The sequence below is a fragment of the Plantibacter sp. Leaf1 genome (assembly GCF_001421315.1).
Taxonomy (GTDB): domain Bacteria; phylum Actinomycetota; class Actinomycetes; order Actinomycetales; family Microbacteriaceae; genus Plantibacter.
In genome coordinates, this window is sequence record NZ_LMJX01000002.1 from 1,705,891 (window position 1) to 1,759,094 (window position 53,204).

Consider the following 53,204-nt stretch of genomic DNA (forward strand, 5'->3'; position numbering starts at 1 on the left):
TTCGCTGATCATGCGGAACCCGAAGCGCTGCACGGTGAAGGTGCGCACGCCCTTCGCCGCGGCCGTCGCGCCGTCGAGGAAGTGCTGGCGCCGGATGAACGGGTCCCAGCGCATCCGGATCGCGCCGGTGGTCTGGGAGATCGCGAAGGCGACGTCGGGGGTGACGGGCACGGTGCAGCGGGATTCGACGACGGGCATGCCCCATCCTGACACGGGTGCTTGACATCCATCGCTTGTTTGTGTTCAATCAGTCACATGAGCCGATCGACCGCAGAGGACCAGCGCGTGCGCACCATCGCGAGCGCCGTCGAGGTCTTCGCGGTCGCCGGCTACCGGGCCACCCCCGTCACAGACGTGGCCAAGGCGGCCAAGATCTCCCCCGCCTACGTCTTCCGGCTGTTCGACGGCAAGCTCGGGCTCTTCGTGGCCGCCGTGGAGCACTGCTACGAGCAGGTGGCGGCCGCCATGTCCGGTGCCGTCGCCGAGCACCCCGAGTGGAGTCCCACGGACAAGCTCGACGCGATGACCCAGGCCTACATCGAACTCATCCGCGACCGCAGCCTCATCGCCCTCCAGGTGCACGCCCAGAGCGCGTGCGACGTCCCGGAGATCCAGGAGGCCGTCCGCGCCGGCCTCGCCCTCGTCGTCCGCGTGATGTCCCGCGACTCGGGGGCGGACGCGGTCTCCGTGCAGCGCAGCCTCGCCTACGGCCAGCTCTGTCACCTCGTGGTCCAGGCGGGGCTCGGCGACGTCGACGCCGACTGGGCGCGCGTCGTGGACCACGGCATCCGACACGACTGACCCGTGACGACCGCCGGTCGTCATTGTTCCGCACCCGTCGAAGTGACTGTCCAGTCACACACAACAGGAAAGCAGCCCATCATGAACACGACACCGGCCCCCGCCGCCGAGCTCGTCACCACACAGGTCGTGCTCCCCGGCCTCGTCGAACCGTCCGGCCTCGTCGTCACGACGGGCACCGTCCCGTCGCCCCGCCCCGGACAGCTGCTCGTCGAGATGGAGGCGACCGGCATCTCCTTCGCGGAGCAGTCCATGCGGAAGGGCCGCTACCTCGGCCAGCCGGCCTTCCCCTTCGTCCCCGGATACGACCTCGTCGGACGCGTGCTGGCCATCGGCGACGGCGGCGACCGGAGCCTGCTCGGCAAGCGCGTCGCCACCCTGACGAAGACGGGCGCGTGGGCCACCCACGCCCTCGTCGCCGCCCGCGACAGCGTCCTCGTCCCCGACGGCGTCAGCTCGGAGGATGCCGAGACCGTCGTCGTGAACGGCGTCACCGCCTGGCAGATGCTGCACCGCACGGCACGCGTGCGGCCGGGCCAGACGATCCTCCTCTTCGGCGCGAACGGCGGCGTCGGCGGCATCCTCATCCAGCTGGCACGACTCCACGGCGTCCGGGTCATCGGAGCCGCCTCACCGCGACACCACGACGCCCTGCGCGCCGCTGGCGTCATCCCCGTCGACTACGCGGACCCGGCGCTCGCCGAGCGCGTGCGCGAGCTGGCTCCCGACGGGGTCGACGCGGTGTTCGACAACGTCGGCGGGGAGACCACCCGCACGGCGTTCAGGCTGCTCGCGCGAGGCGGCTCGCTCGTGACCTACTCGATCATCTCCGTGGTGGGCGGTTCCGGCGCCCTCATGACCCCGTTCCTCAAGGCCATCGGGCAGGCCGTGCTGTGGTCAGCCCTCCCGAACGGCCGCAGCGCGACGTTCTACGACCTGTGGGCGGGCCACCGACTCCGCCCGGCCCGCTTCCGCCGTCACCTCGAAGCGGACCTCGGCCACGTGTTCCGACTCCTCGAGCACGGCGAGCTCACGGCCAACATCGCAGCCCGGTTCCCGCTCGTCGACATCGTCCCCGCGATGGAACTCGCCGAGTCCCGGACGCTCAACGGGAAGGTCGTGCTGCACCCCTGAGCATCGCCGGCAGCACGCGGTCGACGAGCTTGAGGAGCACGGCGAACACGATCGCGACGACGAGCACCAGTAGCGCGTTCCGCACGGCCCCCGGCAGACCGAGCTCGGTCACATCGAGGAAGGGGTACGGGTACCAGCCCGTGATCCCACCGCGGACGAAGGTGAACACCACCCAGGTGAGCGGCCAGATGAACGCCCAGGCGACCGTGCCCCAGGTGAACCGCGGACGTGGGCCGAACACGAGCCACGCGCCGAGCGTCAGCCACGGCGACAGGTAGTGGAACCCGATCGTGATGACGAGCGCCCAGCCGGTGAGGTTCACCTGCGGCGCGAGCACCACGGCGTAGACGATGCCGGTGATGACGATGCTGAGCAGGGCGTCGAGGCGCGCGACCCGCCACAGCCGTCCGTCGCGGAGCGGATCGATGGCGAGGAGGACGGACACCGTGAGCACGATGAGGTTGCTGAGGATCGTGAAGGCGCTGAAGATCCGGGCGAAGCGGGTCGCCAGGCCGACGGACATGTCCACCCCGCCCGAGCGTGCGTCGGCTCCGCCGGTGATGACGAGGACGATCTGGATGACGAGCGAGATCGCGATGATGACGGCGATCAGCAGGTACACCACACGACTCGTGGCGAGGGCCGCGGCGGACGGCGCGCGCTCGGCGGGCTGGACAGGGGAACGCACCCGACAACCCTAACCAGCGCCTGGCACCCGTTCCTCCGTAGCGACCGGGCTTGCGCTCAGGCGAGCAACGGCAACCTGCCCACGATGCGGTCCACCCGGTTGCGGGGACCGACGAGTGCGACCGCCAGCGGGGCGAGGGCCTCGGACGGCGTCTCGGCGACCGTCTCCCGGTACTCGTCGTACACCCGCGTGAGCTGTGCCGCCTCCGGCATGTCGACGACGAGCACTCCATCGGAGCCCGTCGCCTTGCTCCGGATCGCCGTCAGCTGCTCGACCGACGCGGCGAGCACACTGCATCCCGCCCAGGGCAGGCCGACATGGGTCGAGCCGTCGGCGTCCACGGCGTCGGGACCGAGCAGGCCACTCACCCCGGCACCGACGGCTGCGGCGACGCAGGCGACGGCGTTCACGGCACGGCCCGCGGGAACGCCCTCCCGGACGACGACGACCCATTTCAGGCGCGCGGACCGCGTGGGTGCGGCCGTGTCGATCTCCTCCGGCGTGAAGCCGACGCGTTGCTCTTCCGTCATGTCTCTCCCTGATGTCGTGCGTGGAACGGGCAACAGGCTATGACGATCGACGCGGGCCTGGGTTCCAGGCCGTACGTCGTACGGTGATGCTGCGAGAATCGACCACATGGACGAACTTGATACGGCGATCCTGCGCGAACTGCAACGCGATGCACGACGCACCAACCGCGACATCGCGGCGGCGGTCGGCGTCTCCCCCACCACGGCACTCGACCGGACCCGCGGGCTCTTCCGCCGTGGCGTCATCCGCGGTGCACGACTCGACGTCGACCTGCCGTCCATCGGTCGCTCGGTCCAGGCGCTCATCGCGATCCGGATCCGTCCGCCGTCGCGCGTCAACATCGACGCGTTCCGGAGCTGGGCGATCACCCTCCCCGAGACCATCGGCGTGTTCGTCGTGTCCGGCAACGAGGACTTCCTGCTCCAGGTCGCCGTGGCCGACAACGACGCGCTCTACGCGTTCGTGATCGACAAGCTCACAGAGCGCGAGGAGGTGGCCGACGTCCGCACGAGCGTCGTGTACGAACACGTCCGGCCCCAGGTGGTGTCGCCCGCGGAGAAGGCGGACTGAGCGAGTGCTCCGCCGTGCGCTAGCGCGCGTGCTCCTCGATGAAGGCCCGCACGTCGGTGATCTCGGCCTGGTCGATACCGTGCGCGAGACCGGGATAGGTCCGTTCGGTGAGCGTGGTGTGCAGCGGCAGCCAGGCCGCGGTGCGCGCGACGGCCGGCGCGGCGATGACCCGGTCCTCGAGACCACGTCCCCAGAACACCGCGGGCTTCGTGGCGGCGAGCACCTCGTCGCCTGGCTGCGGGGCGCTCAGCACGAACCCGGCGAGGATCACCGGAGCCACGACCCGCTCAGGCCGCGTGCGGAGCAGCTGCGAGGCCATGAAGCCGCCCTGCGAGAAGCCGATGGGCACGATGCGCGCCTCGGCCGGCACGTGCTCGTCGATCCAGCCCCAGACCTCGTCCGTCGCGCGGGCGATCGGCTCCGGGTCCGGGTTGCCGGGCGTCGTGATCTCGAACCACGCGGCACCGCCGTGGCCCATGTCGAGCGGTGCGCGCAGCGACGCCCACGGCATCCCGAGCGCGAGCGGCTCGACGAGCCCCGTCAGATCGTGTTCATGGGAGCCGTAGCCGTGGAGGAGCACGGCGACGGTCGGCGCGGTCGGCGCGGTGTCCGCCCAATCGGCGGATCGGACGTCGCGCAGGGTCGTGGTCATCGGGACAGCAGCTCCTCGGTCGAGAGGTCGGGCAGGGCGACGGTGACGCGCGTGCCCCACGGGTCGGACACGCTCACGGACCGGCCGTCCGCGTCGAACGGGATGGCGTGTGAACGCAGTCGTGCGGTCAGCGTATCGAGGTTCGCGAGGTCGGGGACGGTGATGGCGACATCCCCGAGGCCGAGCGCGGCCGCCCGCGGACCGGCACCCTGGCTGTTCCACACGTTCATCGCGATGTGGTGGTGGTACCCGCCGGCGGAGGCGAAGACCGCTCCGGGGTACTCGGTCTGCGTCGTCTCGAAGCCGAGGGCGTCGACGTAGAACGCCCGGGCCGTCGCGAGGTCGCCCACCTGCAGGTGCACGTGGCCGACGGCGCCGGCGCGGGAGGGACCGGCATCGAGGGCGTCCTCGGTGAGGTGCCGCTGCAGGTAGGCGTTGGGATCGAGGTACGTCGTGGTCATGGCGATCTGGTCACCGGACCGCACCCAGGTGCTGCGCGGGCGGTCCGTGTACAGCTCGACGCCGTTGCCCTCGGGGTCGGTGAAGTAGAACGCCTCGCTCACGAAGTGGTCGCTGGATCCGACGAACTGGCCACGGGGGTCCTGCGCGGCGCGGTACACCGTCGCCGAGAGGCTCGCCTCGTCCTCGAAGAGGAACGCGGTGTGGAAGAGACCGGCCTGACGGCGGTCAACGGCCGGGAGGTCCGGTGTGTGCACGAGACGCACGAGCGGGGTGTCGCCGCGCCCGAGGACCCGGTGCACCTCGCGGGCCCGGCTCCGCTCCTCCAGCGGCTCCATCGCGAAGGCGTTGGCGTAGTACCCGGACATGAGGTCCAGATCACCGACGCGCAGCGTGACCGCACCCATCGTCGTCTCCGGGGCGAGCAGTCGCTCGTCGAGCACAGTGGACATGCGATCTCCGTTCGGTGGTGCGGCGATGCGCACGGGTCGATATTACTTGTAGGTATAACCATTTGGAGGCGGCGATATTCCGAATCGCCGGACACGCCTGTCAAGCCCTTGCCTCGCGCGCGCGAGGGGTGTGGGCTGGAGGACCACAACGAGAAGAGTGCTGACATGACCGATGCCAGAAGCGCGGCGGACCGCAGACGGAGTCGCCGCGGACTTCCCCCGATGAAGACCCTCCTCACCGATCTCCGCGAGGACGTCGTCCGCCTCGTCACCGGCGAGATCGCCCTCTTCAAGGCCGAGATGACGAAGAAGGCGAAGGACCTCGGGATCGGGGCCGGCCTGCTCGTCGCAGCACTCGTGCTCGTCCTCTTCGGATTCGGGACCCTGATCGCTGCGGCCGTCCTCGGCCTCGCGACCGTCCTCCCGGCGTGGTTGGCCGCGCTGATCGTCGGCGTCGTCCTGATCCTCGTCGCCGTCATCCTCGCCCTCGTGGGCGTCAAGAAGCTCAAGGCCGGCGCCAAGCCCGTCCCGGAGCGCAGCGTCGAAGCCCTCACCGGCGACCACGTCGCCGACCAGCCGCACCACGACTCGAAGCACGACCGCAAGGAGGCCGCAGCATGAGCGACCAGGACCTCACCCGCCCCACCCCGCCCGAGGGCGCCGGCCTGAACAGCCTCCAGCTCGAGGTCGAGGAGACGCGGGAGCACCTCGCGCAGACGCTCGACCTCCTGTTCCGCAAGTTCGACGTCCGGACCGCGGTCGCCTACCACCTCCGGACCACGGCGATCGTCGTCGCCTCGGTGGCCGTCGTCGGCGCCGGTGTGCTGCTGTGGCGCTCGAACCGGGGGCACCGTGTCTGAGAGCACCAAGCAGGGCCGCGAGCGCAGTGACGCGAGCCAGCCGGACGACCCGGAGAACCGGAACGCGGACGACGGCGAGGAGACGATGCTGCCGCAGCGCGTCCCGGTCCCGAAGGGCTACGTGCTGAAGCGCACGCTGCACTCCTTCCTCTCCAACCAGTGCACCGACCTGGCCGCAGGGCTCACCTACTTCGCGATCCTGTCGCTCTTCCCGGCGGTCCTCGCGCTCGTCTCGATCCTCGGCCTGTTCGGGCAGAGCCGCAGCGGCACCGACGCCCTCCTCGAGATCGTCGGCAACCTCGCGCCGGGCGACAGCCTCGGCTTCCTCACGGACGCGGTGAACCAGTTCGTCGAGTCGCCCGCCATCGGCTTCGCCCTGATCGCCGGTATCGCCGGTGCCATCTGGTCGGCCTCCGGCTACGTCGGCGGGTTCGGGCGCGCGCTCAACCGCATGTACGGCGTGGAGGAGGGCCGCACCATCTGGACCCTGCGGCCCACGCAGCTCATCGTGACCCTCGTGGTCCTGCTCGTCGTCTCGGTGATCGCGATCGCGCTCATCGTCTCCGGCCCGGTCGCCCAGGCCATCGGGCAGGCGGTCGGCCTCGGCGAGACGGGCCTCACCGTCTGGTCGATCGCGAAGTGGCCCGTCATGGCCGCGGCGCTCGTCTTCGTCCTCGCGGTGCTGTACTCGGCAACGCCGAACGTGAAGCCGGCCAAGTTCCGCTGGATCAGCATCGGGGCACTCGTCGCCCTCCTGATCCTGCTCGTCGCCTCGCTCGGCTTCGGGTTCTACATCGCGAACTTCAGCAACTACGACGCCACCTACGGTTCACTCGCCGGCATCGTGATCTTCCTGTTGTGGATCTGGATCGCGAACCTGGCGCTGCTGTTCGGCGCCCAGCTCGACATCGAGATCCAGCGCGGCCGTCAGCTCGCGGCGGGGGTCGCGGCGGAGACCGAGCTGCAGCTCCCCCTGCGGTCGGACGCCGCCATCAAGGCCGTGGCCGAGCGCGACGCCAAGGACGTGCTCGAAGGACGCAGGGTCCGCCGAGCGGCAGACCGCGCGGACTGAGCAGGACCTCCACGAGCAGCACGCCCCACACGACGAAGCGCACGGCCCCGAGGGACCGTGCGCTTCGTCGTGTCGCCGACGCTTACGGCGTGGGCATGCCGCCGTTGACGTTGAGCGTCTCACCGAGCACGTAGCTCGACTCCGCCGACGCCAGGAACACGTACGCGGGGGCGAGCTCGGCCGGCTGGCCCATGCGGCCGAGCGGGGTGTCCTCGCCGAACTCGGCGATCTTGTCCTGCGGCTGACCGTCGGACACCTGGAGCGGCGTCCAGATCGGCCCGGGTGCGACCGCGTTGACGCGGATACCCTTCGGCGCGAGCTGCTGGGCGAGCGCCTTCGTGAAGGCGTTGATGGTCGCCTTCGTCGACGCGTAGTCCACGAGGATGTCCGACGGCGAGTACGCCTGGATCGACGTGGTGTTGATGATCGACGAACCGGCCGGGAGGTGCGGCAGGGCGGCCTTGGTGATCCAGAACATCGCGTAGACGTTGGTCTTGAAGGTGTCGTCGAACTGCTCGTCCGTGAGGGTGGTGAGGTCCTCGTTGAACTTCTGCTTGCCGCCGTTGTTCACGACGATGTCGAGGCCACCGAGGCCTTCGACGGTCTTGGCGACGAGGTCGCGGCAGTAGGCGGGGTCGCGCAGGTCGCCCGGGAGGGTGAGCACGGTGGCGCCGGCCTCGCGGACGATGCCCGCGATGCGCTGCGCGTCCTCCTCCTCCTCGGGGAGGTAGGAGAGCGCCACGGAGGCACCCTCGCGGGCGTAGGCGATCGCGGTGGCGGCGCCGATGCCGGAGTCGCCACCGGTGATGAGCGCCTTGCGGCCGGTGAGCCGCCCGGTGCCCCGGTAGCTCTCCTCACCGAGGTCGGCCTTGGGGTCGAGCTCCGCGTCGAGCCCCGGCTCGGGCTGGTGCTGCTTCTCGGCGGAGATGTGGGCGTAGAGCTTCGCCGGGTCGGTGAAGGTGTACTGGTCGTCGGCCATGGTGATGGTCCTCTCGTTCAGTGTTCGGTCGGTGGGTGGTCTGGGTGGGTCAGGTCGGTGTGCCGGCGGGGGCGGCTGCCGAGCTTGATCGACGTCCGTAGGTGTTGACGGGTCGGCCGGTCGCCAGACCGTCGAACCGGAAGATGGCGCCGCTCAGCGGGGCGCGCTCGAGCTCGTCCTCGGAGAGGCCGTCGCGCGACGTGCCGACGAAGAGCGTCGAGAGCTCCGGCCCGCCGAAGGCGACGGAGGTGACGCCGGACACCGGGACCGTGAGGCGGTCCTCGACGGCGCCGTCCGGTCCCCATCGGAGGACGGTTCCGGCTCCGGAGACGCCGTTCCAGAACCGGCCCTCGGTGTCCAGGGCGAGCCCGTCGGAGTCGTAGTCGACGAGGAAGGCTTCGAGCGGTCCGAGACGTCCGTCCTCGCCGTAGGCGGCGCGGTAGACCGTCTTGACGGCGGTGTCGGTGAGGTAGACCGTCCGCCCGTCGTCGGACCATTCGAAGCCGTTGGCGACCCCGAAACCGCCGAGGAGCGAGCGGAGCCCGGTATCGTCGAGGAGGTACAGCGCCGCGTCAGGGTCGCCGGTGGTGGTGTTCATGGATCCGACGAGGAAGCGTCCGAACGGGTCGACCTTCGCCTCGTTGCTCCGCATGCCGGCGTGCGCGTGGTCGATCCGTGCGACGGTCTCGGCGATGAGCCCGTCCTCGTCGAGGGTGACGATGCGATCACCGAGTGCGGCGATGTACCCGCTGCCGACGCGCGGCTGCACCGCGCTGAGGGGCGGAGGCAGCTCGGTGACGCGGTCGTCGCTGCCGTCGACGGCTCCGTCGAGCGGGCCACGGTGGAGTGTTCCGGCAGCGATGTCGACCCACACGAGTTCGTCCGTGCGGGCGTCCCACCAGATGCTCTCGACGAGGATGGCGGGGGTGTCTCGGAAGACCTGCGGTTGAACATCCATCGCTGCAACGGTACGGATTCCGCGGGCTCCGACCCCGGGGCTTGCAATCCTGGAGCCGAGGGGTTACTCCCGTGCGCGACCGCGCCCGACGCTACTCAGTCCTCGGCGGTGAGCTCCTTGATCGTGAGGGCCGTGTTGATGAGCGCGAGGTGGCTGAGCGCCTGCGGCAGGTTGCCCCAGTGCGCGCCGTCGGCCGGGTCGATCATCTCGGCGAGGATGCCCACGTCGTTCGTCATGCCGACGAGTTCGTCCATGGCGGCGATCGCCTCGTCGTGGCGGCCGACACAGGCGAGGGCGGACGCCCGCCAGAACGCGCACGCGACGAAGGTGAACTCCTCCTGCTGCACGCCCGAGTAGCGGTACAGCAGCGCGCCGTCCCCCAGCTCGGCCGTGATGGCGTCGATCGTCGAGGACATGCGCTCGCCCTGGTCGAAGCCGCTCATCGCGTGGAGGAGCACCGAGGCGTCGAGGTCGTCGCTGCCCGGGTGCATGACGTAGGCCCCGCGCTCGTCCGACCAGCCGTGCTCGTCGATCCACTCGCGGATCCTCGTCTGCTCGGCCCGCCAACGATCGGCACTGCCCGCGACCTGACCGAGCTCCGCCAGGTGCACGGCGTCGCCGAGCGCCTGCCAGCAGCCCATCTTGGACGAGACGTAGTGCTCCTCGTCGGGCAGTTCCCACATGCCGGCGTCGCGGTTGCGCCACAGGTCGCAGGTGCGGTCGGCGACCTCGGCGAGCAGTCGTCCGGTCTCGACGTCGAGCACGTTGCCGGCGTCGACGTAGGTGCGGCAGATCGCGATGAGGTCCCCGTAGACGCCGAGCTGCAACTGCCCCTGGGCCGGGTTGCCGCTGACCACCGGGCCGATGCCGCGCCAGCCGGGGACGTCGTGCTCGACCACGCCGTCGGGCACCCCGCCCTCGAGGCCGTAGAAGATGTGGAGCTCCGGTCCGTTCTCGCGGATGGTCCTGAGCAGCCACGAGACTGCGGCGTGGGTCTCCTCGCGGAGGCCGAAGCGGACGAGCGCGTGCGCGGTGTACGCGAGGTCGCGCACCCAGGCGAACCGGTAGTCCCAGTTCTTCGCCCCGCGGGGGTTCTCCGGCAGGGACGTCGTCGCCGCGGCGGCGATCGCACCCGTCGGGCTGAAGATCAGCAGCTTGAGGGCGAGCGCGCTGCGCTGCACCTGTTCGGCCCACGGACCCTCGTAGGAGAACGCCCGCGACCACGCACGCCAGTTCTCGATCGTCCGGTCGATGCCGGCGTCGACGTTGGCCGGCACCGGGAGGTGGATGGGCTCACCGTGGGTGGCGACGACGATCAACAGGTGGCGGGAGTCCTCGCTCGTCGTGAACCCTCCGTCGAGTTCCGTGGCGCCGGATCCGGCCCCGTCGACCGGTGCTGCACCGTGCTCGTCCCCGACGACAGCGATCGTGGTGGCGCCGGAGCGGATGATCGGACCGCGGGTGCTGTCCTCGATCCACGGGGAGGCCGTGCCGAGCGCGGTCCCCGGTCGCACCCGCCACCGGAACTCGACGCTGCCGGAGATGCCGTCGATGCGACGCGCGAGCTCGGCCCACGGGAGGCGCCCCGCGATGCCGGTGACGAGGGCGTCGGTGATGGACGCCCGCCCGTGCTCGGTGGTGAAGGTCGTCCGCAGCACGTTGGTGTTGGCGACGTAGCGCCGCTTCACGGTGTATTCGCCGACGGGCTCGAGTTCGATGCACCCACCGGTGTCGTCGTCCACGAGCCTCGCGAACACGGGCATCGAACTGAGGTCGGGGATGGGCAACCAGTCGACCTGGCCTCGCATCCCGATGAGAGCGACGGTACGTCCGTCTCCGATCGGTGCGTACGAACGGAGGTCCTCGCCAGCTGCGGTCATGCACTTCACCCTACGAGCCGCGTCCCGGAATCGTCGGGGCTGGCGGGGCCCCCACGCGACTGCTAGCGCCGTCCGCCTCGCCCAGGTCGGGCGTCAACCCCTGGAGGCGGATCTCCCGGATCGGCTTGGGTGGAAGGACCGCACACCGCAGCATGCCGACATCCACAGCAGCACAGGGAGGAACACCATGAATCAGCCCGCTCAGCAGCAGCAGCCACCCGGGACCGAGGGAGCGCTCACGCCGCAGGCCGACCACGGCGAGACCAGCTATCAGGGCTCCGGCAAGCTCGAGGGCAAGGTCGCCATCATCACCGGCGGCGACAGCGGCATCGGCAAGGCCGTCGCCATCGCCTACGCGCGGGAGGGCGCCGACGTCGTCGTCAGCTACCTCGACGAGGACGAGGATGCGGCCGACACGGTCCGCTGGGTCGAGGAGGCCGGCCGGACCGCGCTCAGCATCGGTGGCGACCTGACGAGCCCCGAGCACTGCCGTGAGATCGTCCGCGCGACGGTCGAGCGCTTCGGCAAGGTCGACATCCTCGTGAGCAACGCCGCGTACCAGATGACCCGCGAGAGCCTCGCCGAGATCCCGGACGAGGAGTGGGACCACACGCTCGCCACGAACCTGAGCGCGTTCTTCCACCTGAGCAAGGCCGCCGTCCCTCACATGGCACCCGGCTCCGCGATCATCGCGTCCAGCTCCGTGCAGGCCGACTCGCCGTCGCCACAGCTCATGCCCTACGCCATGACGAAGGCGGGCCTCGCGAGCATGACCGCGTCGCTCGCGCAGATGCTCGGTGGGGACGGGATCCGGGTGAACGCCGTCGCCCCCGGCCCCATCTGGACGCCGCTCATCCCGTCCACGATGCCGCCGGAGACGGTCGAGTCGTTCGGGACGGACACACCCCTCGGACGCCCTGGACAGCCCGCGGAGGTCGCGCCGCCGTACGTGCTGCTCGCGTCGGACGAGGGCAGCTACATCTCGGGTGCCGTGATCGCGGTCACGGGCGGCAAGCCGATCCTCTGACCGGTCCCGGGCCGACGGGACGCCTCATGCACGGCGTTCCGTCGGCTCCGGCCCGTCACTCCGCCTGGTCGGTCCGCTTCGAGCTCTCGACCTCGGCGTGGATGCGTCGGAGTGCGAAGAGCAGGTTCTCCCCGCCCGGGTCGTCGGCCGGGTCGTCTGCCGATCCGGCGTCGGAGCCGGCCTGGTTCACGGCGTCGACGTGCGCCGACCTGACCGCCCGCCGCAGGGCGACGAGCGCCTGATCCGAGGTCTCGAGGGCCTGCGGCAGCCGTTCGTCGTCGATCGCGGCGTCGACGAGGTCGGCGGCGGCGTCCAAGGCGTCGGCGAGCGTCGCACGCACCTCGGTGCCGAGTCGTACGGGCACGGGGATCCCCCACAGGGCGGCGCGGAGCGCGTCGCCGAGCTCCACCACGGCGGGGGCGATCCGCTCGAGCGCCTCCAGTGCACCCTGGTCGCCGCGGAAGTCGTGCTTGTTCCACCTGGTCCTCGGGTTGGCGCGACGACTCTCCGCCGCGTCGCGCACGAGTCCCCTGGCAGCGTCGATGTCGTGCCGCAGCGACGTCACGGACCGTTCCCACGGCGGCGGGTCGTCGGCCGCCGGCTCCGTCTCGGACGACAGGGTCGTCGACATGGTCCGGAGCGCGTCGACCATGCGGCCGCGCGCCGCGGCAATGCCCGCGGCCGACTCCCGGACGAACAGCGGCGGCATGATGAGCAGGTTCACGAGCAACCCGACGAGCACGCCGAGCGCCATCTGCACCAGGTAGCCGAGCGAGAAGTCGTTCGCGTTGGCGCCGCCGATGATGATGACGAAGAGGGCGGCGATGGGCACGTAGTCGCGTCCCTGACCGAGGCCGGGCAGACCGGCGAGGATCGTCCCGAGCCCGACGGAGAGGGCGACGGACACCCAGCCCGGCGCCGGTGAGACGATGAGCGCCCAGGCGAGGCCGATGCCGAGTCCCAGCCCGATGAGGGTCTGGAGGCTCGACCGGGCGGAGTCCATGAGCGTCGGCGTGAGGCTTACGAGCGCGCCGAGCGGCGCGTAGTAGGAGAAGTCGCCGAGCTCGCCGGGGATGAAGCCGCCGAGGAACCAGGCGGCCGTCGCGGCGATGGCGGTCTTCAGCGCGAGCATCAGCCGCCAGGGGCGGAGTGCGGGCGTGATCCAGGCACCGAGCCGCTGCCGGGGTGTGCGGATGCTCCCCGTGCTCGTCTCGCGGGCCATCACCGGTTCATCGCTCATCACAGCCGCCATGCTGGTCTCGCCCCGTCAGGGCGTCAACCCCCACCCGTCGATCAGCTCCGCGGCCTAGCGTTGGTGTCGTCATCTCCGATGGCGACAACCAGGAAGGAAGCGAACATGACGAACGCATCTGCATCATCCTCACGTCCCGACGCGGAGGAGATCCCCGACGGCTCGAGCTCGGACGGCTCCGAGTCCACCGATGGTGAGGACACGGCCTCGGGCGGCGGCGCCGAAGACGAGTAGTCGCTGAACCTGGCCGCACGACCTCGGGTGGCGGCGTCCGAAGACGAGTGATCGTCTTCGGACGCCGCCCGTGGTCATCGACTGCGGGTCACCGTGCGGTTCTCCGCGCTGATCATCCACGCGAACTGTTCCAGCTGCTGGATGATCGCGTGCAGGATGTCCGCGCTGGTCGGGTCCTCCTCGTCGACGTCGTCGTGGACACGACGCATCGTGCCGACGGTCGCCTCCAGGCGGACGGTGATCAGGTCGATCGTCTCGGCCGTGTCGATCTCACCCTGCGGGTACTCGGGCAGCGTGGTCGTCTCGGCGACGATGTCGCTCCGGCCGTCCGGCACGGCGTGCAGGGCGCGCATGCGCTCGGCGACGGTGTCGCTGAACTCGCGGGCCGCGTCGATGATCTCGTCGAGCTGCAGGTGGGTGTCACGGAAGTTGCGTCCGACGACGTTCCAGTGGGCCTGCTTGCCCTGGATCGACAACTCGATCAGGTCGACGAGGACCGCCTGCATGTTCTCGTCGAGGGCCTTCGACGCGACGAAACCCTTCTCCGCGTTCTGACGGCGGGTGGGCTTCGCGCCGGTTCCTCCGGGAGCCGATCGGGTCGTGCTGGTCTTCTCTGCTGTTGCCATGGTTTGGCACCTCCTCCAGGGGAGGGTACGCACCTCGGCTGAGGATGTCGGGCCCCTTGACACGACCTCCCGATCGTTCCACTCGCGCCCGTACGTGGGCATCGCGCGGGAACCCGATGGGCACTGGCTGGGAATTCACGGCCTGGAGTCTTATGGTGAAGCATCACATCGCGCGGGACTCCGCGCGACGCACGATGAGGAGAGCACGACCCGCCATGGGAAAACTGATCTACGGTTCCGAGGTCTCGATCACGTTCGAGGATCGGCTGCTGGCGCACCTGCAGTTCGTCATCGGAGGGAAGCTCCGGCGGAACGAGGCGTTCTACTTCGGGTGGAAGGACGACCCGCGGGCCGGCGACGGACGCAGTGTGATCTGGATCCACCCCTCGGTGCCGTTGCGCTTCAAGTACTCGGGCAGCGTCCCGATCGACCTCAACCGCGCGTGGATCGACGCGTTGAACGTCACGGCGAACTCGGCGCACGGCCTGTCGGTCATCGCCGAGCCCGCTCCGAACCGGACAGGACAGAACGCATGAGCCGTATGGAGATCGTCTACCAGGGACTCCCGTATTCCATCGCCGTCGAAGACCCGGACGCGTTCCGCGCCGAGGTCCTCGAGAGCATCGCCTCCGGAACGTTCCGCTGGCTGCAGGTCGATCGCGGTGAGGGTCAGCTCGAGCCCATCAACCTGCTCGTCGGCCCCGGCATCGGCATCGCGATGGGCACGCCCGACGGTGAGTCGCAGGACACCCCGTCGGCGACGACGCCCCTGTCGTCCGACGTCGATCCCCTCTCCTGACCCGGCTCGACCACCGCAGCACATAGCGCAGACCACCCGCCGAAGGCAACAGTTTCGAGCGACGATTTCAAGCTTCCTAGACTTGTCCGGCGGACATTGAAGTGGGTCTCCAGGCTGGCCGCTCGACACCGACGCATCTCGTCGTGTCGACCGTCGGAGGTCCGGAGAAGGGCAGACACCATGGGCGCGATCGTGTACGGAACGGGCGAGAACCGTTTCCACCTCGAAGACCGGATGCTGGCTCACGTGAAGACCATCACCCTCATGAAGTTGCGCCGGAACGAGTCGTTCTCGGTGACGTTGCGCGACACCTCGACGGAGCGCGGCCGGGTCACGCTCTGGCTGCACCCGTCGATCCCGCTGCAGTTCAGCTTCGAGTCGGATGAGACCTTCGAGATGGACCGCCCGCTGTTGGAGGACCTCATGCACGGCGCCAACGGCGGCGAGGTCACGGTCCGCGCGGACGTCGAAGAGCTGGCCTGACCGACCACGCACGCGGCGCGAAGCCGCCCCGACGGGACGCACGAAACAGGAGGGACTTCGTGCGGACCGGTGGGGCGGCTTCGTGCTGTCCGAGCGAGTCGCCGGAGCGCCTCAGTCCTCGACGGTGAAGCGGACCGACCGCAGCGCTTCGGCCCGTGACGAGCCGCCGACGCGCAGTTCGAACTCACCGGCCTCGACCACGCGGCGACCGCGGGCGTCGACGATCGTGCACTCGGCGACCGGCAGCTCGATCGTGATCACCGCGGTCTCCCCCGGCTCGACGGAGACCTGACGGAACGTCTTCAGTTCCTGGTCCGCCCAGCTGACCGAGGTGACGAGGTCGCTGACGTACACCTGGACCGTCTCGAGCACGGGACGGGTCCCGGTGTTCCGCACCTCGATCTCCGCGCGCACGGTGTCCGTGCGGGTGTGGACGATCCGGTCGAGGCGCGGCTCCCCGTACTCGACGGTCGAGTACGACAGGCCGTCGCCGAACGCGAACGCCGGGTCCTGGGTGAGGTCGGCGTATCGGTCGCCGTGCTGGCCGCGGATCTGGTTGTAGTACGTCGGCTGCTGGCCGGCGTGCCGGGCGAACGAGATCGGGAGGCGTCCGGTCGGCTCGATCAGGCCGAGCAGGAGTTCGGCGATCGCTCGACCACCCTGCATGCCGGGGCTCGCGGCCCACACGATCGCGTCCGCCGCGAGCGCGGACGGCGGGAGGACGAGCGGCTTCGAGGCGAGCAGCACCACCACGAGCGGCTTCCCGGTAGCGGCCAGGGCGTCGAGGAGGGCGATCTGGCCGCCGACGAGTTCGAGGGTCGCGGTGGAGCGGCCTTCGCCCACGAGTTCGATCCGGTCGCCGACCACGGCGACCACCACGTCGGCCTGCTCGGCCTGGGCGACGGCTTCCGCGATGAGTGCCGCGTCCGGTTCGGCCGGGGTGACGAGCGGTGGACGGGGTTGTCCGTCGGGGAAGGTCGCTCCGGTCGGATCCGGCGAGAGCGTGAGGATGTCGGCCCCGAACGCGGTCGTGACCGTGCTGCCGGCCGGGGCCGCTGAACGCAGGCCGTCCAGCACGGTCGTGATCAGCTCGCGCGGCTGGCCCTCGGGCAGCCACCCCGCCTGACCGGAGTTCCCGGCCCAGTCACCCAGCTGCATCTGCGCGTCGTCCGCGAGTGGGCCGACGACGGCGATGCGGATGGGGCCAGTCTCGGTCTCGGCGTCGGCGATCGCCCGTCCGGCCTCGTCGGCACGGTATCCGCCGTTGATCGGCAGGACGCCCTCGTTGCGGAGCAGGACGAGCGAGCGACGGGCGGTCTCGAGGTTGAGCTCGGTGTGTGCCGGCGAACCGATCACCGCGAGTTGCTCGGCCGGGTCCGGGTGCCGTGGGTGTTCGAAGAGCCCGAGGGCGAACTTCAGGGTGAGGATGCGACGGACGGCGCGGTCGAGGTCGGATTCCTCGAGCATGCCGCGGTCGAGTGCTTCGAGGGCTCCGTCGAAGAAGCCCGGCGTGTTCATCACCATGTCGTTGCCGGCGCGGACGGCCGCGGCGGAGGCGTGGACGTGGTCGGGGCTCACGTGCTGCTCCCACACCATGCGACCGACGTTGTCCCAGTCGGTGATGAGCGTCCCCTCGTAGCCCCACTCGTCGCGGAGGACGTCGTTCAGCAACCATTCGTTGACCGTGATCGGGACGCCGTCGATCGACTGGTAGCCGAGCATGAAGCTGGCGCACCCCTCGCGGGCGACGCGCTCGAAGGGCGGCAGGAACCAGGACCGCAGCTTGCGCGGCGAGATGTCGGCCTCGCTCGCGTCCCGGCCGCCCTGCGTCTCGGAGTACCCGGCGAAGTGCTTCGCGGTGGCGAGGATGGCGGTCGGGTCGGTGAGACCGTCGCCCTGGTAGCCGCGGACCATCGCCGAGGCGAGCTCGCCGATGAGGAACGGGTCCTCACCGAAGGTCTCCCCCACCCGCCCCCAGCGGAGGTCGCGGGCGATGCAGAGCACCGGCGAGAACGTCCAGTGCACCCCGGTGGCGGCGACCTCGACGGCGGTGGCCCTGGCGACCCGTTCGAGCAGCCCGGCATCCCAGCTGGCGGCCATGGCCAGCTGCGTCGGGAAGATCGTCGCGCCGAGATGGAAGGAGTGGCCGTGGATGCAGTCCTCCCCCACGATCAACGGGATCTGGAGTCGCGTGCGCCTCGTCAACGCGTGCGCCGTGGCGAGCCGCTCGGGCGAGGCGTGCAGGATCGACCCCACCTGGGTCTCGAGGACGTGTGCCTCGATGTCGTCGCGCGCGTCCAGCTGCATCATCTGCCCGACCTTCTCGCGCACCGTCATGCGGCCCACGAGGTCGTCGACCCGCGCGGCGATCGGCAGGGTGGGGTCGAGGTAGCGGGCGGTCTCGGTCTTCATCGTTCGGTCGCTCCAGCGCGTTCGGGGTCGGTCGTGTCGGTCGTACTCATCGTGCCGCTTCGTGCTGCAGATTCGGTGCGGACGGCGGTGACGCTCGCCCCCGGCTTGATGCCGCGCTTCCGCAGAGCCCTGGCACGTTCGCCCGCCGACCGTAGTCGTGGGTTGACGTACTCGTCGATACCGAAGTTGATGAGCGACAACGCGACGCCGAGGAGTGCGATGCACACACCGGCGGGCACGTACCACCACCAGAAGTCGGGGAAGGCGCCGTTCTGCTGCGCCCAGAACAGGATGGTGCCCCAGTTGAGGTTCGTGATGGGGATGACGCCGATGAAGGCGAGTGTGGTGAGGCCGAGGACCGCCGCGGTCACCGTGCCGACGAAGCTCGAGGCGATGATGGCGGTGAGGTTCGGCAGCATCTCGACGGTGATGATCCGGAAGAGGGACTCGCCGTTCGCCTTCGCCGCCTGGACGAAGTCGCGGTTCCGCAAGGACATCGTCTGCGCGCGGAGCACCCGTCCGCCCCACGCCCACCCGGTGAGGGCGAGCACGCCGGCGATGAGGAACAGGCTCGGGTCGTCGTACTGCGACGCCACGATGATCATGAGCGGGAGGCCGGGGATGACGAGGAACACGTTCGTCAGGGCCGACAAGGACTCGCTCGTGAACCCGGACACGTACCCGGCGGTCACACCGATGGCGACGGCGATGATCGTCGCGAAGATCCCGGCCAGGAACCCGACGACGAGGACGCCGCGGGTGCCGTAGACGAGCTGGCTGAGGACGTCCTCGCCCATGTGGGTGGTCCCGAGGAGATGGGCCGCTGACGGCGCCTGGCGCAGCGCGGTGAAGTCCTTCTCGAGCGGTCCGTAGGGCGCGATGAGATCGCCGAAGATCGCGACGAGGACGAAGAACCCGAGGATGCAGAGGCCGGTGATCGACTTGCCGTTGCGGAACATCGCGAACGACGCTCCGAACCTGGCGCCGAACGAGCGGCCCCTGGGCGACGGCTTCGGCGCCTCCGCGGTGGCGAGGGCCTCGGTGGTGACGGCCTGGGTGGTGGGGATGGTCATGTCAGGACTCCATCTGGCGGGTGCGGGGGTCGAGCACCGCGTAGGCGACGTCGGCCAGGATGTTCGCGACGAGGACGGTGAGGGTGATGACGAGGAACAGGCCCTGCATGAGCGGGTAGTCCTTCGCCGTCGTGGCGTCGAGCAGGAGCTTGCCGACGCCCGGGTAGGAGAAGACCATCTCCATGACGATCGTCCCGCCGACGATGAAGCCGAGTGAGAGCGCGAAGCTCGACAGCTGCGGCAGCATCGCATTGCGGGCGGCGTAGTCCACGAGCACCCGGCGGGTCGGGAGGCCCTTCGCCTGCGCGACCGTGACGTAGTCCTCGTCGAGCACGGTCACCATCATGTTGCGCATGCCGAGGATCCACCCGCCGAGCGAGGCGAGCACGATCGTCGCCGCGGGGAGGAAGCCGTGGGCGATCACCTGCCCGATGAAGTCGAGCGTGAACTCCGGTCTCGACCCCTTGCCGTAGGCGTGCGAGGCGGGGAACCAGCCGAGCAGGGTCGAGAACACGGCGATCGCGATGAGCCCCATCCAGAAGTACGGCACGGTGGAGAAGAAGGTGGACAGCGGGACGATGAAGTCCGCCTTGCTCCCGCGTCGCCAGCCGATGAGGGCGCCGATCGACGTGCCGAGCACGAAGGAGAGGATCGTCGCGATGCCGACGAGCCCGACCGTCCAGGGCAGGGCCGCAGCGATCACGTCGGTGACGGGTGCGAGTCCCTTCGAGAAGGACCGGCCGAGGTCGCCCGAGAAGAGCAGCCGCCAGTAGTCGAGGTACTGCTCGAGCATCGATTTGTCGGCGTCGAGGCCGAACAGGGTGCGGAGGGAGTCGGCGGCCTCGGGGCTGATGCGGCCCTGGTTCTTCGCGATGTACGCCGACACCGGGTCGCCCTTGAGCATCCGTGGCAGGAAGAAGTTGATCGTGATCGCGGCCCAGGCGGTGAACGCGTAGAAGCCGGCGCGGCGGAGGAAGAAGGTCATGCGATGGTCTCCGTTCCAGCGAAGTGGCGGTCCGGGTCTGGGGACGCGTTGCGGAGCGCGAGCGTGTACGGGTGCTGGGGGCGGAGGATCACGTCGTCGGCCGGACCGCGCTCGACCACTTCGCCGTGGTGCAGGACCATGATCTCGTCGCTGAAGTGGCGTGCCGTCGCGAGGTCGTGCGTGATGTACAGGACCCCCAGCTGCGATTCGCGCTGCAACTCGGCGAGCAGGTTGAGGACCCCGAGTCGGATGGAGACGTCGAGCATCGAGACGGGTTCGTCGGCGATGAGGAGGGAGGGCCGCGAGGCGAGCGCGCGGGCGATGGCGACTCGCTGCCGCTGGCCGCCCGACAGCTCGTGTGGCCGCCGGTCGATCGTGCCGGCGGGGTCGAGCTGCACGCGCTCGAGGAGGCGGTGCACCTCGTCTTCGACCTCCGCTTCCGGCACGACGTGGTCGAGGCGCAGTGGTCGCTCCAGGTGATGCCGGATCGTGTGCGAGGGGTTCAGCGAGGCGAACGGGTCCTGGAAGACCATGCGGACCTGCTGCCGGTAGCGGCGGAGCGCGCGACCGCGCCGAGGGATCGCCTTCCCGTCGAGCAGGATGTCACCACTCGTCGCCCGTTCCAACTGGGTGAGGATCTTCGCGATCGTGGACTTGCCGCTGCCGGACTGCCCGACGAGCGCGAGGGTCTGGCCGGAGCGCAGGGTGAAACTGACGTCGTCGAGCGCGAGCATGTGACCGGAACCGCGCACCCGGTAGCGCTTGGAGACGTGGGAGAACTCGAGGGTGGTCATGCGGTCACTCCGGTCTGTGCGCCGCGGACGAAGTCGCCGCGTTCGCCGGTGAGGCTCGGGAAGGAGGCGAGGAGCTTCCGGGTGTACGGGTCCTGCGCCTGGCGGTAGATGCGCTCGGCCGTGTCGATCTCGACGAGGCGGCCGGCGCGCATGACGGCGATGCGGTCGGAGATCTCGAGGAGCAACGGCAGGTCGTGGGTGATGAAGATGACGGAGAAGCCGAACTCGGTGCGGAGCTCGGAGATCTGCTGCAGGATCTCGCGCTGCACGAGGACGTCGAGGGCGGTGGTCGGCTCATCCATGATCATGAGCTGCGGTTTGAGGGCGAGCGCCATCGCGATCATGACCCGCTGGCGCATGCCGCCGGAGAGTTCGTGCGGGTAGGACTTCAGCCGGTCGCGGCCGACGCCGACGATGTCGAGCAGCTTGCCGGCCTCGTCGCGGCGCTCGGGCCGGGTCATCCGCCGGCGGTGGGTGGTGAAGACGTCGTCCAGCTGTCGGCCGATGGTGGTCACCGGGTTCAGGGCGTTCATCGCGCCCTGGAACACCATGGAGGCCTTGTCCCAGCGGAACGCGCGCATCTCCTCCTCGCCGAGCGTGCCGAGGTCGACGTCCTCGCCCGACTCGTCGTGGAAGACGGCGCTGCCACCCGTGATGACGGCCGGTGGTTTGAGGAGCCGTTGCAGGCCGTAGGCGAGGGTCGTCTTCCCGCACCCGGACTCGCCGGCCAGGCCGAGGATCTCGCCGCGGCGGAGGGTGAGCGAGACGTCGCGCACGGCTTCGACGGGCGGTTCGACGTCGTAGGTGACGCTGAAGTTGGACACTGTCAGCAGGTCGTCGTTGGTCACTGCGTGAGTCCGTTCTGTGCTGATGAAAGAAGGTGCCGGACTGTCAGCAGGTCGTCGTTGGTCACTGCGTGAGTCCGTTCTGTGCTGATGAGGATGGAGTGGGGCGGGCCGAAGCCCGCCCCACGATGAACGCAGCCCCTACTTCGCGGCCTTGAGCTGCGTGAGGATGTACACGGCGGTCGGCTGCGTCGGGTCGGCCGGGGCGTACGGGTCGTCCTCGCTCGGCCACCCGGTGTAGTTCCGGGTGTTGTACGAGCCGATGAACGGGCGCGTGCCGATCGGCATCGCGGGGACGTCGGAGACGAACAGCTTCTGGACCGTCTCGAGGGCTGCCGCCCGGGTGGCGTCGTCCGTCGCGTTGGCGTAGGCCGAGAGGGCCTCGGTGGCCTCGGGGCTGTCGTAGCGTCCGAAGTTGAAGTCGGCTGCCTCACCCTCGGCGACGAGCCAGCGGCCGTCCATGATGTCGGAGTACAGGTCGTACGGCGTCGCGCCGGTGTCGGTCCAGTGCAGGATCGCCTGGAAGTCGCCGTCCGACTTCGCCGCCCACCAGGTGTCCTGGTCGGGGGTGTCGACGGTGGCGGTGACGCCCAGCGTCTTGACCGAATCGGCGATGAGGCTGATGCCGGTCACGTAGTCGTTCCATCCCTGCGGGACGGACAGGGTGAAGGTGACGGCCTCGCCAGAGGGGTCGGTGAGCACGTCGTCGTTCCAGGTGTACCCGGCGTCGGTCAGGACCTGCTTCGCGGCCTTCGCGTCGACGGTGTAGTCCTCACCCTCGAATTCGGCGGGGATGAACGCATCGCCGGCCGGGGTCGGCAGGCCGGTGACCGAGCTGAGCTCGGGGACGCCGCCCTCACGGGCGATCTGCTGGTGCTGTTCGCGGTCGATGACGAGGTTGACGGCCTGCCGGAAGGCGGGGTCGTTGAAGGGCTTCGTCTGCGTGTTCACGAACATCGCGTCGACGGCGAGACCGGCGGCCGCCCAGTAGACGTTGTGCTCCTTGTCCTTGTCGAGGTACGCGGACTGCACGTTCGGGATGAAGGCCTGCGCCCAGTCGGCGTCGCCGTTCGCGAGGGCGGTGGTGAGCGCCGTGTTGTCGTTGTACGAGACGTAGTAGAGCGTCGGCACGGCCGGCTGCTCGCCCCAGTAGTCGTCGCGGGCGGAGAGTTCGACGCTCTCGGTGCTGAAGCTCGTCAGCGTGTACGGGCCGGTGCCGACGGGCTCGGGGTTCTCGAAGGTGGCCGGGTCGTCGACGGACTCCCAGATGTGCTTCGGGACGATCTGCTTGAGGAGGACCTTGTCCTGCTTCACGAACATCGGGTTCGTGAACGAGAGGGTGACGGTGTCGCCCTCGGTCGCGACGCCGGTGAGGCCGAGGGCCGAGTTGTCGAGTTCCGGGTGGTCGATGAACTGCTGGAAGGTGAAGGCGATGTCGTCGGCGCTGAAGGCCTCGCCGTCGTTCCACGTGACGCCGTCGCGGGCGGTCAGGGCGACGGAGGTGTAGTCGTCGGTCCAGGCGATCTCGGACGCGAGCCACGGCTTGACCTCGGCGCTCGGGTCGACGAGGTTGACGATCGCGAGCGGCTCGAGGATCGCGTTGATGTACCCGAGCTTCATGGCGGACGAGTCGCCGACGTAGGGGTTGTTGGATTCGGTGGCGATCGAGCCGTCAGGCTTCGCGATCGTCAGCGCGGCACCCTCCTCGGGGCCGTCGCTCGACCCGCCGCCACCGGTGCATCCGGTGAGCAGCAGGGCTGTGGCCGCGAACGCGGCCAGCAGTGGGGTTCTCAGCTTCATCGCTTTCTCCTCTTGGGTGTGCGCTGCGGCAGTGCGGCGCAAGTCGGGATTCGGTGATAACTTACTGACCATTCAGTAAGTTGGCAACCGCGGTATCCTCGCCGCATCGAGGCTCATCGCGGAACGGACGGCATGACGACTGTGAAACCACCCGGCACGGTGAAGAGACAACCGCAGCCCCGTCCCGCGACCGTCGCGCGGCGGGCGGAGGTCGTGCGGTCGGCGCTCGACGTCTTCGGCGCGAAGGGGTACGCGAACGGCACCCTCATCGACATCGCCGAGCTGGTCGACATGACGCCGGCGGGCATCCTGCACCACTTCGGTTCGAAGGACCAGCTGCTCCTCGAGGTGCTCAGCTACCGCGATGCGACCGACGTCGAGAATCTCGACGACCAGCACATCCCCGGCGGCATCGAACTGTTCAAGCACCTCATCCGCACGGCGGCGACGAACGCGCAGCGGGCGGGGATCGTGCAGGCGTTCGTCGTCCTGTCAGCGGAGTCGGTGACGGAGGACCACCCGGCCAGGCACTACTTCGACGACCGCTACCGGACCCTGCGACGTGAGATCGCCGAGGCGTTCCAGGCGGTGTGCGCTGAGCGCGGCGTCGACGCACCCGAGACGATCCATCGCGCGGCGGCGTCGATCCTCGCGGTCATGGACGGTCTGCAGGTGCAATGGCTCATCGACCCCGCCGACGTCGACCTCGCCGAGACGAGTGCCTACGCCATCCGCGTCATCGTGGAGTCGGTGCTCGGCCAGGGGGCGCTGGACGACTGAGCCGGATTCGAGCAGCGCCGTGGGGCTCGCAGGGCTACCGTGAGAGGCGAACCACAGCCCCGAACGGAAGGACGTCGAGATGGCCGAGCAGCAGTCGAGTACGAAGAGTGGATTCAGCGCTGAAGAACGCGCGGCGATGAAGGAGCGGGCGAAGGAGCTCAAGGCGGCGGCGAACCGCGAGGAGGCGTTGCAGGGTGTCGTCGACGCGATCGCGGACATGGAGGACGCCGACCGGGCGATCGCCGAGCCGTTGCACGAGCTGATCATGGGTGGCGACTACGGTCTCGCCGCGAAGACCTGGTACGGCATGCCCGCCTACGTCGGTGCCGACGGTAAGGCGGTCGTGTTCTTCCAGGCTGCGGCGAAGTTCAAGGCGCGCTACGCGACCCTCGGGTTCAACGACTCGGCGAAGCTCGACGACGGCGAGATGTGGCCGACCGCGTTCGGGATCACCGCGTGGAACGATGCCGTCGCGAAGCGGGTCACGGAGCTGCTGGCCAGAGCCGTCTGATCGGAGCGGCGCGCGGCGGGTCCGTGGCTCGGCGACGAGCCCCTCGGGTGGGAACGGCCCTGGCTGCCGAGTCGAGCTCGGTCACCGAACCTCATTTGGTCACCGAGCCTGTCGACGTACGTCGAGTGGCAGGCTCGCGACCCGACCGAATCCCACCCACCAGGCCCGGTCACTGAGCTTGTCGAAGTGCGCCTGGCGGCAGACTGGGTCCCGGCCGAATCTCGCTGACGAGCCCCGGTCACTGAGCTTGTCGAAGTGCTCGCGGGATGCATCCCCACCGCCCAGACTCGGCATCTGGAATGTCAGTGGTCCATGGTGGACTGGTGTCATGACCGAGACCACCACCGCGATCCGCGCGAGCGACGAGTACGCCGCGCAGCTGTCGGAGTTCTCGGATGAGTACGCGAGCATCTGTCGTCAGCGCGCGGTCTTGGACGCTGAGGAAGCGCGGTTGCTCGCCCGTTCCGCCGCCTATGCGGACGCCCTGGCGGACACCGTCGTCCCAGCCATCTACCCACCGGCCGAGCGGCGTGCACTGTCGCGCCGCTCGACGGGCGCGATGCTCGCGATGGCGACGCGTTCCTCGGAACAGACCGTCCTGCACGCCACAGATGACGCTGAGCGCCTCGTCAACGAGGCACCGTCCGTGCTAACCGCACTCGAGGCCGGCAGGATCTCCGGCCGGCATGCGCGGACGATCACCGACCAACTGCGCGAGGTCCCCAACGCCGGTCGCGCTTCGTTCCTCGCCGAGGTGCTCACGGTTGCGGAACGGTCCACGGTCGCACGACTGAAGAAGCGCGCGAAGGATCTCCGCGAGCGACTCCACCCAGAATCCATCACCGCGCGCGCCGTGCGTTCCGAGGCTGACCGCCGGGTGGAGTTCGAGGCGGCCTCGGACGGCATGGCGTGGGTGCACCTCTTCACCACCGCTCCGATCGCGCAGGGCATCGTCGAGCGCCTCGAGAGTGCAGCTGCGGAAGCACGTCGCGCTGGCGACCAGCGCACCTGCGGGCAGCTCCAGGCCGATGCCCTTGCAGCCCTCGCCCTCACCGGCGTCACCCCGGATGACGTCGCCTCGAACGCCGTCCTCCCGCACCCGATCGAGGTCCAGGAACACATCAAGCCGACCGTGCAGATCACCGTCCCGGCACTGAGCATGGCGGGCGTCTCCGACGCACCCGCCACGCTCGACGGCTACGGCCCCATCGATCCGGAGACCGCAGCCCGGATCGCAGTCAACGCACCCAGCATGACCCGCGTCCTCGTCCAGCCCGAAACCGGCGCCGTCCTCTCCGTCGGCCGCGGCCAGTACCGAGTTCCCGCCGATCTGCAGCGCGCGGTCCGCCTTCGAGACGGCACATGCCGGGCACCCGGCTGCGGGCGCCGCGCCCGGGCCTGCGACCTCGACCATTCGGTCGCCTGGCAGGACGGCGGCACCACAGACGTCGGGAATCTCGCCTGCCTCTGTCGACATCACCACCGCATGAAGCATTTGCCGGGGTGGAGCCTCGACCACGGCCCCGGCGGCGTGCTCGACTGGACGACACCCGACGGCAAACACCACCGAACAGCCCCGGACCCCGCACCCTTCTGACCGCTCCTGCTCCCGGAGCTGCACCGCGGAGCCTGTCGAAGTATCGATGAGTTCCTCGTGGGCACTTCGACAAGCTCAGTGACCGGCGGAGGTGCGCCCGGAACGTCCCGCTCCCTGAGCTTGTCGACGGGCATGTGCCCGCCTCTCGCCCTTCAGCTCGCCGGCAGCGCGAGCCCGGTCGGTCGGCCCGAGACCGCGAGCAGGAGGTCCAGCGTGGAACCGCGAACCTCGGGCCCGTCACCCCAGGTCAAGCCGGTGTCGTCAGCGACGAGTCGGACACCCTGCCCGCGTTCTTTGCCGCCGCCCATCGAGACGCCCGTCCGAAGCTGATACTCCAACGCCTGGACGACAGCCGTCGTCGGGTAGCTCGAGTGAAGACCGAGTGGCCGGCGGATGTCCTCACCATGCACGATGGCTTCGACGAGTCTGGTCGCGAGGTTCGCCGGCGGCGTGCGGCTCAGCTCGGCGGCAGCGCCCAGGGCCGCAAGCGTCTCCGATGGCCGGTTCTGCCGCTCCCGCTCGATGCCGCGTTCGTTGTCGAGGTCGAAGTCGAACCGTGCGGCGATGAGCCGCCGGGCGAATCCCCAACGCGTCGTCTTCGCCGAATCGACGAGGTGGGCCACGACGTCGTGCACGTCCCATCCCGCGCAGAGGGACGGTGTGGCCCACTGCTCCTCGCTGAGCCCGGCCAGATCGGCGACGAGCTTCCGTCGTTCGTCATGGACGACCGCCCACACCATCCTCGGAGACACCGTCATCTGTGCCCTCCCTTTCACCGATAGTGCTGCTCGCCGAGCGCCGCCTTCGTGACGACGTCGACGATGCGGGCGGCCCGGACGGCGGGCGTCTTGATGCCGTTCAACCGGAAGAAGACCCGGAACCGTTCGGTGCGCCCCAGGGTGGCGAAGTATGCGGCCGCAGCCGGGTCGGCGTCGAGCGCGGCCTGGAGATCCGCAGGCATGACCGCGTCCTTCTGCCGGTAGGCGGCATCCCACCGACCATCGGCCTGCGCCCGTTCGACCTCGGCGAGCCCACCCGGACGCATCCGCCCCTCCTCGATGAGCCGGGCCACGTGCTCCCGGTTGATCTGCGACCACGGACTGTTCTTCCGTCGCGGCGTGAACGCCTGCAGCGTGTAGTCGTCGTCGAGCCGCTTGCTCTGCCCGTCGATCCAGCCATGACACAGCGCCACGTCGAGTGCCTCCGACCACGTGATGCCCGGCGCCTTCGAGGTCTTCTTCCGCAGTTTCAGCCGCACCCCGTCGTCGCTCGGCGCACCGACGAGGTAGGCCTCCCACTCCTCGAGCGTGAGGTCCAGGATCGGTTTCTCCTCGAAGCTCGCCACGTCAGCGAGCGTAGCGCGCACCACCCACGTCCCACAGGGTCCGACGCTGCGCAGGCTCTCACGCTGCACTGGGCACGCAGCCGGAATGGATAGGGTCGGAGCATGCTGATGAACGACGAGACACTGTCGCGCGCCGCCGACACCCTGCGCGCCTGGGCCCTCGACGAGGACCTCAAAGCACGGGTCCTCGCCCACCCGGAGGCCGCCGCCATCGCCCGACGGGTCGCCGTCCGATACATCGCCGGTGACGACGCCGCCTCGGCGTTGCGACTCCTCGCAGCGAACGCCGGCCGTGGGCACCTCGGCAGCATCGAGCTCGTCGGCGAGTCCGTCCGCGACGCACGGATCGCCGACGAACAGACGGCGGAGTTCGTCGATCTCGCCCGACGCATCGGTTCGGCCGAGCAGACCGCCACGATCTCCCTCGACCTCTCGCACATCGGATCGGTGGTCTCCGCCGAACTCGGCCTCCGCAACGGCCTGACCCTCGCACAGACGGCCAGGGACGCCGGCACCTCGATCATGATCTCCGCGGAGGGCTCCGACCGCACCGATCTCGTCCTCTCGATCTTCGAGCAGATCGCCGACCGGTTCCCGGAGACCGGCATCACCCTGCAGGCGAGACTCCACCGCACCCCGGCCGACCTCGAACAGGTGCTCACCCGTCCCGGGCCGGTGCGCGTCGTGAAGGGCGCCTTCCTCGAATCGACGGAGGTGGCTCACCCGCGCGACGCCGCACCGATGACGGCGGCGTACATCGCGATGGTCACGCGTCTCGTCCGGGCCGGCCACCGCGTCAACATCGCCACCCACGACCCGCACCTGGTCGCGGCACTCGAGGGAGCACTCGGCGACGAGCTGCGTCAGCCGCACGTGGAGTTCGAAATGCTCCAGGGCCTCGGCACGGCGTTGCTCGACGATCTCCGCCGCCGCGGATTCACCACACGCGAGTACCTCGTCTACGGACCCGAGTGGTGGCTCTACGTCCTCAACCGGATCGCCGAACACCCCGAGCGCGTCATCGAGGCGATCGCGGACATCGGCGCGATCGCAGACATCGGCGCGATCGCGGCACGCGTCTGAGGCTCAGCCGCGCCCGGCTGACGCTCAACCGAGCGGGTCGGACTCCAGACGGTGGAAGTTGCGGTTCTGGTAGACGAGCGCCGGCGCGTCCGTCCCAGGCGGGATGACCTCGAGGACCTCGGCGATGACGAGCATCGAGCTGCCGGCCGGCACGGTCTGGACGATCCGGCAGCGCAGCGCGGCTCGGGCACTCGGCAGGTAGGGCTCTCCGGTCGAGAGTCGCTCCCAGTGCTGCTCCGGCGTGAACCGCGGTTCGCCCGTCTTGGCGAACGCCTTCGCGACCTCGAGGTGGTGGTCCGCCAGGAGGTGCACGACGACGGTCCCCGCGCTGAGGAGCCCACCGGCGGAACCCGTCGCGCGGGTGACGGAGAACGACAGCATCGGCGGGTCGACGGCGACGGAAGCCACGGATGACGCCGTCAGACCGACGTCGCCTCGATCGGTTGCGGCGCTGATGAGCGCGACGCCGGCCGGGTGGTCGCGGAACGCCGTCTTGAACCCGTCGACGGTCGCGGCATGGGCGAGGGCGTCGGGATCGGTGGACGGCGTGGTGGGAATGGTCATACTGCAACCGTAGAACCTCAATCGGCCTTGAGGTCAACCCAAGGCGCAGCGAGTTCCCGCTACTCGAACATCTCCGCCAGGAGCTCAAGCGGGTCCCCGTCGACCCGATGCTGCGACAGCCCCTCGGGCCAGAAGGTGACCCCGTCGTCGTCCCAGCAGGGCACGACATGCAGGTGGTAGTGCGGGACGCTCTGCCCGGCATCGACACCGGACGCACTCAACACGACGACCCCGGTCGCACCGAGCGCCGCCCGCATCGCCCGACCCACCCGCTGGGCCAGGGCGGTCGTCGCCTGCAGCGCCCGCGGATCCGCGTCGAGTAGACCGACACTGTGCGCCCGAGGCACCACAAGCGTGTGCCCCGGCGCGAGCGCCGACTCGGGCAACGGTCGGAAGGCGACCGCCTCCTCCTCGCGCTCCACCCAGACGACGTCGGCGGGCTCGTCACGCATCAGCTGACAGAAGGCGCAGGTGTCGGACATCACCCCATTGTCGCGGACGTGACCCGACGGTCGGGTCGTCCAGCCTGACCGCCGTGCCCCTCAGGACACGCGGTCGCGCGCGCGCCGGATCAGCCGCGGGCCGACGATCCACACCAGCCCGACGACGACCACCACGGCACCACCCGCCCCGAGCCGACCAAGCCACCCCGGGGTCGCCGCAGCGTCACCGCGCGGTGGCGTCCGAACCGCTCTTCCGACGACGGACCAGGCGCGTGATCGCGTACAGGACCACACCCACTGCGACGATGATGCCGCCGCGCAACCACACCTCAGCGCTCTGCTGCGTGAGCAGGATGAGGCACGACAGCACCGCGAGCACCGGCAGGACCGTCCAAGCACGGAAGTGCGTGTGCTCGACCCGCTCGCGACGCAACACGAGCACCGCGATGTTCGTGCTGAGGAACACGATGAGCAGCAGGAGGACGACCGTCTCGGCGAGGGTGGCGATGCTGCCGGTCGCGGTGAGGACCATCGCGACACCCGTGGTGACGAGGATCGCGACCCACGGCGTCCCACGCTTCGGCAGCACCTTCGTGAACACGCTCGGAAGCAGCCCCTGCGAACCCATGCCGTAGGCGAGCCGGCTCGACATGATCATCGTGAGCAGCGCGCCGTTCGCGACGGCCACCAGGGCGATGAGGCTGAACAGCCACGCCGGGATGCCGACGCCGGTCGCCTGGATGACCGTCAGCAGCGGACCGGTCGATTCGCCGAGCTCGTCGGAGGGCACGGCGATCGAGGCCGCGGTGCCCACGAGCACGTAGAGGACACCGGCCGTCGCGAGCGCACCGAACAGCGCCTTCGGGTAGACGCGCGACGGATCCTTGACCTCTTCGATGACGTTCGCACTCGTCTCGAAGCCGACGAAGGAGTAGTACGCGAGCAGGGCCGCACCGAACACCGCGATGACCGGACTCCCGCCCTCGGCGAACTGCGTCGCGCGCCCGAGGTCGCCCTTGCCGCCGCCCAGCATGATCGCGACGGCGACCACCACGAGGACGAGCCCCGTGGTCTCGATCATCGTCATGACGAGATTCGCCCGGACGGACTCCTTGATGCCGCGGGCGTTGATCAGCGCGATCACCATGAGGAACAGCACGGCGCCGAGGACCGGGGGCAGGTCGATGAAGGTCGCGAGGTAGTCGCCCGCGAACGCCAACGCCAACCCGGAGGCACTCACGACGCCCGCCGCGAGCATGCAGTAGCCGACGAGGAACGAGACCATCGGCCGCTTGTAGGCCCGCTCCGCGAAGACGGCCGAGCCGCCCGCCTTCGGATACTTCGTGACGAGCTCGGCATACGACGCGGCCGTGAGCAGCGCGAGCAGGAGGGCGACGATCATCGGCACCCAGGTGACCCCGCCGACCTCGCCCGCGATCTGCCCGATGAGGGCGTAGATCCCGGCCCCCAGGACGTCACCGAGGATGAACAGGTAGAGCATCTTCCCCGAGATGTCGCGTTTGAGCGTGGAAGGAGGATCAGCCCTGGTGGTGTCGGTCGAGGTCATCCGCGCAACGGTACGGCAGCCGTGCAACCCCGTCCCGCGCTTGCGATCCCGTCGCGGTTGTGCGTCGGCGTCGGCGTCGGACGGACGTCACTGACGGGCGAGCCTGCGTGCCACCGCGATCACCGGCACAGCGACCACGGCGACTGACACCACGCGCGCGAACACCGACCGCTTCGGGAACTCGGCGCGCTTCCGATCGTCGGCCGTCGGTTCAGCCGCCTCCACGAGGTGCGTCCCGCCGGCGCCGCCCTCCGCGAGGTGCGCGAGCCGACGCAGGGTCTCGATGTTGCGGAGGTGCAGGCCGATGTCGAGCAGCCACACGGGGATCAGGGCGCCCGGCCCGGCGACGGCCTGTTCGTGGAGGTGGACGACGCAACCACGCTCGTGCGGTTCCACCTCGACCGCGACGCGCGCCTCGCCGAGCGGCCAGCCCTTCGGCTGGATGACGAAGGCGTGCGGTGGATCCCACTGCAGGACGGTCGTCTCGTCGTTCAGCACGGCCGGCCAGACGCCGAAGGAGTGGTGCAGCTTCCCGCCGACGTGCGGCCAGCGGTCGCCGACGTCGCGCATGCGTGACGCCCCCACCACCCAGGCTGGGAAGAGCCACCCGTCGGCGAGGACGGCGAAGACACGGTCGGGCGGGCAATCGAGGATGCGGCTGGTGTGGGACACGATGGTGTTCCTTTCACTGGAGCAGGGACGAGGTCAGCAGGTCGTCGGCGCTCAATCCGGGGCGAGCGAGGGCATGCGGTCGCGTCCGAAGACGGAGCGGAGCGCACTGCGGGCCGCGTGCCATCCCGCGAGCCCATGGACGCCTGGGCCGGGCGGGGTCGAGGACGAGCAGAGGAAGATGCCGGGGGTCGGCGTCCGCCATGGGTCGTTCGACAGCACCGGTCTCGCGACGAGCTGGGCGAAACTCGCGGCACCGGCCGCGATGTCGCCGAGCACGTAGTTCGGGTTGTACCGCGCCATGTCGCGGGCGGTCATCGACGCGGAGGTCAGGATCACGTCGCGGAAGCCGGGAGCGAACCGTTCGATCTGCCGGGTGATCGCCTCGGTCTGGTCGAGCGCGGAGCCACTCGGCACGTGCGTGTACGCCCAGAGGACCTGCGCGTCACCCGGCGCACGCCCGGGGTCGCCGACGGCGGGCTGCGAAACGAGGACGTAGGGCGACTCGCTGTGCCGACCGCGCGCGACGTCCCGCTCGGCCGCGGCGATCTCGGGTCGACTGCCGCCCAGGTGGAGGGTCCCCGCCCTCGCGAGTTCGGGGTTCGTCCACGGCACCGGACCGGACAGCGCGAAGTCGACCTTCGCGACGCCGTCGCCGTAGCGGAAGCGGGAGAGACGCCGGAGGTAGGTGTCGGGAAGGCGGCTCCCCGCGATCTCGGCGAGCGCCTTCGGCGTCGTGTCGAACAGCACGGCGCGTGCTGTCGGGAGCTCGTCGATGGAGCGCACCTCGGTACCCGTGGCGATCTCGCCGCCGTGGGCGAGGAGGTCTGCGGCGAGGGCGTCGACGATCGCCTGGCTGCCGCCGATGGGGATGGGCCAGCCGCGGGCGTGGGCATAGGCGCCGAGGGACAGGGCTGCCGCCGAGGTGGCGAGGCTCGGCATCGGCCGGATGGAGTGCGCGGCCACACCGCTGAGCATCGCCGGGGCGGTGTCCTCGCGGAACCGGAGGTTCCAGGCGGGGCTCCCCTGTTCGAGCGCGCGCAGGCCGAACTTGGCGACCGTGACCGGGTGGCGGGGCACCTGGAGCAGCTTGCCGCCAGTGAACTGCGACACCCGGTCGGCGTCCGCGGCGAGCGACCCCATGAGCGCGCGCCAGGCTGCGCCGTCGCGGCCGAGCGCGTCGGCGGTGCGGTCGATGTCGCGGTAGGCGATGCCGGCGCGACCGTCGTCGAGGGGGTGTGCGTAGGAGATCTCCGGCACCACGAGCTCGATCCGGCGTTCGAGCTTGAAGGAGCGGAAGAACCCGGAGGCGAGCGCCATCGGGTGGACCGCCGAGCAGATGTCGTGGTGGAAGCCCGGGAGGGTGAGTTCCGCGGTCCTGGCGCCACCACCGATGGTGTCGCCTCGCTCCACCACCTGCACGTGCAGGCCTGCCCGGGCGAGGGTCACCGCGGCGGCGAGCCCGTTCGGGCCGGCGCCGACGACGACCGCGTCGAACTCCTCCGTCGACCTGCGCATCCCTGCCCCCACGGCGGTCAGCGGCGCTTCGCCGCGCCGGTCACGAGGGCGACGCCCGCTGCGACGGCGCCCAATGCGGTCGCGTACACGGCGGGACGGTGTCGGATCGCCCACGTCTGTGGACTCCACGAGTGCGCCTTGTCGCTGAACACCCCGCGAGCACCGTGATCGCCGGGGGCCGGCGTGTACACGTTGTCGGGCATGCGCGGGTCGTCCTTGTCGGAGGCGAGCTGCCCCGAGTAACCCGTCCTGGCGAGGAACCAGTCGAGGAACGAACCGGCGAAGCGGTCACCGAGGATGGTTCCGACGGTCGACTCCCCCACCCAGGTGCGTCGTCGGGGCTTGTCCGCGACGTCGGCGATGGCCGTGGCGCCCACCTCGGGCTGGTAGATCGGCGGGACGGGCTGCGGGTGCTCGGGCAGCTGCGACTTCACCCAGCTGAACTGGATGGTGTTCAGGGCAGGCATGTCGACCGTCGAGAGCTTGACGGCACTGCCGGCGTGGATGAGCTCCGCGGTCAGGGACTCGGTGAACCCGCGCGCACCGAACTTGGACCCGCAGTACGCCGCCTGGAGCGGGATGCCGCGGTGCGCGAGCGCCGAGCCCACCTGGACGACGTGTCCGCGATCACGAGGCACCATGCGCGAGAGCGCCGCGCGCGTGCCGTTGACGAAACCGAAGAAGTTGACGGCGACGGCGCGTTCGAAGTCCGCCGGCTCGGTCGTGAGGAAGTCACCGAACACCCCGACCATGGCGCAGTTGACCCACAGCTCGATCGGTCCGAGCTCGGACTCGACGCGGTCCGCGGCACGTTCGACCGCTTCCCGGTCGGCCACGTCGGTCGGCACGGCGAGCGCGCGTCGCCCGGCCTGCTCGACCTCGGCGATGGTGGCAGCGAGTCCGTCCTCACCGCGTGCCAGCACGGCGACGTCCCAGCCGCGCTTCGCGAGTTCCCGGACCGTCGCCCGGCCGAGGCCTGCCGTACCGCCCGTGACGACGGCGACACCGCGGCTCATCGCACGAGCCGTTCGACGGCGGCGGAACACGGGGCTGACGGGAATCGTGGGCTTGCGATGGTCTGGGGCATGACGCCACGTTAGGGGACGTCACCCGTTCGACGCCGCCCCTTGCATTCCCAGGGAGGGCGTTCGCGGTGGGCGTTCGAGGCGGGCGTTCTCACACTCAGCGCGGCGTCCGCGTGAACACGTAATGCACCACCCCGCTCGGCGATGCCGTCACCTCCACCGTGAACCGGTCCTCCAGCCCTTCGAGGCCGTCCCACAGGCGCACCCCGCGGCCGAGCAGGATCGGGACGACGACGACATGGAGGTGGTCGACGAGGTCCGCCTCGAGGAACGTCCGGACGGTCGTGGGCCCACCACCGAGCCGCACGTCGAGGCCCCCGGCGAGCGAGGTGGCGAGCGCCAGGGCGTCGACCGGCGACAGCTCTCGGAAGAGGAAGGTCGTCTCCCCCACGACGAGGTCCGGTCGCTCGTGGTGCGTGAGGACGACCACCGGGCTGTGGAACGGTGGTTCCTCGCCCCACCATCCGCGCCAGCTCTCGTCCTCCCAGGGCCCGAGCTGCGGACCGAACTTGCGCCGACCCATGATCTCGACACCGATGCGGTCGCCCGTGGCCGACGCGAACGCGTCGTCGACGCCGCGGGTCCCGGCACCGACCGCCTCGGCCTCGTGGCCGGTCATCGCCACGAAGGTGTGCGTCGGCAGGAACCACTGCATCAGCCGGTGCTCGGCGTGGCCGAAGGGCGTCTCGAAGGACTGGCCCTCGCCGGTCGCGAAGCCGTCGAGCGAGACGGCGAGATTGTGGACCCGGAGCTTCGTCATGGGCACACGGTAGTCCGGAACCGCCGCGCGCCCCACCCCCAGTCCAGACCACCCGCCGCGCTCGAGTAGCAGCTCGACGACGGAAAGGCAAGAGCGCGCCGAGCAGCTGAACGGGAACGACACTCGAAGGAGGGCACGGCGGTCCGACGACCGTTCGACGCAGCCGGCCCGCCTGACATCGGGTGCCACGAAGCGCCCAGAGAGGAGATGCTCGTGTTCACCGAGCTCGACGAATTCCTACGCGGCATGGAGTACCCCTGCCGCCCCAGCGACCTGACGCGTGAGGCCCGCCGCGACCTGCTTCCGACCCATCTGGTGGAGGCGCTCCGCTCGCTCCCCGAGCGCAGCTACACGAGCCGCTGGGACGTCCTGCACCGCACCTCGATCGCGGAGGCGCTGCCGATCGGCGTCTGAGCCGCGAGCTGGACACGGGAGAGGCACCGGTACACGACCGGTGCCTCTCCCGTTCCGCGTCACTGGCTGGCGGCTGCGCGCCAATCGTGTGCCGTGATGTGCAAGGCACCGGTACACGACCGGTGCCTCTCCCGTTCCTCGTCACTGGCTGGCGGCTGCGCGCCAATCGTGTGCCGTGATGTGCGATCCGGCCTGCGGTCCCATCAGGAGCATGCCGCCGTCCACGGGGATGGACACCCCGGTCAGGTAGCTGGAACCCGGCGACGCCAGGAACGCGATGACGGAGGCGATCTCCCGCGCATCGCCCGGGCGGCCGACGGGGATGCCGGGGCGCTCGGTGTCGTGCGGGTCCTCGTCGGTCTGACCCGTCATCGGCGTCGCGATCTCCCCCGGGGCGACCGAGTTCACCGTGATGCCGTACGGGGCGAGTTCGACGGCGGCCGTCTTCACGAGACCGCCGAGTCCGTGCTTGGCGGCGTCGTAGGCGGTGGATCCGACGCGTGGCTGGTGCTCGTGCACACTCGTCACGGCGATGATCCGTCCACCGGCGCCGCCCTCGGCGAGGTGTCGGGCGGCGCGTTGCATGCAGACGAACGCGCCGTCGAGGTCCGCGGCGACGACTTGGCGCCACTCCTCGAGCTCGATCTCGAGGAAGGGCGTCGAGGCACCGGTTCCGGCGTTGTTCACGAAGACGTCGAGTCCGCCGAGCTCCGCGACGAGCCGGTCGACGACGTCACCGCAGGCGGTGAGGTCGGTGGTGTCGAGCTGGGCGACGACGGCGCGGCGACCGAGCGCACGGACCTCCTCGGCGGTGGCGTCGGCGCCCTCCTCGTCCGTGTGCCACGTGATGCCGACGTCCATCCCGGCTTCGGCGAGCGCGACGGCGGCGGCGCGGCCGATGCCCGAGTCGGAGGCGGTGACGATGGCCCGGGTGGGCGAGAAGGCGAGGTCGAGACGGTTGGGTGGGGTCGGGGTGTCAGTCATGCCGACACGGTAGATCGCTCGTCGTGTCCGCATCGCAGGCTTGCGATCGGGCTCGGGGTGTTGCACCATTCGTGCCTGGACGACGGTTTCGCAACCCCCCTGGGCTCCGTGGCGCTCCCGCGGACTCGGGCCTACCGTTGGAGGAGGGGTGGGCGGACTGGAGGACCCATGGGCAAGATGATCTACGACGCCGACGTCAGCGTGACGTTCGACGACCGGGTGCTCGCGCACCTGCAGCACGTGATCGGCGCGAAGCTGCGCCGCGGTGAAGGGTTCTACTTCGGCTGGAAAGACGACCCGCGAGCGGGCGACGGCCGCTCCACGATCTGGTTGCACCCGGCGATGTCGCTGCGGTTCAAGTACGCGGGCAGTGTCCCGGTCGAATTGAACCGTGCCTGGCTCGAAGCGCTCGCGATCAGCGCGGACTCGACGCACGGGCTCGTCCTCGTGCCGGAGCCGGGACCGCGCGTCTGAAGCACGCAAACGACAGCGGGCCGACGGTTCTCCGTCGGCCCGCTCTCCTGTGTCGAGTGCTCTCCGCAGCTCACATCGAGCGTTGGTCGAACTCCAGGTCGTCGATGTCGGTCAGCTCCGTCGCCCATTCCGGTCTCGCCGGTTGCAGCTCGGCGGTGCGCTGTTCCAGCTCGACGATGGTCGCTTCGTCGAGCGGCTCCTCCGAGGCGTTCTCGACGGGCGTCGAGAACAGCTGACTCGTCGGGCCGATGAGGAGGTGCGCGAAGCCGATGCTCCCGCCCTCGTTGATCGTCGGCACGGTGATGATGTCGGACTCGCCGGACTGGGCGAGGGCGCGGGCATACCGCAGCAGGGCTTTGCAGGTCTGGTCGGCCATCAGCAGATAGCCGCTCGAGTAGTACAGCTTTCTCATGCGACCATTGTCGAAAACCGCGCGGCGACGCGGCAGTGGTTGAATCCTGGACCGGAAAGGTATACCGGCGGTGGGTCGCGCGCCGTGCGCTATCGTCTGGGCATGACCGACAGCGACCAGACTCCGCACACGCACGACGAGAACCGCCACGACCAGCTGACCACGGCCCCGAACGCGACCGAGGCGGACGCGGCTCCCCGCATCGACGTCACCGATCAGGGCGACGGCGTCACCCGGATCGACATCCGCGACGACGCGGCGGTCCGCCCGGGTGCCGACCCCGAGGACACCGACGAGGCCTGAGCCACGACCCTCAGTACGACGAAGCGCCGCCGACCCTCGGGTCGGCGGCGCTTCTCGGTCGTGCGGGCGCTCCAGCTCAGTGGCCGTCGGCGTCGTGCAGTGGTGCGGCGTCCGGCTGCTCGAGCACGTCCGGCTCGTCCTCGGTGTCCTCGCCCGTCGGCTCGTCAGGGATCTCGGTGGGAGGGGTGCCCGCGACCATGTCGGGGTCGGTGCCCAATGCGTCTGCTCCGGTGAAGTCGCTCATGTCGCTCCTGCTTTCCTGTGGTGGTGGTTGTGGTGTGGTGCTGGTGTCGGTCTGGTGCGCGTCAGGCGACGACGACGTGGAGTCCGCCGGTGATCTCGATCTCCTCGAGCATCTCGGCCGCCATCCGCTCGTCGATCGGCGGCTCGAATTCGGCGTCGAAGGCGAACACGATCGGTTGCTCGGGCGAGACGGTGACGGGTTCGGAGGAGTGGAACCGTCCACGGTGGAGCTGCAGGCGGAAGGACTGGTCATCGAGCATGCGCGTCAGGATCACGTGTTCGAGCTGGGCGAGCGTCTGATCGTCGACCTGTGATCGGAGCGCACCGAGGCGTAGGAATCCCATCGTCAGCTCCCCTCTCAGGTGTGCCACGCTAGCGCGGCACGCGCGGGCTGCAGGGGCCATTGCGCGGAAGGGCCGAGGGGCGGACAATGCGCGCAAGCCGCCTGATCAGGTCGGTCGACCGAAGGGGTCTGTGGATAATCGGGCGAACCCCTCGGATGTCTCGTATCCTGGTTGAGCGCCCATCCGACCCGGACCCCGTCGGAGCGCGCTCAGATGTCGGCCATCCGCGCCGACGGCTGTCTCCCGGGGTCGGAAGTCGAGGGTTCCCATGGGACAACTGGTGTATGGCACGGGCGACGCTCGCGTGCGTCTCGACGACCGCATGCTCGCCCACGTCAAGACGATCGCGCTGATGAAGCTCCGCCGGAACGAGTCGTTCGCCCTGACGGTGCGACAGGACTCCACCACCGAGGGGCGGACGACGCTGTGGCTGCACCCCGCGATCGCGCTGCAGTTCTCCTTCGACACCGACGAGGTCGGCGAGATGGACCGCTCCTTGCTCGAGTCGTTCATGCACGAGGCGAACACCGGCGAAGTCGTCGTGCACGCGTCGAGCGAACACGACTCCGCCGCCCGGTCGGAGTGACCTCGGCGGCGGTGCCGCGCGCTCAGCTGTTCCGGAGCATCGAGACGAGTTCGCTCTTCCGCTTGCCGGAGTAGCCGCTCAGCTGTTCCGCAGCATCGAGACCAGTTCGCTCTTCCGCTTGCCGGAGTAGCCGCTCAGGCCGATCTCCTTCGCGCGGTCACGGAGCTCCGCGACCGTCCAGTCCTCGTAGGAACCGGACTCCCCGCCCTTCTCGCCGATCTTCGAGCGGCCCTGCTTCGCCGCGGCGTTCGAGATGCGCGCAGCCTTGCTCTTGGACGCACCGTCGTCTCGGAGCTTCTCGTAGAGTTCAGGGTCCTTCAGTGACGGGTTCTGCTTCTCCGGCATGTCGTCCCTCCCGGTCATTCCAGTCGATCTGCCAGCAGACTACGCCTGCTCGCCCAGGAACCAGTCCCTGGGGTGCTGGTCGGCGGTCGGCGGGGTGCGCTCGATCGTCGGACGCGCCCACTCGGCCGCGTTCGCCAGCACCCGACGGATGTCGGGGTGATGGTAGACCGGGTACTCCTGGTCGCCGGGCGAGAAGTAGAAGACCCGCCCACGCCCGCGGTGGTACGCGACACCCGAGCGGAACACCTCACCGCCGGCGAAGGTGGAGAGGAACACCTCCTCATCGGGCCGCGGGATGTCGAAGTGCTCGCCGTACATCTCCTGACGGTCGATGACGATCGGGTGCGGGACGCCCTGGGCGATCGGGTGGTCCGGCAGAACGGTCCAGACGAGTTCGCGCTCGCCGTCGTTGCGCCACTTGAGCGCGCACGTCGTGCCCATCAGACGCTGGAAGACGCGGGAGTAGTGACCAGAGTGCAGGACGACGATGCCCATCCCGGCGTGGACATGCCTGACGACGCGCTCGACGACCTCGTCCGACACCTGGTCGTGGGCGATGTGGCCCCACCAGAAGAGGACGTCGGTGTTCGCGAGCGCCTCCTCCGTGAGCCCGTGCTCCGGCTCCTGGAGCGTCGCCGTCGTCACGCTGACGGCCTCGCCGAGCGACTCCTCGAGTCCGTCGGCGATGACCCGGTGGATGCCGTCGGGATAGTGCCCGAGGACGACCGCGTCGCCGCGGGACTCGTGGACGAACTCGTTCCAGACACGGATGCGGATGGGGGACGTGGTGCTCATGCGGGGACCTCCAGTTCGTGCCCGGCGGCGGCCGAGGCGTAAGCGGCGTCGATGACGCGGCTGCGGTGCAGGGCGTACTCGCCGTGGTGACCGGCGAACCGCAGCTCGCCACCGGCGGACTCGCCCGCACGGATGGTCTCGAGGAACTCCGCGATGACCGACTGGTGGTGACCGGACGGCACCTGCACCGCGGGTCGCTCGATCGTCGGCGCGCCGGCCACGTCGCGGTAGATCGTCACCGTGCCCTCGGTGTTGTAGTTGTCGACGTGGAGGCGGACGCCACCCTCCGAGCCGAGGAGCTCGACCGAGATGTCCTCGTGGGCCTTCGAGTAGGACGCCCACGACGCCTCGAGGTGCAGGCTGCCGCCGTCCTCGAAGCGCAGGAGGGCTGAGGCGAAGTCCTCGACGTCGAACGCGTGCGTGGACCGACTCGAGACCGGACCGCCGCCCGAGGAGCCACCGCGACCGGCGCGGCCGAGCTCGTTGTAGGCGACCGCGGAGACGTGCGTCACGCGCGGTTCGCCGAGCAGCGACAGGGCGATGTCGAGGACGTGCGAACCGAGGTCGATGAGCGGTCCGCCACCAGCGGCCGCCTTGTTCGTGAACCAGGAGTCGATGCCGGGGACACCCTGCCGCCGCAGCCAGGACGCGCGCGAGTGGTAGACGCGACCGATGGGCTCCTCGGCGAGGTAGCGGGCGAGGTAGGCGACGTCGGCGCGACGCCGGTGGTTGTAGGCGACCTCGAGCACGCGGTCGGCGGCCGTCGCCGCCTCCACCATCTCGGCGGCGAGATCGGCGGTGGTCGCGAGCGGCTTCTCGCAGAAGACGTGCTTGCCGCTGCGGAGTGCAGCGACGGCGATCGGGTGGTGCAGGGCGTTCGGCACGCCGATCGAGACGATGTCGAGGTCGTCGCGGGCGACGAGGTCCTCCCAGTCGGCATACGTGTCGGGGACGCCGCGGCTCTCGGCGAGCTCGGCGAGCCTGGTCGGTTCCTGGCCCGACAGGGCGACGACCGTCGCGCCGGGGAGGGCGGTGAAGGCGTCGAGGTGGGTGGTGCCGGCGAAGCCGAGGCCGATGACGCCGACCCGGAGGTCCGGAGCCTTCGACGGTGACGTGGTGGTGCTCGTGTCCATGCTCGGGCGGATCCTTTCGGGGTGCGGATGCCGGGCACGGAGTCGTGACCGGCGGTGGTCGACCTTCGCCACTAAATATAGCGACCATATCTAGTTTCGCAACCCTGCTACAGTCACCCCATGGTCGAACCGGGGGTCGAGACGGGCCGAGCGAGTGTCGAACTCGTCGCCGCATACGCCTTCGATCACGGCCCGTTCACCGCCAGCGAGGTCATGGACGCGACCGGGCTGACGCGCGCGACCGTCCTCAACGCGTGCGACCTCCTCGCCGATCGTGGCTGGATACGGGAGCTCGACGACGCACGCGCCGCAGGCGACTACCGACGGGGCCGGCCGGCGCGACGCTACGAGTTGGCCGCCGACACCGCGTTCGTCGTCGGCCTCGACGTGGGACAGCACCGGGTCGCCGCGCTCGTCGCGACGCTGCGCGGTGACGTCGTCGGCCGCGCGGAACTGCCGATCGTGGGCGGCGACGAGGATCCGGACCTGCGCCTCGCCACCGCCCGCGCCGCCGTCGAGCAGGCGACCGCCCAAGCCGGCACGACGGCCGGCCAGGTGCTCGTGACGGCGGTCGGCGTGCCGGCTCCGGTCGACGTGCACGGTCGCTCTCCGCGCGGCGACCACGACTACTGGGCCCGGATGAACCCCGACTTCGCGACCCGGCTCGGCCCCTGGGGCGAGGTGGTGCTCGAGAACGACGCCAATCTGGCGGCGTCCGCGGAACGGGCCCTCGGCGCGGTGGCGCGCGAGTCCATCGCCGTCCTCCTCGCCGGCGTGAGCTTCGGTGCCGGCCTCATCGTCGACGGCGTCCTCCTGCACGGCGGCGCCGGTGGTGCCGGCGAACTCCGCGTGCTCGGCATGGTCGAGGGTGTCGGCTCCTCGGAGGGGCTCGACGGTGCCGCACGATCCTGGCTGGAGGAGGACCGCCGGACGGGACGGGTGCCCTCGGCGTCCCCGCTCGCCCTGACGCCCGTCGACGCGCTCGACGTGAGCCACATCGTGGACGCCGCGACCGGAGGCGACGCCTATGCGGAGGCGCTGGTCGAACGACTCGGCGAGCGCCTCGGCCGCGTGTGCGTCGTGCTCGGCAGCCTCCTCGACGTCGAGGAGGTCGTCGTCGCCGGTGGCGTGGCGCGGGTCGCCTCCCCCGTCATCGCCGCCGCCCATCGCTGGCTTGAGCAGGGCGTCTACGCGCCGACCCCGCTCGTCCGGGCGTCCGAACTCGGGGCGGACGTTGTGGCCCTCGGTGCCATCACCCGCGCGGTCGCGACGATCCGCTCGCAGCCGTGGCGGTTCGCCGCGTCGATCACGCGCTGAGCCGACGGGCGGCGAGTCGACGGACCCCGGACACCGCGCAGGGCCCCACCTTCCGCCAAGATCGGTGGGGCCCTGAGTGCGGTGTTACCGCGCTGCGACGGTCGTTCCGGCCGTACTCGTTCGGACCGTTCGCAGATGACGGGCGACGCTGAGCGCGCCTGTGTCCTTCAACCGTTGCAGAAGCCGAACACGCAACCGACCCGAATCAAGCGTTAAGAACGATGGTTCTTAACGAATCGTGAAGAGCGCGGTGCTACTGCACCGACCATCCGCCGTCGGACGGCAGGACCACGCCGTTGACGTTCACCCCGTCGTCGCTCAGGAGGAAGGTGATGGAGGCCGCGAGCTGCTCGGCCGTCGCGATCGTCGGGATCGCCGCCTGGAACGGTCCGAGCCGCGCGGACCCCGCCTCGGACACGTTCGGCGGGAACGGGATGCCCGTCGCGACGCCACCAGGAGCGACGGCGTTCACGCGGACACCGTGCGGGCCGTACATGAACGCGGCGCTCTTGGTCATGCCGACGACCGCGTGCTTGGAGGTCGTGTACGCGTTCCCCGAGGCGTTGCCGCGGAGCCCGGCCTCGGAGGCGATGTTGACGACCGAACCCGAGCCGGCAGCGACCATCGCCGGGAGGACCGCCCGGGTCAGCTTGAAGGCGCCCGTCACGTTCACGCCCATGACGCGGTCCCAGGTCGCGTCGCTCGTCTCGTGCAGCGGGGAGAAGTCGTCGTTGATGCCGGCGACGTTGGCGAGCGCGTCGATCCGCTCCCCTGCCGCGGCGACGATCGCGTCGATGTCGTCCTGCTTCGTGATGTCGCCCGCGACCGTGACGAGGTCGGCGTCCGGCAGGCTCGAGGCGAGGTCGGCGAGCTTGTCCTCGAAGAGGTCCACCGCCACGACCCGGCCGCCCTCGCGCGCGACGCGGGATGCCGTGGCACGACCGATGCCGGAGGCCGCACCGGTGACGATCACCGTCTTCCCGGCGAACCGTCCGGCGGTGATGCGCTCCTGCCACCCTTCAGACGCCGCATCGACCGGCGCGACGCCGTCGTTCGCCGCGAGGACGAGCTCGTCGATGAGCGACTGCGGCAGCTTGCCCTGACTCAGAGCCACGAGCTGCTGGAGCGGCAGGCCGGCGATGGGCGCGAGCTGCGACTCCTCGGTGCCGAGCTGGACGAGGAGGCCGCGGATGAGCGGGCCGCCGGTGGGGTCGGCGAGCCAGGCGGCGATCGGGGTGTTGGCGGTGAGGACGCTCATGGGGTTCCTTCGTTCTCGGGACGGCGGCGCGCGGTGGATCCGCCATCCGGACATCATTGTCCGGTACACGGTACGCCGCCGACGACATGGCCACCAGCCCTCACGGTGGGCTCCCAGCCAGGTGCACCGGACCGGCCGCGCGGCGTTACGCTACCGGGATGCCGTCGACACCCGCGAAGCCGAACCGCGGCCCGAGCGCGGGTCCGGAGAACCGCCGCGCACTCGTCGCCGCAGCGCGCCAGGTGTTCACCGCGGACGGGTTCGGCGCCCCGCTCAGCGCGGTCGCGAAACGCGCCGGGGTCGGCCAGGGCAGCCTGTACCGCCACTTCCCCGACCGTTTTTCGCTCGCGCTCGCCGTCCTCGAGGAGAACGTCGGCGAGCTCGAGGAGCACGCCGCGCGCCCCGACGCCACCCTGGACACCCTGCTGGACGTCGTGATCGACCAGGCGCTCGTCACCTCACCGTTCGTCGAGGCCATCCTCGGGGCGGGCGACGACCCACGCGTCACCGCCCTCGGCACGCGCCTCGACCGACTCGCGCACGCCCTGCATGCGAAGGAACTGGCTGCCCACCGCATCGCCGACCACGTCGAGCCCGACGACATCCTCATGGCCGTCTCGATGGTGGGCGCGACGCTCACCCGGATCCCGGCATCCCATCGCGCAGACACCGCGGCTCGCGCGAAGGCGATGTTCCGTCGCTCCTTCGGCCGATGACGCGGCTTGGGACGATGGCACAAGAACGACCCGAACCGTGTGTCGACGGACCATTGATGCGTGCGGGGACCGACCGTAGGGTCGGAGGGACAGAGAAGGGGTCCGCCATGCCGGCCAACGCATTCGCCTCGATCGACGTCGAGGCCATCCGTCGCTCGCTCGGCGAACCGGATCCGGCGGCGACGGCCAAGATCATGGACGAGCTGGACGAGAACTGCCTCGCCTTCCTCGCCCACTCGCCCTTCTGCACCATCGCGACTTCCGACGCGGCGGGCACCTGCGACAACTCGCCGCGCGGCGACTACCCGGGGTTCGTCCGCGCACTCGACCCGAGCACCCTCGTGATCCCGGAACGCCTCGGCAACCGGCTCGCCGACTCCCTGCAGAACATCGTGCAGAACGGCCACATCGGCATGCTGTGCTTCGTGCCAGGCATGAGCGAGACCCTGCGGATCAACGGCACCGCCATCGTCACCGACGACCCGGCGCTCATGGCGATGCTCGAGCAGGACCACGTGACACCGCAGCTCGCGATCGTGGTGCGCACCGAGGAGGTCTACCTGCACTGCGGTCGGGCGCTCCTCCGCGGCGGGATCTGGGACGCCGAGATGCAGGAGCTCGCCGACGAGGTGCCGAGCGCCGGCCGGATCTGGGCGAGCATGTCCGGGCTGAGCACCGAGGTCGGTGACGCGATCGACGAGGCCGTCGCCGTCGGCAACCGGAGCCTGTACTGATGGCTGGAGCGAGAGCAGCGTTCATGATCGGCGAAGCCATCGACAGTGAGGATTCCTGATGCGCAACCGCGCGGGCATGACCCCGCTCATCGTCCAGGAGATCGTGCGCGAGACGCCCACGATCGTCAGTGTGGTGCTCGCCGACCCTGAGGGCCGCCGCCTCCCGGCATGGGACCCCGGCGCCCACATCGACCTGCAGCTCATCACCCGCCACGAACGGCAGTACTCGCTCTGCGGCGATCCCGCCGACGAGTTCCACTACCGGATCGCGGTCCTGCGCGAAGAGCACTCGCGGGGTGCGTCCCACTACATCCACACCTTCCTCCGCGTCGGGCGGAAGGTCTTCATCCGGCCCCCGCGGAACCTGTTCCCGCTCTCCGACGCGAAACGCCACCTGCTCCTCGCCGCGGGCATCGGGATCACGCCGCTGCTCTCGATGGCGCGACGACTCGCCGCCGGCGATGCCGACTGGACGCTCGTGTACGCGGTGCGCACCCGCGAGGACGTCGCGTTCGGGCCGGAACTCGACGCCCTCGGCGACCACGTGCGGATCCACGTCAGCGGGGAGAGCGGACGGCTCGACCTCGCCGGGCTCCTCGCCGGGCTCGAGCCGGGCACCGACGTGTCCGCGTGCGGGCCGCGCGGCTTCACCGACACCCTCACCGATCTGGCGGAGACCTTGCCGGACGACTGCCGGCTGCACCTCGAGCGGTTCGAGCCGAAGCCCCGCGCCTACCTGCCGAACACGGCCTTCACCGTGGAGTGCGCGCGCTCCGAGCGCACCGTCGAGGTCACGGCCGGGCAGACGATGCTGCAGGCGATGCAGGCCGCGCGGGTCGGCATCCCCGGCTCGTGCCTGCGGGGCGTCTGCGGCTCGTGCGCGGTGCAGGTGGTCGACGGGACACCCGAGCACCGAGACTCGCTGACGACCGACGACGCGTCGATGATCATGTACCCGTGCGTCTCGCGGTCGCTGACGCCGACACTCGTGATCGACGCCTAGGACGCGCGGGAGGCAGGCCGACCCGACAGGGCTCCCCTCAGGGGCGCCAGGCGGCGTCGGCGGAGGCCAGGACCGTACCGTCGGCGGCACGCACGACGACCGAGGTGCCGGCAGCGTCGTCCGTGCCGACGATGCGGAACGTCGTGTCCACGAGCACCGGCGCCTTCGCCCGGAACCGCACCGACGCGAGTCGGCGACCGTCGGCATGCGCGGCGAGCGCATCGAGGACGAGGATGCGGGTCAGCGGACCGTGCACGAGCAGGTCGTCGAGCCCCTCGACGTCGCGCGCCCAGCGGCGGTCGTAGTGGATCCGATGCGTGTTGCCGGTCACGGCCGAGAACCGGAACAGCTGCCGCGAGTCGAGCGAGCGGCGCTCCGACCAGTCGGCACCCTCGTCGGGATCGGCCGCGTCCTCCGGAGCCGGCGCCGGTGCCGACACCCGCGGCGTCGGGACCGCCGGCTGCGCCTCGAGGAACACGTCGTGCCAGGTGCTGCGCACGGCGACCGTGCCGTCGACGAGGTACTCGCGGACGAGGTCCGCGAAGACGAGGCGACCCGCCCGACCCTGCTTCTCGACGAGCGAACCGAGACTCGTGCGCTGCGTCACCGGCTCGCCGTAGCGGAGCGACCGGAGGAACTCCGTGTCCTCCCCCGCGTACATCCGACGTGGCAGATCGATGGTCGGCAGTACCCCATCCTCGGCCGGTGAGCCGTCCTCACGGAGCTGGGCGAACGGCGTCGTGAACGGGAAGTAGACGCCCTCCCACCCGGCGGGGAGTTCCTCGCCGGCGACCGGTTCCGGCATCCCGGTCGCGAAGGTGCTCCGGTACCAGGACGCGGGCCCGGCCTCCAACCGTTCCTCGCGTTCCACTCAGATCACTCCGTCGGCGCGGAGTCCGGCGATGCGCTCCGTGTCGTACCCGGCGAGCGCCGCGAGGACGTCGTCGGCGTGCTCCCCGATGCGGTTCGCGGGGCGGTCGGTCGTGGCCGGGGTGGCGCTCAGCTTGATGGGCTGGCCGAAGGAACGGAGCGTGCCGAAGGCACCGTAGTCGGTCTCGACGACCATGTCGCGTTCGGCGGTGCCGGGATCCTCGACGACCTCGCCGATGGTCTTCACCGCGGTGAGCGGCACGACGTCGCCAGCGAGTTCCTCCAGCTCGGCGCGGGTGCGGTCGGCGAACCAGGAGACGACGAGCGGCTTCACCCGTCGGGCGTAGACCTCCTCGTCGAAGCGCTTCCGCATGGTGTCGATCTCGGGGTCGGTGATCGCCTCCGGAGTGCCGAAGAGCTCGCAGCTCGCCTTCCAGAGTTTGTCGGTGTAGGCGCCGAAGAACACCTGGCCGTCGGCGCAGGGGAACAGTTCGTAGGGGCGCACCCAGGCGTGCTCGTTGCCGGACGGGGAGGCCACGGTGCCGTCGACGGTGTAGTCGACGACGGCGGTCTCGGTCATGGCGATGATGCTGTCGACCTGGGCGACGTCGACGAGCTGACCGACGCCGGTGCGCTCGGCGTGCCGGAGGGCCGCGAGCGTGCCGATGACGCCGAACATGGTCGCCGAGAGGTCGCCGATCGTCACGCCGACGCGGACGGGCGGCTGGTCGGCGTAGCCGTTCATCGACCAGAGGCCACCGGCGGCCTGCGCCGTGTTGTCGAACGCCGGGCGGCGGCTGCGCGAGCCGGTCTGTCCGTAGCCGGAGATCGCCGTGTAGACGAGCTTCGGGTTGATCTCGGCGAGCGCCTCGTAGGGCAGTCCGAGCTTCGCCATCGTCCCGGGGCGGAAGTTCTCGACGAGGATGTCGGCGCTCGCGACGAGGTCGCGCAGCACCTCCTTGCCCGCCTCGCTCGCGAGGTCGAGGGCGAGGCCGAACTTGCCGCGGTTGTACTGGCCGTAGTACCCGCTGAACTCCTCGTCACCGTCGCGGAGGTAGGGCGGGAAGCCCCGCGAGACGTCGGGGTCGTTCGGGTTCTCGATCTTGATGACGGTGGCACCGAGGTCGGCGAGCATCGAGGCGGCGTAGGGGCCGGCGAGCACGCGGGAGAGGTCGAGGACGACGACGCCTTCGAGGGAGCCGGGCGGGACCGCGAGTCGTTCGGTGGCCGCGAGGATGGCCGCGGTGTCGGCGCCGTTCGGCTGCTGCTGCTCGGTCATGCGTGTCCTCCTGGGCATCGGGCGTGCCGCGTTCCGGCGTCGCGGGAGCACCTTCGCCGTGCTGCATCCGTCTCGGTCAACGGTATCGGGCGCTGGAGGATCGACCCATGTGCGAACCGCACACGTCCGCCCGACTTCCATGGGCGGCGACTCCGGCCGACTCCCACCTCCCACAGGCGCCAGGCACGCGTGCACCGAGGCGATGATAGGTGAGGCTAGGCTTACTTCATGCGCAGCGCGACCCTCCTCCGATCGAGACGCGCGCTCGCCGTCGGCTCCCTGGGTGCCGCCCTGCTCGTCATCGCCCTCGCGAGCCTCATGCTCGGCAGCAACCTGATCAGCCCGGTGGCCGTCGTCACGGCCCTGTTCGACCCCGCCCAGGACACCGGTGCCGTCGTGTGGGGCTCGCGGGTGCCGCGCACCGTGCTCGGGATCCTCGTCGGCACGTGCCTCGGGATCGCCGGTGCGGTCATGCAGGGACAGACCCGCAACCCGCTCGCCGACCCGGGCCTCTTCGGTGTCTCGGCCGGGGCGAGCCTCGCCGTCGTCGTCGGCGTCTACGTGCTCGGCACGAGCTCGGTGGTCACCACCCTGTGGCTGGCGCTGCTCGGTGCCACCGTCGCCAGCGTCATCGTGTTCTCCGTCGCCGCCCTCGGTCGCGGCCTCTCGAGCCCCGTGCCGCTCGCGATCGCCGGCACCGCCGTCTCGGCCCTGCTCGTCGCCCTCACCTCCTACCTGGTGCTGTCGGACGAGACGACGCTCGCCGCCTACCGCATCTGGGTGGTCGGCTCGCTCTCCGGGCGGTCGCTCACCGGTGTCGACGCCGCCCTCGTCTTCGCCGGACTCGGCCTCGTCTTCGCCCTCGCGAACGTGCGGTCCTTGAACGCCCTGGCGCTCGGGACCGAACTCGCGAACGGGCTCGGCGAGAACCTCCTCCGGGCACGCCTCGTCGGGCTCGCGGCGATCACCCTGCTCACCGCGGCGGCCGTCGCGCTGACCGGCCCGATCGCCTTCGTCGGGCTCACGGCACCCCACATCGCCAGGACCCTCGTCGGCGGGCATCACGGCTGGCTCCTACCCGCGTCGGGACTCGTCGGGGCCGGCGTGCTGCTGGCCTGCGACGTGATCGGGCGCTTGATCGGCGGCACCGCCGAGGTGCCCGTGGGCGTCGTCCTCACCGTCATCGGTGGCGCGGCCTTCATCATGATCGTGCGGCGCGGACGGATGGCCGAGCTGTGAGCGCCGTTCCGGAAGGCAGCCGCGTGTTCGGTCGCCTGTGGCGCGGTCGGGTCGTCGTCGTCACGATCGTCTGCCTCGTCGTCGCGCTGGTGTTCGCGCTGCTCGGCATCGTCGCAGGATCCTCTTCGCTGACGATCCCCGACGTGATCACCACCCTCCTCGGCGGCGGGACCGGCGGCCAGGAGCTCATCGTGTTCGAACTCCGCCTCCCCCGCGTCGTCGGCGGTCTGCTCGTCGGCGCGGCCCTCGGCCTGGCCGGGGCACTCACCCAGACCTTCGCCCGCAACCCGCTCGCCACCCCGGACATCCTCGGCGTCACCTCGGGCGCCGCGCTCGGGGCCGTCGCAGCGATCGTCCTCGTCGGCGGCAGCTACTCCGTAGGCGCCGGCGCACTCAGTCTCGGACTGCCCGCCATGGCGGCGATCGGGGCGCTCGTGACCTCCGCGGCCGTCTACGCCCTGTCCTGGCGCGGCGGGGTCGACAGCTTCCGACTCATCCTCATCGGCATCGGCGCCACCGCGACGCTCGGCGGCATCACGAGCTACCTCATCGCCCGCGCGCAGATCACGGAGGCGGCAGCCGCCGCGCAGTGGCTCGTCGGCAGTCTCTCCGGCATCTCCTGGTCGAGCGTGTGGCCGGTGCTCGTCGCGCTGGTGATCCTCACGCCGATCGCGGTCCTGCAGACGAGCAGCCTCGACATCAGCCAGCTCGGCGACGAACTCTCCACCGGCCTCGGCGTCGCCGTCCAACGGCACCGGATCATCGTCATCGCGTGCGCGGTCCTGCTCGTCGCCGCGGCCGTGTCCGCCGCAGGGCCGATCGAGTTCGTCGCCTTCGTCGCACCCCAGCTCGCCCGTCGGATCGCGCGCACCGGTCGTCCACCCCTGCTCGCCTCGGCGCTGCTCGGCGCCGTCATCGTGACGGGCGGCGACGCGCTCGTCCGCGGCGTCCTCCCGGGTGAGATCCCGGTGGGCATCATCACCGCGATCGTCGGTGCCCCCTATCTCATCTGGCTGCTGACGCGCCGCAAGGAACGGGAGACCTCCGCATGACCAAGCCCGCCATGACCACGGAAGCGCACCCGGCTCCCGCCCTCGAGGCCCGCGGGGTCTCGCTCGCCTACGAGCAGACGGTGGTGTTCGAACAGCTCGACCTCCGCATCGAGACCGGGCAGGTGACGACCCTCATCGGTGCCAACGGCTGCGGCAAGTCGACCCTGCTGAAGGCGTTCGGTCGCCTGCTCACCCCGACCGCCGGCACCGTCGAACTCGACGGCCGCGCCGTGCGCTCGATCCCGACCCGCGAGGTCGCACGCCGGCTGGCCATCCTGCCGCAGAAGCCGCTCACCCCGTCGGCGACGACCGTCCGCGACCTCGTCTCGCGCGGACGGCACCCGCACCAGAGCCTGCTCAAGCCGTGGACGCCCGCCGACACGATCGCCGTCGACGAGGCCCTCGCCGCCACCGGCCTCGAGACACTCGCCGACCGCGACACCGCCTCGCTGTCGGGCGGGCAGCTCCAGCGTGCCTGGATCGCCCTGGTCCTCGCGCAGCGGGCGCCGACGATCCTGCTCGACGAGCCGACGACCTTCCTCGACCTCAGCCACCAGCTGGACGTGCTCCGGCTCGTGCGGTCGATCAACCGTGAACGTGGCGCCACCGTCGTCATGGTCCTGCACGACCTCACGCTCGCCGGCCGGTACTCGGATCGACTCGTCGTCGTGGGCGGCGGTCGGATCATCGCCGACGGCACGCCGTGGGAGGTGCTCACGCCGGCCGTCCTCCGCGAGGCCTTCGACCTCGACGCCATCGTCATCCCCGACCCGAGCAGCGGTTCGCCCCTCATCGTGCCCGTGGACCCCGACGACGCGATCGCGCTCGACGCCGAGTGATCCGGGCGATTCGGGGATTCCGATATCGATTCGTAAATTAGGTTCGGCTATCCTAAGTATCATGACGATCTCTTCACGCCTCCGCCGCGCCGCACTCGTGCTCGTGCCGGCGCTCGCCCTGGTCGGCCTCGCCGGCTGCTCCCCCACCGCCGCATCCGACGCCGACAGCAGTGGCGCTTGGAGCTACACCGACGACACCGGCACCACGGTCAAGCTCGACCAGCAGCCGAAGCGTGTCGCGAGCTTCGCCGACTACGCCCTCGGCCTGCACGGCAACGGCATCGACCCCGTCGCGGTCTTCGGTCGCGTCGACGTGGCGACCGACCCGCGTTTCGCCGACTACGACCTCGGCGACACCGCGATCGTCGGCAACAGCTACGGCGAGATCGACCTCGAGGCGCTCGCCGAGGCCGCTCCCGACCTCATCGTGACCGGCCTCTACCCGACCGACCGCGAAGGCACCCTCGACCTCACCGGCCCGTACTACGGGGTCGCCGACGTCGAGCAGCAGGAGCAGCTCGAGAAGATCGCTCCGGTCGTCGCCATCAAGGTCGGCGGCAAGGGCGCCGACGTCATCGCCTCGCTCAACAAGCTGTCCGAGGCGCTCGGAGCCGAGGAGGACACGATCGCCGCCGCCAAGGAGCGCTACGACGCCGCGGCCGCCGACCTGACCGCCGCCGCGAAGGAGACCGACCTCGAGGTCACGCAGATGTACGCGGACGCCGACGGCGTCTACGTCGTGAAGCCGCAGGACGAGCCGGAGACCGAGCTCTACAGCGAACTCGGCGTGAAGTACACGAACGCGAACCCGGACGGCTACTACTACTGGGACATCTACAGCTGGGAGAACGCGGCCCAGATGATGACGGGCGACGTCCTCCTCGTCAACGTCGAAGGCTTCCAGCAGAGCGACCTCGAAGCCCAGGCCACCTTCGCCTCGCACCCGGCCCTCGTCGCCGGTCAGATCCACTCCTGGAACACCGCCGCCCTCGACTACACCTCGCAGGCGAAGCAGATGGAGAAGCTCGCCGGCGTCCTCCGCGAGTCGAAGGCGCTGTAACCCTCCCGATCCGCCCATGTGACCTCGACGCACCGAATCCCCATCGGAGTGTGTCGAGGGCACATGGGCGGTCCTCGTGGCAGCCGGTAGCCTCTTCAGGCGTCCGGGCCGTCCCGGTGCGCCCAACACGAAGGAGTGCCATGGCCATCGACAGCGCGCGCGGAAGCGAACCCCGCGGAACGGACACCGTCCGAGGACAGAGCGACATCGATCGCGACGGGCTCGACTCCCGGGTGCAACGCCGGCGGGCCATCCTCGCCAGCTCCGTCGGCACGGTCATCGAGTGGTACGACTTCACCCTCTACGGCCTCGCGTCGGCGCTCGTCTTCGCCCCGCTGTTCTTCCCGGGCGCCGGCGACCTCGCCGGGCTCCTCGGCGCGTTCGCCGGCTTCGCGGTCGGCTTCGGTGCACGCCCCATCGGCGGGCTCATCTTCGCCCACTACGGCGACAAGCTCGGTCGCAAACCCACGCTCCTCATCACGCTGCTCTTCATGGGCGTCGCGACCACGTTCATCG

The 53,204-nt window shown here is 70.1% G+C and carries 63 protein-coding genes (2 of these 63 only partly in view); 28 read left to right on the plus strand and 35 right to left on the minus strand.

Annotated elements, in window-relative coordinates:
• Positions 1-198, minus strand: partial view of an SRPBCC family protein gene (locus ASE44_RS10250; protein ID WP_056779471.1) — the beginning only. The gene continues 288 nt to the left of window position 1, outside the view; 198 of the gene's 486 nt are visible here — the first part of the coding sequence; its start codon is at positions 196-198; the stop codon falls past the left edge of the window.
• 57 nt (positions 199-255) lie between these two features.
• Here ASE44_RS10250 and ASE44_RS10255 point away from each other — a divergent pair, with 57 nt between their 5' ends.
• Positions 256-801, plus strand: a complete 546-nt coding sequence (locus ASE44_RS10255; RefSeq protein ID WP_056779472.1) for a TetR/AcrR family transcriptional regulator — start codon at positions 256-258, stop codon at positions 799-801.
• An 81-nt stretch (positions 802-882) separates the two neighbouring features.
• The gene (locus tag ASE44_RS10260) at positions 883-1,935 is read left to right on the plus strand and encodes a medium chain dehydrogenase/reductase family protein (RefSeq protein WP_056779475.1); all 1,053 of its coding nucleotides are present in this window, start codon (positions 883-885) and stop codon (positions 1,933-1,935) included.
• On the opposite strand, the gene ASE44_RS10265 is transcribed toward ASE44_RS10260, so the two are convergent.
• Both ASE44_RS10265 and ASE44_RS10270 read right to left on the minus strand, forming a co-directional pair.
• Positions 1,907-2,623, minus strand: coding sequence for a Pr6Pr family membrane protein (locus ASE44_RS10265; protein ID WP_056779477.1), 717 nt, complete (start codon positions 2,621-2,623; stop codon positions 1,907-1,909). The two genes, ASE44_RS10260 and ASE44_RS10265, sit on opposite strands and share 29 nt — an antisense overlap.
• 56 nt (positions 2,624-2,679) lie before the next feature.
• Entirely contained in the window at positions 2,680-3,153 is a 474-nt protein-coding gene (locus tag ASE44_RS10270) for a DUF2000 domain-containing protein (RefSeq protein ID WP_056779479.1), read from the minus strand.
• A 106-nt stretch (positions 3,154-3,259) separates the two neighbouring features.
• On the opposite strand from ASE44_RS10270, the gene ASE44_RS10275 reads away from it, so the two are divergent.
• A complete protein-coding gene (locus ASE44_RS10275) occupies positions 3,260-3,724 on the plus strand; it encodes an Lrp/AsnC family transcriptional regulator (RefSeq protein WP_056779482.1) in 465 nt (154 codons plus the stop codon).
• 19 nt (positions 3,725-3,743) lie between these two features.
• Here ASE44_RS10275 and ASE44_RS10280 read toward each other — a convergent pair whose 3' ends face one another.
• Complete coding sequence (locus ASE44_RS10280; RefSeq protein WP_056779485.1) at positions 3,744-4,376, minus strand: alpha/beta hydrolase; 633 nt, start codon at positions 4,374-4,376, stop codon at positions 3,744-3,746.
• Positions 4,373-5,287: a VOC family protein gene (locus ASE44_RS10285; RefSeq protein ID WP_056781064.1), complete on the minus strand. Its 915-nt coding sequence runs from the start codon at positions 5,285-5,287 to the stop codon at positions 4,373-4,375. Before ASE44_RS10285 ends, ASE44_RS10280 begins: the two co-directional genes overlap by 4 nt.
• A 165-nt stretch (positions 5,288-5,452) precedes the next feature.
• Here ASE44_RS10285 and ASE44_RS10290 point away from each other — a divergent pair, with 165 nt between their 5' ends.
• The 3 genes from ASE44_RS10290 to ASE44_RS10300 are packed head-to-tail and all read left to right on the plus strand — an operon-like array spanning position 5,453 to position 7,219.
• A complete protein-coding gene (locus ASE44_RS10290) occupies positions 5,453-5,908 on the plus strand; it encodes a phage holin family protein (RefSeq protein WP_082455948.1) in 456 nt (151 codons plus the stop codon).
• Entirely contained in the window at positions 5,905-6,147 is a 243-nt protein-coding gene (locus ASE44_RS10295; RefSeq protein WP_056779488.1) for a DUF3618 domain-containing protein, read from the plus strand. The genes ASE44_RS10290 and ASE44_RS10295 overlap by 4 nt, the downstream gene beginning before the upstream one ends.
• Entirely contained in the window at positions 6,140-7,219 is a 1,080-nt protein-coding gene (locus ASE44_RS10300) for a YihY/virulence factor BrkB family protein (protein WP_056009220.1), read from the plus strand. The genes ASE44_RS10295 and ASE44_RS10300 overlap by 8 nt, the downstream gene beginning before the upstream one ends.
• A gap of 82 nt (positions 7,220-7,301) precedes the next feature.
• Here ASE44_RS10300 and ASE44_RS10305 read toward each other — a convergent pair whose 3' ends face one another.
• The 3 genes from ASE44_RS10305 to ASE44_RS10315 all read right to left on the minus strand — a co-directional run bounded on the left by ASE44_RS10305 (position 7,302) and on the right by ASE44_RS10315 (position 11,036).
• On the minus strand, positions 7,302-8,198 hold the full coding sequence (locus tag ASE44_RS10305) for an SDR family oxidoreductase (protein WP_056009222.1): 897 nt from the start codon (positions 8,196-8,198) through the stop codon (positions 7,302-7,304).
• A 49-nt stretch (positions 8,199-8,247) separates the two neighbouring features.
• Positions 8,248-9,156, minus strand: coding sequence for an SMP-30/gluconolactonase/LRE family protein (locus ASE44_RS10310; protein ID WP_056779491.1), 909 nt, complete (start codon positions 9,154-9,156; stop codon positions 8,248-8,250).
• Between the two features lie 95 nt (positions 9,157-9,251).
• Positions 9,252-11,036, minus strand: coding sequence for a glycoside hydrolase family 15 protein (locus ASE44_RS10315; RefSeq protein WP_056779494.1), 1,785 nt, complete (start codon positions 11,034-11,036; stop codon positions 9,252-9,254).
• Positions 11,037-11,223: 187 nt separating this feature from the next.
• Here ASE44_RS10315 and ASE44_RS10320 point away from each other — a divergent pair, with 187 nt between their 5' ends.
• A complete protein-coding gene (locus tag ASE44_RS10320) occupies positions 11,224-12,063 on the plus strand; it encodes an SDR family oxidoreductase (RefSeq protein ID WP_056779497.1) in 840 nt (279 codons plus the stop codon).
• Positions 12,064-12,118: 55 nt separating this feature from the next.
• Here ASE44_RS10320 and ASE44_RS10325 read toward each other — a convergent pair whose 3' ends face one another.
• The gene (locus tag ASE44_RS10325; RefSeq protein ID WP_157579863.1) at positions 12,119-13,303 is read right to left on the minus strand and encodes an FUSC family protein; all 1,185 of its coding nucleotides are present in this window, start codon (positions 13,301-13,303) and stop codon (positions 12,119-12,121) included.
• Between the two features lie 117 nt (positions 13,304-13,420).
• On the opposite strand from ASE44_RS10325, the gene ASE44_RS19050 reads away from it, so the two are divergent.
• On the plus strand, positions 13,421-13,549 hold the full coding sequence (locus ASE44_RS19050; RefSeq protein ID WP_255353626.1) for a hypothetical protein: 129 nt from the start codon (positions 13,421-13,423) through the stop codon (positions 13,547-13,549).
• 74 nt (positions 13,550-13,623) lie between these two features.
• Here ASE44_RS19050 and ASE44_RS10330 read toward each other — a convergent pair whose 3' ends face one another.
• Entirely contained in the window at positions 13,624-14,175 is a 552-nt protein-coding gene (locus ASE44_RS10330; RefSeq protein ID WP_056009232.1) for a Dps family protein, read from the minus strand.
• A 215-nt stretch (positions 14,176-14,390) separates the two neighbouring features.
• Here ASE44_RS10330 and ASE44_RS10335 point away from each other — a divergent pair, with 215 nt between their 5' ends.
• The 3 genes from ASE44_RS10335 to ASE44_RS10345 all read left to right on the plus strand — a co-directional run bounded on the left by ASE44_RS10335 (position 14,391) and on the right by ASE44_RS10345 (position 15,457).
• On the plus strand, positions 14,391-14,711 hold the full coding sequence (locus ASE44_RS10335) for a hypothetical protein (RefSeq protein ID WP_056009234.1): 321 nt from the start codon (positions 14,391-14,393) through the stop codon (positions 14,709-14,711).
• On the plus strand, positions 14,708-14,974 hold the full coding sequence (locus ASE44_RS10340; RefSeq protein WP_157579865.1) for a hypothetical protein: 267 nt from the start codon (positions 14,708-14,710) through the stop codon (positions 14,972-14,974). The genes ASE44_RS10335 and ASE44_RS10340 overlap by 4 nt, the downstream gene beginning before the upstream one ends.
• A gap of 180 nt (positions 14,975-15,154) precedes the next feature.
• Positions 15,155-15,457, plus strand: coding sequence for a hypothetical protein (locus ASE44_RS10345; RefSeq protein ID WP_056009237.1), 303 nt, complete (start codon positions 15,155-15,157; stop codon positions 15,455-15,457).
• Between the two features lie 111 nt (positions 15,458-15,568).
• Here ASE44_RS10345 and ASE44_RS10350 read toward each other — a convergent pair whose 3' ends face one another.
• The 6 genes from ASE44_RS10350 to ASE44_RS10375 form a co-directional block, all read right to left on the minus strand.
• Positions 15,569-17,869, minus strand: a complete 2,301-nt coding sequence (locus ASE44_RS10350) for a glycoside hydrolase family 3 N-terminal domain-containing protein (RefSeq protein WP_056914190.1) — start codon at positions 17,867-17,869, stop codon at positions 15,569-15,571.
• Positions 17,866-18,942 carry an ABC transporter permease gene (locus tag ASE44_RS10355; protein WP_082455949.1) on the minus strand — a complete coding sequence of 359 codons (1,077 nt, stop codon included), beginning with the start codon at positions 18,940-18,942 and terminating at the stop codon, positions 17,866-17,868. Before ASE44_RS10355 ends, ASE44_RS10350 begins: the two co-directional genes overlap by 4 nt.
• Before the next feature lies 1 nt (position 18,943).
• On the minus strand, positions 18,944-19,927 hold the full coding sequence (locus ASE44_RS10360) for an ABC transporter permease (protein WP_056779507.1): 984 nt from the start codon (positions 19,925-19,927) through the stop codon (positions 18,944-18,946).
• Positions 19,924-20,721 (minus strand): ABC transporter ATP-binding protein, encoded by a 798-nt coding sequence (locus ASE44_RS10365; RefSeq protein ID WP_056009243.1) that lies wholly within the window; start codon positions 20,719-20,721, stop codon positions 19,924-19,926. The genes ASE44_RS10360 and ASE44_RS10365 overlap by 4 nt, the downstream gene beginning before the upstream one ends.
• Entirely contained in the window at positions 20,718-21,569 is an 852-nt protein-coding gene (locus tag ASE44_RS10370; protein WP_056779509.1) for an ABC transporter ATP-binding protein, read from the minus strand. The genes ASE44_RS10365 and ASE44_RS10370 overlap by 4 nt, the downstream gene beginning before the upstream one ends.
• Positions 21,570-21,707: 138 nt before the next feature.
• Complete coding sequence (locus ASE44_RS10375; RefSeq protein WP_056779512.1) at positions 21,708-23,366, minus strand: ABC transporter substrate-binding protein; 1,659 nt, start codon at positions 23,364-23,366, stop codon at positions 21,708-21,710.
• 132 nt (positions 23,367-23,498) lie between these two features.
• Between ASE44_RS10375 and ASE44_RS10380 the strand changes: the two genes are divergently transcribed.
• The 3 genes from ASE44_RS10380 to ASE44_RS10390 all read left to right on the plus strand — a co-directional run bounded on the left by ASE44_RS10380 (position 23,499) and on the right by ASE44_RS10390 (position 26,254).
• Entirely contained in the window at positions 23,499-24,146 is a 648-nt protein-coding gene (locus ASE44_RS10380; RefSeq protein WP_056009249.1) for a TetR/AcrR family transcriptional regulator, read from the plus strand.
• A gap of 79 nt (positions 24,147-24,225) precedes the next feature.
• A complete protein-coding gene (locus ASE44_RS10385; RefSeq protein WP_056779514.1) occupies positions 24,226-24,657 on the plus strand; it encodes a hypothetical protein in 432 nt (143 codons plus the stop codon).
• A gap of 328 nt (positions 24,658-24,985) precedes the next feature.
• The gene (locus ASE44_RS10390; RefSeq protein WP_056779517.1) at positions 24,986-26,254 is read left to right on the plus strand and encodes an HNH endonuclease signature motif containing protein; all 1,269 of its coding nucleotides are present in this window, start codon (positions 24,986-24,988) and stop codon (positions 26,252-26,254) included.
• A 152-nt stretch (positions 26,255-26,406) separates the two neighbouring features.
• On the opposite strand, the gene ASE44_RS10395 is transcribed toward ASE44_RS10390, so the two are convergent.
• Positions 26,407-27,012, minus strand: coding sequence for a maleylpyruvate isomerase family mycothiol-dependent enzyme (locus ASE44_RS10395; RefSeq protein ID WP_056779519.1), 606 nt, complete (start codon positions 27,010-27,012; stop codon positions 26,407-26,409).
• Between the two features lie 14 nt (positions 27,013-27,026).
• On the minus strand, positions 27,027-27,599 hold the full coding sequence (locus ASE44_RS10400) for a YdeI family protein (protein ID WP_082455951.1): 573 nt from the start codon (positions 27,597-27,599) through the stop codon (positions 27,027-27,029).
• 102 nt (positions 27,600-27,701) lie between these two features.
• On the opposite strand from ASE44_RS10400, the gene ASE44_RS10405 reads away from it, so the two are divergent.
• Positions 27,702-28,682, plus strand: a complete 981-nt coding sequence (locus ASE44_RS10405; protein ID WP_200921047.1) for a proline dehydrogenase family protein — start codon at positions 27,702-27,704, stop codon at positions 28,680-28,682.
• 24 nt (positions 28,683-28,706) lie between these two features.
• Here the strand turns inward: ASE44_RS10405 and ASE44_RS10410 are convergent, their stop codons facing one another.
• From ASE44_RS10410 to ASE44_RS10440, 7 genes are all read right to left on the minus strand, one after another.
• A complete protein-coding gene (locus ASE44_RS10410) occupies positions 28,707-29,246 on the minus strand; it encodes a flavin reductase family protein (RefSeq protein ID WP_056779522.1) in 540 nt (179 codons plus the stop codon).
• Between the two features lie 59 nt (positions 29,247-29,305).
• Positions 29,306-29,728, minus strand: coding sequence for an HIT family protein (locus tag ASE44_RS10415; RefSeq protein WP_056779523.1), 423 nt, complete (start codon positions 29,726-29,728; stop codon positions 29,306-29,308).
• 184 nt (positions 29,729-29,912) lie between these two features.
• Positions 29,913-31,256: an APC family permease gene (locus ASE44_RS10420; protein ID WP_056779526.1), complete on the minus strand. Its 1,344-nt coding sequence runs from the start codon at positions 31,254-31,256 to the stop codon at positions 29,913-29,915.
• Between the two features lie 87 nt (positions 31,257-31,343).
• Positions 31,344-31,928 carry an SRPBCC family protein gene (locus ASE44_RS10425; protein WP_082455952.1) on the minus strand — a complete coding sequence of 195 codons (585 nt, stop codon included), beginning with the start codon at positions 31,926-31,928 and terminating at the stop codon, positions 31,344-31,346.
• Positions 31,929-31,979: 51 nt separating this feature from the next.
• Entirely contained in the window at positions 31,980-33,443 is a 1,464-nt protein-coding gene (locus tag ASE44_RS10430; protein WP_056779529.1) for an NAD(P)/FAD-dependent oxidoreductase, read from the minus strand.
• Positions 33,444-33,460: 17 nt separating this feature from the next.
• The gene (locus ASE44_RS10435) at positions 33,461-34,459 is read right to left on the minus strand and encodes an SDR family oxidoreductase (protein WP_056779533.1); all 999 of its coding nucleotides are present in this window, start codon (positions 34,457-34,459) and stop codon (positions 33,461-33,463) included.
• Between the two features lie 166 nt (positions 34,460-34,625).
• A complete protein-coding gene (locus tag ASE44_RS10440; RefSeq protein WP_056779536.1) occupies positions 34,626-35,288 on the minus strand; it encodes a dihydrofolate reductase family protein in 663 nt (220 codons plus the stop codon).
• Positions 35,289-35,501: 213 nt separating this feature from the next.
• Between ASE44_RS10440 and ASE44_RS10445 the strand changes: the two genes are divergently transcribed.
• The gene (locus ASE44_RS10445) at positions 35,502-35,702 is read left to right on the plus strand and encodes a DUF2795 domain-containing protein (protein WP_162235747.1); all 201 of its coding nucleotides are present in this window, start codon (positions 35,502-35,504) and stop codon (positions 35,700-35,702) included.
• Positions 35,703-35,843: 141 nt separating this feature from the next.
• On the opposite strand, the gene ASE44_RS10450 is transcribed toward ASE44_RS10445, so the two are convergent.
• Positions 35,844-36,686, minus strand: coding sequence for an SDR family oxidoreductase (locus tag ASE44_RS10450; RefSeq protein WP_056781074.1), 843 nt, complete (start codon positions 36,684-36,686; stop codon positions 35,844-35,846).
• Between the two features lie 168 nt (positions 36,687-36,854).
• Between ASE44_RS10450 and ASE44_RS10455 the strand changes: the two genes are divergently transcribed.
• Positions 36,855-37,160, plus strand: a complete 306-nt coding sequence (locus tag ASE44_RS10455) for a hypothetical protein (RefSeq protein ID WP_056009273.1) — start codon at positions 36,855-36,857, stop codon at positions 37,158-37,160.
• 70 nt (positions 37,161-37,230) lie between these two features.
• Here the strand turns inward: ASE44_RS10455 and ASE44_RS10460 are convergent, their stop codons facing one another.
• Complete coding sequence (locus tag ASE44_RS10460) at positions 37,231-37,572, minus strand: hypothetical protein (protein ID WP_056009275.1); 342 nt, start codon at positions 37,570-37,572, stop codon at positions 37,231-37,233.
• A gap of 102 nt (positions 37,573-37,674) precedes the next feature.
• Between ASE44_RS10460 and ASE44_RS10465 the strand changes: the two genes are divergently transcribed.
• Entirely contained in the window at positions 37,675-37,875 is a 201-nt protein-coding gene (locus ASE44_RS10465) for a hypothetical protein (RefSeq protein WP_056009277.1), read from the plus strand.
• A gap of 76 nt (positions 37,876-37,951) precedes the next feature.
• Here ASE44_RS10465 and ASE44_RS18490 read toward each other — a convergent pair whose 3' ends face one another.
• Positions 37,952-38,119 (minus strand): hypothetical protein, encoded by a 168-nt coding sequence (locus ASE44_RS18490; RefSeq protein ID WP_157579867.1) that lies wholly within the window; start codon positions 38,117-38,119, stop codon positions 37,952-37,954.
• Positions 38,120-38,180: 61 nt separating this feature from the next.
• Positions 38,181-38,462: a hypothetical protein gene (locus tag ASE44_RS10470; protein WP_056009279.1), complete on the minus strand. Its 282-nt coding sequence runs from the start codon at positions 38,460-38,462 to the stop codon at positions 38,181-38,183.
• Between the two features lie 268 nt (positions 38,463-38,730).
• Between ASE44_RS10470 and ASE44_RS10475 the strand changes: the two genes are divergently transcribed.
• Entirely contained in the window at positions 38,731-39,048 is a 318-nt protein-coding gene (locus ASE44_RS10475) for a hypothetical protein (protein WP_056009281.1), read from the plus strand.
• A gap of 78 nt (positions 39,049-39,126) precedes the next feature.
• On the opposite strand, the gene ASE44_RS10480 is transcribed toward ASE44_RS10475, so the two are convergent.
• The 3 genes from ASE44_RS10480 to ASE44_RS10490 are packed head-to-tail and all read right to left on the minus strand — an operon-like array spanning position 39,127 to position 41,321.
• Complete coding sequence (locus ASE44_RS10480) at positions 39,127-39,393, minus strand: Rho termination factor N-terminal domain-containing protein (RefSeq protein WP_056009283.1); 267 nt, start codon at positions 39,391-39,393, stop codon at positions 39,127-39,129.
• A 39-nt stretch (positions 39,394-39,432) separates the two neighbouring features.
• Positions 39,433-40,188 carry a ThuA domain-containing protein gene (locus ASE44_RS10485; RefSeq protein WP_200921049.1) on the minus strand — a complete coding sequence of 252 codons (756 nt, stop codon included), beginning with the start codon at positions 40,186-40,188 and terminating at the stop codon, positions 39,433-39,435.
• Positions 40,185-41,321, minus strand: a complete 1,137-nt coding sequence (locus ASE44_RS10490; RefSeq protein ID WP_056009285.1) for a Gfo/Idh/MocA family protein — start codon at positions 41,319-41,321, stop codon at positions 40,185-40,187. Before ASE44_RS10490 ends, ASE44_RS10485 begins: the two co-directional genes overlap by 4 nt.
• A gap of 120 nt (positions 41,322-41,441) precedes the next feature.
• Here ASE44_RS10490 and ASE44_RS10495 point away from each other — a divergent pair, with 120 nt between their 5' ends.
• The gene (locus tag ASE44_RS10495; protein WP_056779539.1) at positions 41,442-42,638 is read left to right on the plus strand and encodes an ROK family transcriptional regulator; all 1,197 of its coding nucleotides are present in this window, start codon (positions 41,442-41,444) and stop codon (positions 42,636-42,638) included.
• A 253-nt stretch (positions 42,639-42,891) separates the two neighbouring features.
• Here ASE44_RS10495 and ASE44_RS10500 read toward each other — a convergent pair whose 3' ends face one another.
• The gene (locus ASE44_RS10500; RefSeq protein WP_056779542.1) at positions 42,892-43,896 is read right to left on the minus strand and encodes an SDR family NAD(P)-dependent oxidoreductase; all 1,005 of its coding nucleotides are present in this window, start codon (positions 43,894-43,896) and stop codon (positions 42,892-42,894) included.
• A 158-nt stretch (positions 43,897-44,054) separates the two neighbouring features.
• Here ASE44_RS10500 and ASE44_RS19055 point away from each other — a divergent pair, with 158 nt between their 5' ends.
• From ASE44_RS19055 to ASE44_RS10515, 3 genes are all read left to right on the plus strand, one after another.
• Positions 44,055-44,612: a TetR/AcrR family transcriptional regulator gene (locus ASE44_RS19055; RefSeq protein WP_056779546.1), complete on the plus strand. Its 558-nt coding sequence runs from the start codon at positions 44,055-44,057 to the stop codon at positions 44,610-44,612.
• A gap of 107 nt (positions 44,613-44,719) precedes the next feature.
• Complete coding sequence (locus tag ASE44_RS10510) at positions 44,720-45,346, plus strand: MSMEG_1061 family FMN-dependent PPOX-type flavoprotein (protein WP_200921051.1); 627 nt, start codon at positions 44,720-44,722, stop codon at positions 45,344-45,346.
• Positions 45,347-45,404: 58 nt separating this feature from the next.
• The gene (locus tag ASE44_RS10515; protein WP_056779548.1) at positions 45,405-46,349 is read left to right on the plus strand and encodes a PDR/VanB family oxidoreductase; all 945 of its coding nucleotides are present in this window, start codon (positions 45,405-45,407) and stop codon (positions 46,347-46,349) included.
• A gap of 37 nt (positions 46,350-46,386) precedes the next feature.
• On the opposite strand, the gene ASE44_RS10520 is transcribed toward ASE44_RS10515, so the two are convergent.
• Positions 46,387-47,220: a MaoC/PaaZ C-terminal domain-containing protein gene (locus tag ASE44_RS10520; RefSeq protein ID WP_056779552.1), complete on the minus strand. Its 834-nt coding sequence runs from the start codon at positions 47,218-47,220 to the stop codon at positions 46,387-46,389.
• Positions 47,221-48,498 (minus strand): CaiB/BaiF CoA-transferase family protein, encoded by a 1,278-nt coding sequence (locus ASE44_RS10525; RefSeq protein ID WP_082455953.1) that lies wholly within the window; start codon positions 48,496-48,498, stop codon positions 47,221-47,223. It lies immediately after the preceding gene.
• Positions 48,499-48,726: 228 nt separating this feature from the next.
• Between ASE44_RS10525 and ASE44_RS10530 the strand changes: the two genes are divergently transcribed.
• The 5 genes from ASE44_RS10530 to ASE44_RS10550 all read left to right on the plus strand — a co-directional run.
• On the plus strand, positions 48,727-49,737 hold the full coding sequence (locus ASE44_RS10530) for an iron ABC transporter permease (protein ID WP_056779555.1): 1,011 nt from the start codon (positions 48,727-48,729) through the stop codon (positions 49,735-49,737).
• A 23-nt stretch (positions 49,738-49,760) separates the two neighbouring features.
• On the plus strand, positions 49,761-50,789 hold the full coding sequence (locus ASE44_RS10535; RefSeq protein WP_056781084.1) for an iron chelate uptake ABC transporter family permease subunit: 1,029 nt from the start codon (positions 49,761-49,763) through the stop codon (positions 50,787-50,789).
• Positions 50,786-51,628 carry an ABC transporter ATP-binding protein gene (locus tag ASE44_RS10540; RefSeq protein ID WP_235522585.1) on the plus strand — a complete coding sequence of 281 codons (843 nt, stop codon included), beginning with the start codon at positions 50,786-50,788 and terminating at the stop codon, positions 51,626-51,628. Before ASE44_RS10535 ends, ASE44_RS10540 begins: the two co-directional genes overlap by 4 nt.
• Before the next feature lie 61 nt (positions 51,629-51,689).
• A complete protein-coding gene (locus tag ASE44_RS10545; RefSeq protein WP_056779558.1) occupies positions 51,690-52,688 on the plus strand; it encodes an ABC transporter substrate-binding protein in 999 nt (332 codons plus the stop codon).
• A 140-nt stretch (positions 52,689-52,828) separates the two neighbouring features.
• Positions 52,829-53,204, plus strand: the 5' portion of a protein-coding gene (locus ASE44_RS10550) for an MFS transporter (protein WP_082455954.1). 986 nt of this gene lie beyond the right edge of the window; the window shows 376 of its 1,362 coding nt (coding positions 1-376); it begins with the start codon at positions 52,829-52,831; its stop codon lies off the right edge, out of view.

Bases quoted from the DNA above. Each gene is read 5' to 3' on its own strand.
- ASE44_RS10255 (WP_056779472.1), top strand. From the start codon at position 256: ATGAGCCGATCGACCGCAGAGGACCAGCGCGTGCGCACCATCGCGAGC.
- ASE44_RS10260 (WP_056779475.1), top strand. From the start codon at position 883: ATGAACACGACACCGGCCCCCGCCGCCGAGCTCGTCACCACACAGGTC.
- ASE44_RS10270 (WP_056779479.1), bottom strand. From the start codon at position 3,153: ATGACGGAAGAGCAACGCGTCGGCTTCACGCCGGAGGAGATCGACACG.
- ASE44_RS10275 (WP_056779482.1), top strand. From the start codon at position 3,260: ATGGACGAACTTGATACGGCGATCCTGCGCGAACTGCAACGCGATGCA.
- ASE44_RS10280 (WP_056779485.1), bottom strand. From the start codon at position 4,376: ATGACCACGACCCTGCGCGACGTCCGATCCGCCGATTGGGCGGACACC.
- ASE44_RS10285 (WP_056781064.1), bottom strand. From the start codon at position 5,287: ATGTCCACTGTGCTCGACGAGCGACTGCTCGCCCCGGAGACGACGATG.
- ASE44_RS10290 (WP_082455948.1), top strand. From the start codon at position 5,453: ATGACCGATGCCAGAAGCGCGGCGGACCGCAGACGGAGTCGCCGCGGA.
- ASE44_RS10295 (WP_056779488.1), top strand. From the start codon at position 5,905: ATGAGCGACCAGGACCTCACCCGCCCCACCCCGCCCGAGGGCGCCGGC.
- ASE44_RS10305 (WP_056009222.1), bottom strand. From the start codon at position 8,198: ATGGCCGACGACCAGTACACCTTCACCGACCCGGCGAAGCTCTACGCC.
- ASE44_RS10310 (WP_056779491.1), bottom strand. From the start codon at position 9,156: ATGGATGTTCAACCGCAGGTCTTCCGAGACACCCCCGCCATCCTCGTC.
- ASE44_RS10315 (WP_056779494.1), bottom strand. From the start codon at position 11,036: ATGACCGCAGCTGGCGAGGACCTCCGTTCGTACGCACCGATCGGAGAC.
- ASE44_RS10320 (WP_056779497.1), top strand. From the start codon at position 11,224: ATGAATCAGCCCGCTCAGCAGCAGCAGCCACCCGGGACCGAGGGAGCG.
- ASE44_RS10325 (WP_157579863.1), bottom strand. From the start codon at position 13,303: ATGAGCGATGAACCGGTGATGGCCCGCGAGACGAGCACGGGGAGCATC.
- ASE44_RS19050 (WP_255353626.1), top strand. From the start codon at position 13,421: ATGACGAACGCATCTGCATCATCCTCACGTCCCGACGCGGAGGAGATC.
- ASE44_RS10330 (WP_056009232.1), bottom strand. From the start codon at position 14,175: ATGGCAACAGCAGAGAAGACCAGCACGACCCGATCGGCTCCCGGAGGA.
- ASE44_RS10335 (WP_056009234.1), top strand. From the start codon at position 14,391: ATGGGAAAACTGATCTACGGTTCCGAGGTCTCGATCACGTTCGAGGAT.
- ASE44_RS10340 (WP_157579865.1), top strand. From the start codon at position 14,708: ATGAGCCGTATGGAGATCGTCTACCAGGGACTCCCGTATTCCATCGCC.
- ASE44_RS10345 (WP_056009237.1), top strand. From the start codon at position 15,155: ATGGGCGCGATCGTGTACGGAACGGGCGAGAACCGTTTCCACCTCGAA.
- ASE44_RS10350 (WP_056914190.1), bottom strand. From the start codon at position 17,869: ATGAAGACCGAGACCGCCCGCTACCTCGACCCCACCCTGCCGATCGCC.
- ASE44_RS10355 (WP_082455949.1), bottom strand. From the start codon at position 18,942: ATGACCATCCCCACCACCCAGGCCGTCACCACCGAGGCCCTCGCCACC.
- ASE44_RS10360 (WP_056779507.1), bottom strand. From the start codon at position 19,927: ATGACCTTCTTCCTCCGCCGCGCCGGCTTCTACGCGTTCACCGCCTGG.
- ASE44_RS10365 (WP_056009243.1), bottom strand. From the start codon at position 20,721: ATGACCACCCTCGAGTTCTCCCACGTCTCCAAGCGCTACCGGGTGCGC.
- ASE44_RS10375 (WP_056779512.1), bottom strand. From the start codon at position 23,366: ATGAAGCTGAGAACCCCACTGCTGGCCGCGTTCGCGGCCACAGCCCTG.
- ASE44_RS10380 (WP_056009249.1), top strand. From the start codon at position 23,499: ATGACGACTGTGAAACCACCCGGCACGGTGAAGAGACAACCGCAGCCC.
- ASE44_RS10385 (WP_056779514.1), top strand. From the start codon at position 24,226: ATGGCCGAGCAGCAGTCGAGTACGAAGAGTGGATTCAGCGCTGAAGAA.
- ASE44_RS10390 (WP_056779517.1), top strand. From the start codon at position 24,986: ATGACCGAGACCACCACCGCGATCCGCGCGAGCGACGAGTACGCCGCG.
- ASE44_RS10395 (WP_056779519.1), bottom strand. From the start codon at position 27,012: ATGACGGTGTCTCCGAGGATGGTGTGGGCGGTCGTCCATGACGAACGA.
- ASE44_RS10405 (WP_200921047.1), top strand. From the start codon at position 27,702: ATGCTGATGAACGACGAGACACTGTCGCGCGCCGCCGACACCCTGCGC.
- ASE44_RS10410 (WP_056779522.1), bottom strand. From the start codon at position 29,246: ATGACCATTCCCACCACGCCGTCCACCGATCCCGACGCCCTCGCCCAT.
- ASE44_RS10415 (WP_056779523.1), bottom strand. From the start codon at position 29,728: ATGTCCGACACCTGCGCCTTCTGTCAGCTGATGCGTGACGAGCCCGCC.
- ASE44_RS10420 (WP_056779526.1), bottom strand. From the start codon at position 31,256: ATGACCTCGACCGACACCACCAGGGCTGATCCTCCTTCCACGCTCAAA.
- ASE44_RS10430 (WP_056779529.1), bottom strand. From the start codon at position 33,443: ATGCGCAGGTCGACGGAGGAGTTCGACGCGGTCGTCGTCGGCGCCGGC.
- ASE44_RS10435 (WP_056779533.1), bottom strand. From the start codon at position 34,459: ATGAGCCGCGGTGTCGCCGTCGTCACGGGCGGTACGGCAGGCCTCGGC.
- ASE44_RS10440 (WP_056779536.1), bottom strand. From the start codon at position 35,288: ATGACGAAGCTCCGGGTCCACAATCTCGCCGTCTCGCTCGACGGCTTC.
- ASE44_RS10450 (WP_056781074.1), bottom strand. From the start codon at position 36,686: ATGACTGACACCCCGACCCCACCCAACCGTCTCGACCTCGCCTTCTCG.
- ASE44_RS10455 (WP_056009273.1), top strand. From the start codon at position 36,855: ATGGGCAAGATGATCTACGACGCCGACGTCAGCGTGACGTTCGACGAC.
- ASE44_RS10460 (WP_056009275.1), bottom strand. From the start codon at position 37,572: ATGAGAAAGCTGTACTACTCGAGCGGCTATCTGCTGATGGCCGACCAG.
- ASE44_RS10465 (WP_056009277.1), top strand. From the start codon at position 37,675: ATGACCGACAGCGACCAGACTCCGCACACGCACGACGAGAACCGCCAC.
- ASE44_RS18490 (WP_157579867.1), bottom strand. From the start codon at position 38,119: ATGAGCGACTTCACCGGAGCAGACGCATTGGGCACCGACCCCGACATG.
- ASE44_RS10470 (WP_056009279.1), bottom strand. From the start codon at position 38,462: ATGGGATTCCTACGCCTCGGTGCGCTCCGATCACAGGTCGACGATCAG.
- ASE44_RS10475 (WP_056009281.1), top strand. From the start codon at position 38,731: ATGGGACAACTGGTGTATGGCACGGGCGACGCTCGCGTGCGTCTCGAC.
- ASE44_RS10480 (WP_056009283.1), bottom strand. From the start codon at position 39,393: ATGCCGGAGAAGCAGAACCCGTCACTGAAGGACCCTGAACTCTACGAG.
- ASE44_RS10485 (WP_200921049.1), bottom strand. From the start codon at position 40,188: ATGAGCACCACGTCCCCCATCCGCATCCGTGTCTGGAACGAGTTCGTC.
- ASE44_RS10490 (WP_056009285.1), bottom strand. From the start codon at position 41,321: ATGGACACGAGCACCACCACGTCACCGTCGAAGGCTCCGGACCTCCGG.
- ASE44_RS10495 (WP_056779539.1), top strand. From the start codon at position 41,442: ATGGTCGAACCGGGGGTCGAGACGGGCCGAGCGAGTGTCGAACTCGTC.
- ASE44_RS10500 (WP_056779542.1), bottom strand. From the start codon at position 43,896: ATGAGCGTCCTCACCGCCAACACCCCGATCGCCGCCTGGCTCGCCGAC.
- ASE44_RS19055 (WP_056779546.1), top strand. From the start codon at position 44,055: ATGCCGTCGACACCCGCGAAGCCGAACCGCGGCCCGAGCGCGGGTCCG.
- ASE44_RS10510 (WP_200921051.1), top strand. From the start codon at position 44,720: ATGCCGGCCAACGCATTCGCCTCGATCGACGTCGAGGCCATCCGTCGC.
- ASE44_RS10515 (WP_056779548.1), top strand. From the start codon at position 45,405: ATGCGCAACCGCGCGGGCATGACCCCGCTCATCGTCCAGGAGATCGTG.
- ASE44_RS10525 (WP_082455953.1), bottom strand. From the start codon at position 48,498: ATGACCGAGCAGCAGCAGCCGAACGGCGCCGACACCGCGGCCATCCTC.
- ASE44_RS10530 (WP_056779555.1), top strand. From the start codon at position 48,727: ATGCGCAGCGCGACCCTCCTCCGATCGAGACGCGCGCTCGCCGTCGGC.
- ASE44_RS10540 (WP_235522585.1), top strand. From the start codon at position 50,786: ATGACCAAGCCCGCCATGACCACGGAAGCGCACCCGGCTCCCGCCCTC.
- ASE44_RS10545 (WP_056779558.1), top strand. From the start codon at position 51,690: ATGACGATCTCTTCACGCCTCCGCCGCGCCGCACTCGTGCTCGTGCCG.